This window comes from Staphylococcus equorum (assembly GCF_029531845.1).
In the GTDB taxonomy this organism is placed as follows: domain Bacteria; phylum Bacillota; class Bacilli; order Staphylococcales; family Staphylococcaceae; genus Staphylococcus; species Staphylococcus equorum_C.
The window spans coordinates 57,672-102,696 of record NZ_JAMBPV010000009.1 but is presented as its reverse complement, the minus strand read 5'-3'; the positions used below and the strand labels follow the sequence as shown (position 1 = coordinate 102,696).

At 32.3% G+C, this 45,025-nt stretch carries 47 protein-coding genes and 6 tRNA genes (1 of these 53 running past the window's edge); 44 read left to right on the top strand and 9 right to left on the bottom strand.

Annotated elements, in window-relative coordinates:
* The first annotated feature begins 10 nt into the window (after positions 1–10).
* The 10 genes from M4L39_RS11245 (at position 11) to glmM (ending at position 4,960) form a co-directional block, all read left to right on the top strand.
* Positions 11–85: transfer RNA gene (locus M4L39_RS11245), tRNA-Asn, on the top strand.
* A gap of 3 nt (positions 86–88) precedes the next feature.
* A tRNA-Glu gene (locus M4L39_RS11240) sits at positions 89–160 on the top strand.
* Positions 161–168: 8 nt separating this feature from the next.
* Positions 169–244: transfer RNA gene (locus M4L39_RS11235), tRNA-Val, on the top strand.
* Between the two features lie 16 nt (positions 245–260).
* Positions 261–344 (top strand) — tRNA-Tyr (locus tag M4L39_RS11230).
* A 4-nt stretch (positions 345–348) separates the two neighbouring features.
* Positions 349–423, top strand: a tRNA-Gln gene (locus M4L39_RS11225).
* A 4-nt stretch (positions 424–427) separates the two neighbouring features.
* Positions 428–500: transfer RNA gene (locus M4L39_RS11220), tRNA-Lys, on the top strand.
* A gap of 291 nt (positions 501–791) precedes the next feature.
* Positions 792–1,697 carry an arginase gene (rocF, locus tag M4L39_RS11215; protein ID WP_277582108.1) on the top strand — a complete coding sequence of 302 codons (906 nt, stop codon included), beginning with the start codon at positions 792–794 and terminating at the stop codon, positions 1,695–1,697.
* A gap of 137 nt (positions 1,698–1,834) precedes the next feature.
* Positions 1,835–2,641: a diadenylate cyclase CdaA gene (gene cdaA, locus M4L39_RS11210; protein WP_277582107.1), complete on the top strand. Its 807-nt coding sequence runs from the start codon at positions 1,835–1,837 to the stop codon at positions 2,639–2,641.
* A gap of 1 nt (position 2,642) precedes the next feature.
* Positions 2,643–3,575, top strand: coding sequence for a CdaR family protein (locus M4L39_RS11205; RefSeq protein WP_277582106.1), 933 nt, complete (start codon positions 2,643–2,645; stop codon positions 3,573–3,575).
* A gap of 29 nt (positions 3,576–3,604) precedes the next feature.
* On the top strand, positions 3,605–4,960 hold the full coding sequence (glmM, locus tag M4L39_RS11200) for a phosphoglucosamine mutase (protein ID WP_277582105.1): 1,356 nt from the start codon (positions 3,605–3,607) through the stop codon (positions 4,958–4,960).
* Positions 4,961–5,056: 96 nt separating this feature from the next.
* On the opposite strand, the gene M4L39_RS11195 is transcribed toward glmM, so the two are convergent.
* From M4L39_RS11195 to M4L39_RS11180, 4 genes are read right to left on the bottom strand one after another with little or no spacing between them, the layout of a single operon-like run.
* Complete coding sequence (locus M4L39_RS11195; RefSeq protein ID WP_277582104.1) at positions 5,057–6,160, bottom strand: mannitol-1-phosphate 5-dehydrogenase; 1,104 nt, start codon at positions 6,158–6,160, stop codon at positions 5,057–5,059.
* Positions 6,160–6,594 carry a PTS sugar transporter subunit IIA gene (locus M4L39_RS11190; protein WP_021339808.1) on the bottom strand — a complete coding sequence of 145 codons (435 nt, stop codon included), beginning with the start codon at positions 6,592–6,594 and terminating at the stop codon, positions 6,160–6,162. The genes M4L39_RS11195 and M4L39_RS11190 overlap by 1 nt, the downstream gene beginning before the upstream one ends.
* A 5-nt stretch (positions 6,595–6,599) precedes the next feature.
* Positions 6,600–8,630: a BglG family transcription antiterminator gene (locus M4L39_RS11185; protein ID WP_277582103.1), complete on the bottom strand. Its 2,031-nt coding sequence runs from the start codon at positions 8,628–8,630 to the stop codon at positions 6,600–6,602.
* 36 nt (positions 8,631–8,666) lie between these two features.
* A complete protein-coding gene (locus M4L39_RS11180; protein ID WP_277582102.1) occupies positions 8,667–10,220 on the bottom strand; it encodes a PTS mannitol transporter subunit IICB in 1,554 nt (517 codons plus the stop codon).
* A 660-nt stretch (positions 10,221–10,880) separates the two neighbouring features.
* On the opposite strand from M4L39_RS11180, the gene glmS reads away from it, so the two are divergent.
* From glmS to M4L39_RS11155, 5 genes are all read left to right on the top strand, one after another.
* Positions 10,881–12,686, top strand: a complete 1,806-nt coding sequence (glmS, locus tag M4L39_RS11175) for a glutamine--fructose-6-phosphate transaminase (isomerizing) (protein WP_277582101.1) — start codon at positions 10,881–10,883, stop codon at positions 12,684–12,686.
* Between the two features lie 302 nt (positions 12,687–12,988).
* Positions 12,989–13,939 (top strand): DNA/RNA non-specific endonuclease, encoded by a 951-nt coding sequence (locus M4L39_RS11170; protein ID WP_277582100.1) that lies wholly within the window; start codon positions 12,989–12,991, stop codon positions 13,937–13,939.
* Positions 13,940–14,198: 259 nt separating this feature from the next.
* Complete coding sequence (locus M4L39_RS11165; protein ID WP_277582099.1) at positions 14,199–14,558, top strand: DUF2200 family protein; 360 nt, start codon at positions 14,199–14,201, stop codon at positions 14,556–14,558.
* A 58-nt stretch (positions 14,559–14,616) separates the two neighbouring features.
* A complete protein-coding gene (locus tag M4L39_RS11160; protein WP_277582098.1) occupies positions 14,617–15,399 on the top strand; it encodes an ABC transporter ATP-binding protein in 783 nt (260 codons plus the stop codon).
* A gap of 67 nt (positions 15,400–15,466) precedes the next feature.
* Complete coding sequence (locus tag M4L39_RS11155; RefSeq protein WP_277582097.1) at positions 15,467–16,324, top strand: HAD family hydrolase; 858 nt, start codon at positions 15,467–15,469, stop codon at positions 16,322–16,324.
* Between the two features lie 291 nt (positions 16,325–16,615).
* On the opposite strand, the gene M4L39_RS11150 is transcribed toward M4L39_RS11155, so the two are convergent.
* A complete protein-coding gene (locus tag M4L39_RS11150; protein WP_277582096.1) occupies positions 16,616–17,710 on the bottom strand; it encodes a hypothetical protein in 1,095 nt (364 codons plus the stop codon).
* 131 nt (positions 17,711–17,841) lie between these two features.
* Here M4L39_RS11150 and M4L39_RS11145 point away from each other — a divergent pair, with 131 nt between their 5' ends.
* The gene (locus M4L39_RS11145; protein WP_277582095.1) at positions 17,842–18,573 is read left to right on the top strand and encodes a metallophosphoesterase family protein; all 732 of its coding nucleotides are present in this window, start codon (positions 17,842–17,844) and stop codon (positions 18,571–18,573) included.
* A 103-nt stretch (positions 18,574–18,676) separates the two neighbouring features.
* On the opposite strand, the gene czrB is transcribed toward M4L39_RS11145, so the two are convergent.
* Together czrB and M4L39_RS11135 are read right to left on the bottom strand one after the other, a co-directional pair.
* Positions 18,677–19,648 carry a CDF family zinc efflux transporter CzrB gene (gene czrB, locus M4L39_RS11140; RefSeq protein ID WP_277582094.1) on the bottom strand — a complete coding sequence of 324 codons (972 nt, stop codon included), beginning with the start codon at positions 19,646–19,648 and terminating at the stop codon, positions 18,677–18,679.
* 21 nt (positions 19,649–19,669) lie between these two features.
* On the bottom strand, positions 19,670–19,966 hold the full coding sequence (locus M4L39_RS11135) for an ArsR/SmtB family transcription factor (protein WP_277582093.1): 297 nt from the start codon (positions 19,964–19,966) through the stop codon (positions 19,670–19,672).
* 152 nt (positions 19,967–20,118) lie between these two features.
* Here M4L39_RS11135 and M4L39_RS11130 point away from each other — a divergent pair, with 152 nt between their 5' ends.
* From M4L39_RS11130 to M4L39_RS11030, 21 genes are all read left to right on the top strand, one after another.
* Positions 20,119–20,775: an NAD(P)-binding oxidoreductase gene (locus M4L39_RS11130; protein ID WP_277582092.1), complete on the top strand. Its 657-nt coding sequence runs from the start codon at positions 20,119–20,121 to the stop codon at positions 20,773–20,775.
* A 141-nt stretch (positions 20,776–20,916) separates the two neighbouring features.
* Positions 20,917–21,615, top strand: a complete 699-nt coding sequence (locus tag M4L39_RS11125; protein ID WP_277582091.1) for a FadR/GntR family transcriptional regulator — start codon at positions 20,917–20,919, stop codon at positions 21,613–21,615.
* An 821-nt stretch (positions 21,616–22,436) separates the two neighbouring features.
* Positions 22,437–23,375 (top strand): type I phosphomannose isomerase catalytic subunit, encoded by a 939-nt coding sequence (locus M4L39_RS11120; protein ID WP_277582090.1) that lies wholly within the window; start codon positions 22,437–22,439, stop codon positions 23,373–23,375.
* 20 nt (positions 23,376–23,395) lie between these two features.
* Complete coding sequence (locus tag M4L39_RS11115) at positions 23,396–23,626, top strand: hypothetical protein (protein WP_277582089.1); 231 nt, start codon at positions 23,396–23,398, stop codon at positions 23,624–23,626.
* A 246-nt stretch (positions 23,627–23,872) separates the two neighbouring features.
* Positions 23,873–24,853 carry a YeiH family protein gene (locus M4L39_RS11110; protein ID WP_277582088.1) on the top strand — a complete coding sequence of 327 codons (981 nt, stop codon included), beginning with the start codon at positions 23,873–23,875 and terminating at the stop codon, positions 24,851–24,853.
* A 72-nt stretch (positions 24,854–24,925) separates the two neighbouring features.
* Positions 24,926–26,293, top strand: a complete 1,368-nt coding sequence (locus M4L39_RS11105; protein ID WP_277582087.1) for an EVE domain-containing protein — start codon at positions 24,926–24,928, stop codon at positions 26,291–26,293.
* Between the two features lie 316 nt (positions 26,294–26,609).
* Positions 26,610–26,993: a thiol-disulfide oxidoreductase DCC family protein gene (locus tag M4L39_RS11100; RefSeq protein ID WP_277582086.1), complete on the top strand. Its 384-nt coding sequence runs from the start codon at positions 26,610–26,612 to the stop codon at positions 26,991–26,993.
* A gap of 19 nt (positions 26,994–27,012) precedes the next feature.
* Positions 27,013–27,876 carry a ribokinase gene (rbsK, locus tag M4L39_RS11095; protein WP_277582085.1) on the top strand — a complete coding sequence of 288 codons (864 nt, stop codon included), beginning with the start codon at positions 27,013–27,015 and terminating at the stop codon, positions 27,874–27,876.
* Between the two features lie 183 nt (positions 27,877–28,059).
* Positions 28,060–28,509: a Dps family protein gene (locus M4L39_RS11090; protein WP_277582084.1), complete on the top strand. Its 450-nt coding sequence runs from the start codon at positions 28,060–28,062 to the stop codon at positions 28,507–28,509.
* A 385-nt stretch (positions 28,510–28,894) separates the two neighbouring features.
* Entirely contained in the window at positions 28,895–29,056 is a 162-nt protein-coding gene (locus tag M4L39_RS11085; protein ID WP_277582083.1) for a hypothetical protein, read from the top strand.
* Positions 29,057–29,117: 61 nt separating this feature from the next.
* On the top strand, positions 29,118–29,342 hold the full coding sequence (locus M4L39_RS11080) for a hypothetical protein (RefSeq protein WP_277582082.1): 225 nt from the start codon (positions 29,118–29,120) through the stop codon (positions 29,340–29,342).
* Positions 29,332–30,213: a serine hydrolase gene (locus tag M4L39_RS11075; protein WP_346817064.1), complete on the top strand. Its 882-nt coding sequence runs from the start codon at positions 29,332–29,334 to the stop codon at positions 30,211–30,213. The genes M4L39_RS11080 and M4L39_RS11075 overlap by 11 nt, the downstream gene beginning before the upstream one ends.
* Before the next feature lie 17 nt (positions 30,214–30,230).
* A complete protein-coding gene (locus M4L39_RS11070) occupies positions 30,231–31,187 on the top strand; it encodes a phosphotransferase (RefSeq protein WP_277582081.1) in 957 nt (318 codons plus the stop codon).
* Positions 31,188–31,208: 21 nt separating this feature from the next.
* The gene (locus M4L39_RS11065; protein WP_277582080.1) at positions 31,209–32,081 is read left to right on the top strand and encodes a T3SS effector HopA1 family protein; all 873 of its coding nucleotides are present in this window, start codon (positions 31,209–31,211) and stop codon (positions 32,079–32,081) included.
* 32 nt (positions 32,082–32,113) lie between these two features.
* Positions 32,114–32,314 carry a PLDc N-terminal domain-containing protein gene (locus tag M4L39_RS11060; RefSeq protein ID WP_277582079.1) on the top strand — a complete coding sequence of 67 codons (201 nt, stop codon included), beginning with the start codon at positions 32,114–32,116 and terminating at the stop codon, positions 32,312–32,314.
* A complete protein-coding gene (locus M4L39_RS11055; protein ID WP_277582078.1) occupies positions 32,307–33,215 on the top strand; it encodes an ABC transporter ATP-binding protein in 909 nt (302 codons plus the stop codon). The genes M4L39_RS11060 and M4L39_RS11055 overlap by 8 nt, the downstream gene beginning before the upstream one ends.
* A complete protein-coding gene (locus M4L39_RS11050) occupies positions 33,212–33,964 on the top strand; it encodes a hypothetical protein (RefSeq protein WP_277582077.1) in 753 nt (250 codons plus the stop codon). The genes M4L39_RS11055 and M4L39_RS11050 overlap by 4 nt, the downstream gene beginning before the upstream one ends.
* A gap of 13 nt (positions 33,965–33,977) precedes the next feature.
* Positions 33,978–34,913 (top strand): ABC transporter ATP-binding protein, encoded by a 936-nt coding sequence (locus M4L39_RS11045; RefSeq protein WP_277582076.1) that lies wholly within the window; start codon positions 33,978–33,980, stop codon positions 34,911–34,913.
* Positions 34,903–35,712 (top strand): ABC transporter permease subunit, encoded by an 810-nt coding sequence (locus M4L39_RS11040; RefSeq protein ID WP_277582075.1) that lies wholly within the window; start codon positions 34,903–34,905, stop codon positions 35,710–35,712. The genes M4L39_RS11045 and M4L39_RS11040 overlap by 11 nt, the downstream gene beginning before the upstream one ends.
* A gap of 12 nt (positions 35,713–35,724) precedes the next feature.
* On the top strand, positions 35,725–35,874 hold the full coding sequence (locus M4L39_RS11035) for a hypothetical protein (protein WP_277582074.1): 150 nt from the start codon (positions 35,725–35,727) through the stop codon (positions 35,872–35,874).
* On the top strand, positions 35,819–36,847 hold the full coding sequence (locus M4L39_RS11030) for a quinone oxidoreductase family protein (protein WP_277582073.1): 1,029 nt from the start codon (positions 35,819–35,821) through the stop codon (positions 36,845–36,847). Before M4L39_RS11035 ends, M4L39_RS11030 begins: the two co-directional genes overlap by 56 nt.
* Positions 36,848–37,056: 209 nt before the next feature.
* Here the strand turns inward: M4L39_RS11030 and deoD are convergent, their stop codons facing one another.
* Positions 37,057–37,767: a purine-nucleoside phosphorylase gene (deoD, locus tag M4L39_RS11025; protein ID WP_002507045.1), complete on the bottom strand. Its 711-nt coding sequence runs from the start codon at positions 37,765–37,767 to the stop codon at positions 37,057–37,059.
* A 177-nt stretch (positions 37,768–37,944) separates the two neighbouring features.
* On the opposite strand from deoD, the gene deoC reads away from it, so the two are divergent.
* The 4 genes from deoC (at position 37,945) to M4L39_RS11005 (ending at position 41,530) form a co-directional block, all read left to right on the top strand.
* Positions 37,945–38,607, top strand: a complete 663-nt coding sequence (deoC, locus tag M4L39_RS11020) for a deoxyribose-phosphate aldolase (protein WP_277582072.1) — start codon at positions 37,945–37,947, stop codon at positions 38,605–38,607.
* Positions 38,608–38,679: 72 nt separating this feature from the next.
* The gene (locus M4L39_RS11015; protein ID WP_277582071.1) at positions 38,680–39,981 is read left to right on the top strand and encodes a pyrimidine-nucleoside phosphorylase; all 1,302 of its coding nucleotides are present in this window, start codon (positions 38,680–38,682) and stop codon (positions 39,979–39,981) included.
* Between the two features lie 11 nt (positions 39,982–39,992).
* Positions 39,993–41,177, top strand: a complete 1,185-nt coding sequence (gene deoB / locus M4L39_RS11010; RefSeq protein ID WP_277582070.1) for a phosphopentomutase — start codon at positions 39,993–39,995, stop codon at positions 41,175–41,177.
* On the top strand, positions 41,177–41,530 hold the full coding sequence (locus tag M4L39_RS11005) for a DoxX family protein (RefSeq protein WP_277582069.1): 354 nt from the start codon (positions 41,177–41,179) through the stop codon (positions 41,528–41,530). The genes deoB and M4L39_RS11005 overlap by 1 nt, the downstream gene beginning before the upstream one ends.
* 126 nt (positions 41,531–41,656) lie before the next feature.
* Here M4L39_RS11005 and M4L39_RS11000 read toward each other — a convergent pair whose 3' ends face one another.
* The gene (locus tag M4L39_RS11000) at positions 41,657–42,127 is read right to left on the bottom strand and encodes an S-ribosylhomocysteine lyase (protein ID WP_277582068.1); all 471 of its coding nucleotides are present in this window, start codon (positions 42,125–42,127) and stop codon (positions 41,657–41,659) included.
* A gap of 275 nt (positions 42,128–42,402) precedes the next feature.
* On the opposite strand from M4L39_RS11000, the gene M4L39_RS10995 reads away from it, so the two are divergent.
* The 3 genes from M4L39_RS10995 to M4L39_RS10985 form a co-directional block, all read left to right on the top strand.
* Positions 42,403–43,587 (top strand): M20 family metallopeptidase, encoded by a 1,185-nt coding sequence (locus M4L39_RS10995; RefSeq protein WP_277582067.1) that lies wholly within the window; start codon positions 42,403–42,405, stop codon positions 43,585–43,587.
* Positions 43,584–44,777, top strand: a complete 1,194-nt coding sequence (gene ldmS, locus M4L39_RS10990) for an L-aspartate--L-methionine ligase LdmS (RefSeq protein ID WP_277582066.1) — start codon at positions 43,584–43,586, stop codon at positions 44,775–44,777. The genes M4L39_RS10995 and ldmS overlap by 4 nt, the downstream gene beginning before the upstream one ends.
* Before the next feature lie 125 nt (positions 44,778–44,902).
* Positions 44,903–45,025, top strand: partial view of a DUF2750 domain-containing protein gene (locus tag M4L39_RS10985; protein WP_277582065.1) — the 5' portion only. The gene runs 543 nt beyond the window's last position; the window shows 123 of its 666 coding nt (coding positions 1–123); the start codon lies at positions 44,903–44,905; its stop codon lies off the right edge, out of view.

The window sequence follows — 45,025 nt, the reverse complement described above, 5'->3', positions numbered from 1 at the left end:
ATTTAATTATTCCACAGTAGCTCAGTGGTAGAGCTATCGGCTGTTAACCGATCGGTCGTAGGTTCGAGTCCTACCTGTGGAGCCATATGGCCCCGTGGTCAAGCGGTTAAGACACCGCCCTTTCACGGCGGTAACACGGGTTCGAGTCCCGTCGGGGTCATACATATTGGAGGATTAGCTCAGCTGGGAGAGCATCTGCCTTACAAGCAGAGGGTCGGCGGTTCGAACCCGTCATCCTCCACCATTCTTAATTTAATAGCGGAGGGGTAGCGAAGTGGCTAAACGCGGCGGACTGTAAATCCGCTCCTTCGGGTTCGGCAGTTCGAATCTGCCCCCCTCCACCATTAATGGGCTATAGCCAAGCGGTAAGGCAACGGACTTTGACTCCGTCACTCGTTGGTTCGAATCCAGCTAGCCCAGCCATTTAGAGCCATTAGCTCAGTTGGTAGAGCATCTGACTTTTAATCAGAGGGTCAGTGGTTCGAGCCCACTATGGCTCACTCTATAGCATTTCTCTTATGAGAAATGCTTTTTTTGTGTTGAAAATTAAAACTGCTGAAAACCTTTAAATGATAATATAATAAAGAAAAGTCAAAATAATTTATATACATTTTTATGATTAGAATAGTATGTAAAAGGCGATATAAGGCCTTTTTATGAATTATAAATCATTATATTGGTTTTATATGTAAAATAACGATTTTATAAAAAAATTATGATATTACATTAACTTGAAACATAAAGCGCTTTCGATTATTCTAGTAACAGATGAAAACAAAGGGGTTTTTAACATGAAGAAAAAAATAGAAATAATTGGAGCGCCATCAACATATGGTCAAAGGAAATTAGGGGTTAACTTTGGTCCAGATGCTATACGATATGCAGGTATTGTTGATCGTATCAGAGCGATAGGTTTATCTGTTGAAGATTCTGGTAATATTCAAGTACCAGCAATTGATTTAGATAAGTTTAATTCAGAGCAAGAGGGCTTGCGAAATTTAGATGAAATTATTGCTGTTTCTAATAACTTGAGTGAAGCTGTATCAAATAGTATTGAGAAAAATAATTTTCCATTAATTCTTGGAGGAGATCATTCAATTGCTATAGGTTCAATATCTGGTGTAAGTAAACACTATGATAACTTAGGAGTTATTTGGTATGACGCACATGGAGATTTGAATGTACCTGAAGAATCACCATCAGGTAATATTCACGGGATGCCATTACGTGTGCTTGCTGGTGAGGGGGATGAGCGTTTAGTTAACATTTCCAATTATACACCTAAAGTGAAGCCAGAAAATATCGTTCTTATAGGAATGAGAGATTTAGACGATGGCGAGCGCCGTTACATAAAAGAAAATAATATTAAAACTTATACTATGGCGGAAGTTGATAGATATGGTATTAAGCAAGTTATGGATGAAACGATAGAGTATCTAGAACCTAAAACAGACGGTATACACTTATCATTAGATGTTGACGCGTTGGATCCAGTTGAAACACCAGGTACAGGTACTAGAGTCTTAGGTGGTTTGACATATAGAGAAAGTCATTTTGCGTTAGAGTTATTACATAATTCTAAGTGTGTGACTTCTATGGATATAGTTGAAGTTAACCCATTAATAGATCATACCAATGATACAGCTAAACAAGCTGTTGGTTTGGTAGGTAGTTTCTTTGGAGAAACGCTTCTATAAGTAGTAGTGAAACTGATATGGATTTTATCCATATCAGTTTTTTTAATTTTTAAGATAAAATTAAATACTAAATATGACAGTTAGCTTTATGATTGGTATAATATATAACATGGGAACAGATAACCGGAGGAGATGTTATGGATTTATCCAACTTTTTTGATGACTGGAGTACAGTGAAAATAATTGCTAGTGTACTCGATTTGCTCATAGTATGGTATGTACTTTATCTTCTCATTACAGTTTTTAAAGGTACCAAAGCCATTCAACTATTAAAAGGTATTGTTGTAATAGTTATTGGTCAACAAGTGAGTAAAATGTTAAATTTAACAGCCACAGCCAAATTGTTTGATTTAGTTATTCAATGGGGTGTGTTAGCTTTAATCGTAATATTCCAACCAGAAATTAGACGTGCGTTAGAACAACTTGGTCGTGGAAGTCTATTTAAACGTTATTCAACCAATTTAAATAGTGATGAAGGAAAACTTATATCCTCTGTATCCAAAGCAGTGCAATATATGGCAAAACGACGCATCGGTGCACTGATTGTTTTTGAAAATGAAACAGGGTTACAAGATTATATTGAAACAGGTATTGCAATGAACTCAGAAATATCGCAAGAACTTTTAACAAACGTGTTCGTACCTAACACGCCTTTACATGATGGTGCGATGATTATACAAGAAAATAAAATTGCAAGTGCTGCAAGTTATTTACCATTATCAGATAGTGCCAAAATTGCTAAAAGCTTAGGTACAAGACATAGAGCGGCAGTTGGTATTTCTGAAGTATCTGATGCTTTTACAGTTATTGTATCTGAAGAAACAGGTTCAATTTCTGTTACTTTTGATGGTAAATTAAGAAAAGATATTTCTAACGAAGCTTTTGAAGAATTATTATCTGAACATTGGTTTGGCACACACTTTAACAAGAAAGGTGTGAAATAATATGCTAGAAAGTAAGTGGGGATTAAGGTTAATCGCACTTGTATTAGCATTAGTATTTTTCTTATCAGTTAATAATATGTTTGGTAATATTTTTAATGCTGATAACTTAGGACAGAAATCTTCAGAAACAATTGAAGATGTACCTGTCCAAGTGAAGTATGACAACACATCATTGTATGCAAGTGAGGTTCCAAATAAAGTGGATGTTGAAATATCTGGACCACAATCTCAAGTACTGAAGGCTGAAAATGCTGAAAGTATCAAAGCTGTATTAGACTTGAGTGAAGAAAAAGCAGGTAAGCATACTACACAATTCCAAGTAAATGGGTTAAATAAAGATATTGATTATAATGTGAAACCGAAAGAAACAACAATAAATTTGGAAGAGAAAGTAAGTAAAACATTAAAAGTAGAACCAGATGTAAGTAATAATGATTTGGATCCTGAATATAAAGTTAGTGAACAAAGCGTATCACCGGAAACTGTTAAAGTGACTGGTGGGAAAAACCAAATTGATAAAATTGCTTATTTAAAAGCAACATATAAAAATAAAAGTGAAATTTCTAAAAACACGACAGATGTTGCACAAATTACTGCATTTGATAGAAACCTAAATAAAATTGATGTTATGGTTCAACCAAATGAAGTCAATCTGAGTGTGAAAGTAGAAGACTATAGTAAAAAAGTGAAAGTAAAAACTAAAGCAGTAGGCTCATTATCAAACGGTCGTGAAGTGGATAATATCGAATTAGATAATGAGGAAGTTGAAATTTACGGTAATAAAGAAGATCTAGAAGATATTGATGAAATTACAGCCAATATTGATTTGGATGATGTGGCAGGTTCTACTAAAAAAGATATTACGTTTGAAGTACCTGATAAGGTTACTAAAGTAAGTCCTAAAGATACAACTGCAACAATTACAGTCAAATAGATTTTTTTAAAATAAAGGAGATATATATAATGGCAAAATATTTTGGAACAGACGGCGTAAGGGGCGTAGCTAATAAAGAACTTACCCCTGAACTTGCATTTAAATTAGGACGCTACGGTGGTTACGTATTAGCACATAATGAAGGGGAAAAGCACCCTAAAGTACTAGTTGGTAGAGATACGCGTGTCTCTGGAGAAATGTTAGAATCTGCTTTAATTGCAGGACTCATTTCAATTGGTGCAGAGGTAATGCGTTTAGGTGTTATATCAACGCCAGGAGTTGCTTATTTAACCCGTGCAATGGAAGCTGATTTAGGTGTTATGATTTCTGCTTCTCATAATCCAGTTCCAGATAATGGTATCAAATTCTTTGGTTCAGATGGTTTTAAATTGTCAGATGACCAAGAACAAGAAATAGAAACGCTTTTAGATCAAGAAAATCCTGATTTACCTCGACCAATTGGAGAAGATATCGTTCATTACTCTGACTATTTTGAAGGTAGTCAAAAATATATCAGCTATTTAAAATCAACAGTAGATGTAAATCTAGATGGTATGAAAATTGGCTTAGATGGAGCGAATGGTTCTACTTCATCACTAGCGCCATTTTTATTCGGAGATTTAGAAGCAGACACTGTGACAGTTGGATGTAACCCAGATGGTTATAATATAAATAAAGAGGTTGGCTCAACACATCCTGAAACTTTAGCGAAGGAAGTTGTAGAATCTGAATGTGATTTTGGACTTGCTTTTGATGGTGATGGAGATAGACTTATTGCTATTGATGAAAATGGAGAAATCGTCGATGGTGACCAGATTATGTTTATTATCGGACAAGCGATGTCTAAGAATCGCGAACTTAACAACAACATGATTGTTTCAACAGTGATGAGTAATTTAGGTTTTTATAAAGCTTTAGAAAATGAAGGTATCCAATCAAACAAAACTAAAGTTGGAGACCGCTATGTTGTTGAAGAAATGAGAAGAGGCAATTATAATTTAGGTGGCGAACAGTCTGGTCATATTGTTCTTATGGATTATAATACGACAGGTGACGGCTTATTAACAGGTGTGCAATTAGCAAGTGTTATTAAAATGACTGGTAAGAGCTTAAGTCAACTTGCAGGCCAAATGAAAAAATACCCCCAATCATTAGTCAATGTACGTGTTACAGATAAATATCGTGTAGAAGAAAACATCGATGTTCAAGAAGTAATGACAAGAGTAGAAGTAGAAATGAACGGGGAAGGCCGTATATTAGTGAGACCTTCAGGTACAGAACCACTTGTTCGTGTTATGGTAGAAGCTTCAACTGATGAAGATGCACAACGTTTCGCGCAAACAATTGCAGATGTTGTACAAAATAAAATGGGATTAGACGAATAAACAAATTCCAATTTTGATAAAAATAAAAAGCTGGGAACAAGCGTTTTAACCTTGTTCCCAGCTTTTTTGTTGCTTTAATAAAGCAATTTCAAAATATTATAGTACGTTGTATGCTTGAACAATTTCTGTAGTTAATTGTTCATCGATTTTAGCATAATTTTTTAAGAATGATTCAACACCGTGTGTTTTAATATAATCATTTTTTTCTACTGTTTCTGGATCGTTAGAGTCATCATATTTTAATAACAAGGCAGCTGCTTTAACTAAACCGTCATGCGCTAAATTATGTTTATATAAATAGTTTAATGGCTTAATGATACGATCTTGAGGTCCTATTTTACGGATTGTGCCACGACCGACGCGTGTAACTTCATCCGATAAGTTAGGATTTTTAAAACGACCAATAATTTTTTCAACATATTGTGCTTGTTCATTTTCTGTGAAATCAAATTGACTTGTAATATACTGGCTTGTTTCTTTAAGAACTTTATCTAAACCATGTTTAATATTCTCATCGTTAATAGCATCTAATACTGTAGGTTGATTAAAGTATCGACCTGCATAAGCTAAGTAAGCATGACCAGTATTTACAGTTAGCAGTTTTCTTTCAATATATGGTGTTAAGTTATCTACATATTTAATGTGATTTAATTCTGGGCCGAACCATGCATCTTTTTCAATAACCCACTCATAAAAAGGTTCAACAACGACATCTAAAATATTTTCATTCTTTTGCATTGGTACGATTCTATCAACTGCTGAATTAGCAAAATGAATATGGTCATCTAAAGGACCAGTTATATCTAAAATAGCTTTTTTTAAAGTGTTCGTAGCCATGATAGCATTTTCACATGCCACAATATTTACAGGCGTTTCCTTTTCTTTTAAATAGGGCGCAAATGATTTAGCAATAATTGGTAAGATATTAACACCAACAGCAGTTGTAATTAAATCTGCTTCTAACACTGCTTCTTTCAAGCTCTCAGAAAGGGAACCTGAATCAATTGCATCAACGTTATGCACGCGTGTTGTTGTTTGAGATTCATCAGCTAAAATTACATCATATTCTTGTTTTTCATCTAAAGCATTGATAATATCGGCGTTCACATCTGCAAATGTTACTTTAACGTCGTTATCTGCTAAGATGTAACCAATAAAACCTCTGCCTATGTTTCCTGCACCAAAGTGTAATGCTTTCATTATGCGTCAGCCTCCTCAAAGACCTGTTTAATTTCTTCTGCAGATGAAGCTTTAACAATACGCTCTACATTTTCTTCTTCACTAAACGTAATTGCAATTTTAGAAAGTAAGTCTAAATGTTCACCGTCTTTACCTGCAATTCCGACAACGACTTTAACTTCTTCACCATCCCAATCGACACCTTCAGGAATTTGAATTAATGTTAAACCTGATTTTAAGACACTTGTTTTAGCTTCGTCAGTACCATGTGGAATTGCTAAGCCATTACCCATGAAAGTCGTAACGACTTGCTCACGGTCTTTCATTGCTTGAATATATGCTTCTGTTACGGCACCACTTGAAACTAAGGCTTGTCCCGCTTTTTCGATTGCTTCGTTTTGGTCTTTCATTGATTGGTTAATAAAAATGTTTTCATTACTGAATAATTCGCTCATTTTCTTCACTCCAAGTTTAATAGATTTTGTAATTGTATAAGATAACTTTGCTTTAAAATGTCTAACAGTTGTTCGGGATGTTGCATAAATTCATCAATATTGTCTAAATGTTCAACCATTTTTCCTGATATGTCACTGACAAGTTGTGACATCACATCATCATGTGGTACAAACATATTTAATAAATAATTTACTGATAAATTGTCATTATGATTACTTTTCAGCATGATAGGCTCATTTAAAATTGTAATTAAGATAAAAGGTTTTTGAATTATCTCATTCTTTAAATGAGGTATGGCTATCGGGTATGGTTCCAAGACAAATCCTTGGGTATCCATATGATGCTTAATGAGTTCAGCGAATGACTGACCATCTGTAATAATTTGATGAGATAATAATGTTTCAGTTAAATAGGTAGTCCAATTAGAAACGCTTATATAATCAATATATACTGAATCAATAAGTTCTAAACCTTTTCTGATATAAGATAGTTTGGCTTCAGGATCTGTTATGTTTTGATGTGTATAATCTAATGTTTGGCTTGGTTGTACATCTTTTTGCATATTTAGAAATGCAGCAACATGGTTAATATCTGAATCAGGCAGTAGTGGGTTCACGGTGATATAAGGTGTTGTAATGTCTAAATCTACCGTTGTGATAATCGCATCAAATTGTGCTGGATCTAATTCATTTAGATCTCCAACAGAAGCTTGTGTCGTTTTTTGAATCTCACTGAATGTTTGTTGTAATCGTGTAGCTAATAAACGACTTGTACCAATACCGCTACTACAAACGACTAAGACGCTATAAAATGGGCTTCCCTGATTTTGAATAGCACCACCAAAATGCAACACAATAAATGCAATTTCACTATCTGGAAAATTAAAGTCTGGCCAAATATGTGTTAAACCTCGATGTACACTTTCAAAAAGTCTAGGGTATTTATGTTTTATCATTTCTGTTAATGGATTGTATGTCTCAATGTTTGCGTTCAATCGATTAATCGCGGGGATAAGATGCAATTTTAATCCTTCGCTCAGTGTTTCCCAATCTTTAAAGTCTTGTTGTGAATATTTAGCTACAGAGTGAATAAGTTGATCTATCCGAGCTTCATCCTTATTATCTTTAAACACTTCTACGGAGTCCTTACGCCTGGAACCGCGTAAATGGATTGTAATAAAGGTTACTTCTGCTTGATTGAACTGTACGCCATAAATATGTTCTAAATGTAAGGCGAGTGCAGAAGCAACTTTATGTTCAAATGAATCTTTAACGTTATTATAGATGTCATTATTTAGAGCAACGTATTCACCATTGAGCATACGATCGATACTTAATACGATATGCACAGTCAATGTAAGATAGCTAGATTCAGTCAATGAATAGGGGAGCTGATCTAAATGATCCATAAGTATACGTTCTACTTGAAAAATTTTATCCATATCTACCATGGCCAGTTGAGATTGGTTAATGGATTGATAGACAAAATGATTTTCAATCACTGAATAGACACTTGTACTATTTAAATTATTGACCATGAGTTGACTTAATAATTCACGTTTTTTTGATTCAGCACCACTTAAATGAATACCTTCGCCACGTTTTTTCTGTAATTTTAATTGATATTGATCAAGTTCAATGTCTAATTCATCCAATAGTTTGGTTAACGTTTGTGTAGATACACCAATTTCATGTGCTAAGCCATATTGTTTGATAGGTTCTTTAGCTTGAATCAATCCATATAAAATAATAACTTTCTGTTCTTCTTGAGATAAATCAATCGTATTTTGTTTTGAAAGTGCATATTTTAGCGAGGTAACTGCTTGCTCATCTGCATCCAATTGTATACCTTTTTTAGTCACACGTTCTAATTCAATATTAAAGGTATTTATAAATGACTCAATTGACTTTAACTCTCTATGAATAGTACGAGAGGATACAGCTAGATGTTGAGCAATGTCATAAATCGTGACATATTGACCGTGATACTTAATTAACATTTCGATAATTTCTTTTTCACGTGTACTCAAAAACATAGTCATACCCTCCAGTATTATTCTATATAATTTTAATTAATTTTCGTCTTGCTTAAGATTCTCAAGTAATTCATCATATCTAGGTGAATTTAAGAAGTTGTCTACTGAAATATGAATTGCATTTGGTGCTTGTTTAATTGCTCTATCAGTAAGTTTCTTCTGTGTAATAACAAGTTGTGCATCATCAGATAATTGATTGATTGCTGTATTTGAAACATCAACATCTTGGATACCTGCTTTTTTAAATTTATTACGTAACATACTTGCACCCATAGCACTTGAACCCATACCAGCATCACAAGCGAATATAGCATGGTTTACTTTACTATAATCATGAGCATGTACATTTTCTGTATCATAATTATCTAATAAGTCTTCTTCAGATTGAGCTTCACTGCTTTCAGTATCTGAAGATGCAGCCGCAGCACCAGAACCAGTTGCTTCAGCAGTATTATTATCTTTATTCCCTGTTAGTTTAGAAGATACACTTGATTTTTTACCTTTAGTAGATTCCATTTTTTCTGTAGCAGCTTCTAAATCTTCATCAGGTTCTTTTGTGAATTTCAAGATGATGGCAGCAACGATGAATGAAACTAAAGCTGCGAGTAACACACCGATAAGCATGTGTAAAAATTCGCCTTTAGGTGCGTTCAGAACATAGACGATAAAGGAGCCAGGTGAAGCGGGACTCTTGAATCCAAAGTCGAATAGTGAATAAGTTGCAACGCCTGTCATACCACCTAAGATTACAGCTACAAATAGTAACGGACGCATCAATACGTAAGGGAAGTAAATTTCATGAATACCACCTAAGAAGTGGATAATACCAGCACCGTAAGATGTTGCTCTTGCAGTTCCAGTACCAAAAATCATATAAGCAACTAAAATCCCTAAACCAGGTCCAGGATTAGATTCAATTGTATATAAAATAGATTGACCAGCAGAAGCTGCCTGATCGGCACCAAGTGGCGTAAACACACCATGGTTGATTGCATTGTTTAAGAATACAATTTTTGCAGGTTCTACTATAATACTTACTAATGGAAGTAAATGTGCATGTACTAACGTTTCAACTGCCAATGAAAGAATGTACATAATGAATTCCATAATTGGTGCTAAAAGTTTGAACCCTAGGATTGTCATTATAAAACCTAAAATACCGGCTGAGAAGTTATTGAATAACATTTCAAATCCTTGTGGCGTTCTTGGTTGAATAAATTCGTCAGTTTTTTTCATTAACCAACCAACGAGTGGTCCCATAATCATTGCACCGAGTAACATTGGTGTATCTGGTAAAGCAACGATAACCCCCATTGTTGCTACAGCAGCAATAATACCGCCACGCATTTCATGGATTAAACGTCCACCACTATAAGCAATAAGTAACGGAATTAAGTATGAAATCATTGGTCCAGATAATTCGCTTAACTCCTTATTAGGCCACCAACCACCATCGATGAAAATAGCAGCGATGAAACCCCATGCGATAAATGCGCCAATATTTGGCATGATCATACTACTAAGAAACGACCCAAATGCCTGGACTTTGCGCCCAATACCATTGTTTTCTTTAGTCTCTGTTTGTGACATAAATTGCACCTCTTTTTCTCTTTTTATTTATAAGTTCATTGTATGGCTGTTCCTATTAATAAACAACTTAAAGTAATTTCAAATTTGTCATAGAGTTTTTGACAATTTTACGACAGTTAAATAATGTCAAAAACAAAGGAAATTACGTAGTGTGACAATATATAAATAAAATTTTAAGTGGTTGTAAAAATAATATTAATAAATGATTTGCAATAAGCATTGTTTACATTGTACAATAAGAATTATTGAGGGAAAGGAGGACAGTTAAATCGTTTAGTTCAATTATAGCGCCTGTGCAAGTGAAGTGATGAAATGTTAATTATTTAAGGTTTATAACAGAAATCTTAATAGACATGACATTAGTACTTGTAGACGAGGAGGATAGTTATCGAACCATCGGCGGATGCTATCCCGGATGTGGTCCATTCGTGAACTTATTAAGGAAAACATTAGGGCAACCTAGTGCACAAAGTTAATAAGATAGCCAAAAATAAAAAATACTATTATAAGGTGTATGGGACTAATATGCCTATCTTAGACATGGATTCGCTTTTAAATAAACAAAGGCACCAGTCCGTCTATGATGGCATATCGAAATTGAACAGGTTCGTATACGCTGAACGTTCGTTACCCATCACCATTACATTGGAGGAAAATTAAATGTGTGGAATTGTTGGATATATTGGGCATGATAATGCCAAAGAATTGTTATTAAAAGGTTTAGAAAAATTAGAATATAGAGGTTATGACTCTGCCGGTATTGCAGTAGTGAATGACAAAGGTAATTCAGTATTCAAATCTAAAGGACGTATTGCTGAGCTTAGAAAAGTTGCAGATAGTGATGATACAGACGGTGATGTAGGTATCGGACATACACGTTGGGCGACACATGGTGTGCCGAATCATGAAAACTCACATCCGCATCAATCAACATCAGAACGCTTTACACTTGTGCATAACGGTGTAATTGAAAACTATGAAGAACTTAAAACTGAATACTTAAAAGATGTATCATTTATCTCAGAAACAGATACAGAAGTTATTGTGCAATTAGTTGAATATTTTTCAAATACAGGACTTGCTACTGAAGCAGCATTTACAAAAGTAGTTTCTTTATTAGAAGGTTCTTATGCACTTGGCTTAATCGATAGTGAAGATAAAGACAAAATCTATGTAGCTAAAAATAAATCACCATTATTAATTGGCGTAGGCGATGATTTCAATGTGATTGCATCTGATGCAATGGCTATGTTACAAGTTACGAACCAATATAAAGAAATTCACGACCATGAAATTGTTATCGTTAAACGTGAAGAAGTTATTATTAAAGATCAAGATGGCAATGTTCAAGAAAGAGAAGCATATACAGCACAAATTGATGCAGCTGATACTGAAAAGGGTGTTTATGACCACTACATGTTAAAAGAAATTCATGAACAACCAGCAGTAATGCGCCGTATTATTCAAGAATACCAAGATGAAGAAGGTAACTTGAAAATGGATGCAAATATCATTAAAGATGTTGCAGAAGCGGATCGTATTTATATTATTGCTGCAGGTACAAGCTATCATGCAGGTTTAGTAGGTAAGGAGTTTATTGAAAAATGGGCAGGCATTCCTACAGAAGTTCATGTATCTTCAGAATTTGTGTATAACACGCCATTACTTTCTAAAAAACCGTTATTTATCTATATTTCACAATCAGGTGAAACTGCAGACAGTCGTGCCGTATTAGTTGAAATGAACAGATTAGGCCACAAATCATTAACAATTACGAATGTCGCAGGTTCAACGTTATCACGTGAATCTAACCATACATTACTATTACACGCAGGTCCTGAAATAGCTGTTGCTTCTACGAAAGCTTATACAGCGCAAATTGCAGTACTTTCGATTTTTGCAAAAATCGTAGCGAGAGAACGTGGTAAAGAAGTAGATGTAAGTTTATTACGTGAATTAGCTAAAGTAACGACTGCAATCGAAGCAATTGTGGATGACGCAGATGTCATGGAACAAATTGCAACAGATTTCTTAAGAACTACACGTAATGCATTCTTTATCGGTCGTACAGTTGACTATAATGTGAGTCTAGAAGGTGCTTTAAAACTTAAAGAGATTTCATATATCCAAGCAGAAGGATTTGCTGGTGGAGAATTAAAACATGGTACGATTGCTTTAATTGAAGAAGGGACGCCTGTTATCGCATTAGCAACACAAGAAAAAGTTAACTTATCTATCAGAGGTAATGTGAAAGAAGTTGCAGCGCGTGGTGCAAACCCATGTATCATTTCAATGGACGGTCTAAACAAAGAAGGCGATACTTACGTAATTCCAAAAGTACATGAACTATTAACACCATTAGTTTCTGTAGTAACGATGCAACTCATCTCTTATTACGCATCACTACACAGAGATTTAGACGTAGACAAACCACGTAACTTAGCAAAGTCAGTTACAGTAGAATAAATAAAGATTAAATTATAACTTATTGTTTATATAATAAAAGGCTGAATCCATTAGTGATTCAGCCTTTTTATTATTCAATAGTTTTAAGGGAATATATAGATTTATTTTTAAAAAGGATTAGGCATAAAATAATTATAAATATTTGTAGCATAACTAAAACAAAAGTAATGTTATTCCTGTATAATAGGAAATAAATAATATCATACAAAAATACATAAAAAGTTTTAAGTATTACAATGTTCAAAATTATAATTTTAAGGGTTTTGAATAATTATTATGTAACATAATAGGAGCGAACTAAAATGAAGAAAATAAAATATTTAGTCTTACTTTTAATGTCTGTTTTTATTGTTGGTTGTGCCAACGGAGAAAATACATCTTCTGCCGATAAAGATACAGATGCTAAGGTAGTCACAGATTTAAAAAGTGGAAAAGAAGAAACAACTACCAAGGTAAAGAATGAAAATAAATCAGAGGAACCTCAAGTAGAAGGGGAAACGACTACTGAAGCTAGTGATGATACGTTCCCAGGATATGAAAAAGTTGAGGTAGATGGTGGTGATTTGTCTGGGGAGCGTGAAGCGAACGTTGTTGTTGATATAGGTTACGGTGATCGAAAATATTGGGCATTTACTAACGAATACGGACAATTGACGCGAGTTATCGCAGATGAAATTAAAATACAAGATGATGAGACAGAAGATGTATTATCATCTGGCAGATATTATGCTGATGAGGCAAAGGTCCCTGGTGTTGAACGTGATAACTTAGACGAAGGACATATTATTGCTGACTCTCTTGGTGGCGTGTCGAATGCATATAATATTACTCCGCAAGATAGTACGCTAAACCGACATGGTGATCAAGCTTATCTTGAAAAGACTATCCGAGAATCCGGCGGAGCTACTAATTTTGAAGCTAATATTACTTATCCGGATACTGAAACGCAAATCCCTTCTAGCTATCAATATACATATACTATCAATGGAAATGAAGTAACAGATTCATTTGATAATGTGAACCCTGACGAACTAAATGAGTCACTTGGCTTAACTGGTAGTAAGGAACCTGAGCCTGAACCAGCAACTTCAACTGGGGATAAAGGGTCAGTTGCGGAGGTTGATTCAGATGGTAATGGGCAAGTGACAATTGCAGAAGCAGAAGCAGCAGGGTTTAGCATGCCAATAAATAGTGATCACTGGTTATATGGACATATGGACGATCGAGATAATGATGGGGTCGTAGGTGAATAACATCTCATTTTTTATTGAAATATTGAATGAATGATGTAAATTAAATCAATACTGATATATTGTTCATGATTCAAGTAAAATTTGTTGTTGTAAAAGAATGTATCACTTTCAAAATAGGCTGGTTGCATTTGCAATCCAGCCTTTTATTTTTATTTTTGAAAGATATATGTTAACCATATTATTTTCAAATTATAAGTCGTTCTATTATGCTAAGATTATTATAAAATTTGTTGAGAGAAACTAAGAGAGGGTTTTTAAAATGACGAAACCAAAAATTTATACTATGGCGTTCGGGTCTGTTTATCCGCATTTGATTAAAAAGGTTGAAAAGAAAAAACGTACTAAAGCTGAAGCAGATGAAGTCATTCGTTGGATGACAGGATATACGCAAGTACAATTAGATAAACTTGTTGATGATGGCACGGAATATGAAACATTTATTCTACAAGCACCAAAGTTAAATCCTAATAGAACTAAAGTTACAGGCGTCATATGTGGTATTCGAGTTGAAAATATGGAGCCGTCAGTTATGAAAGAAATTAGATACTTAGATAAAATGATTGATGAACTTGCTAAAGGCAAAACTTTGGAAAAAATATTTAGAGTCTCTCAATCATAAAATGATTTGCGAAAGAAATGTAAAAATCAGTTAAAGTGTATTGAATAGAGGTGATTTTATGCTTGTCGAGCTGAAAGGCGTAGCAAGAAGAAAACAAGGGAAAGAAATAATTAAAAATGTGAGTTGGCAAATAAGCGAAGGCGAAAAATGGATGTTATACGGATTGAATGGTGCAGGTAAAACAACATTATTGAACATCTTAAATGCTTATGAACCACATACATCGGGGACGTTAACATTGTTTGGTATGCAACCAGGAAAAAAGGGCTATTCTGCAGATAATGTACGTAATCAAATAGGATTTGTTTCAAGTAGTTTAATGAATCGATTTCAAGATGGCGAAATTGTATTAGATGTGGTTATCAGTGGTATTTTCAAATCGATAGGCGTTTATAAAGAAGTGAAATCGCCTCATATTGAAATGGCTAAACAATATTTAGAACAAATGGGTATGCGTCAATTTGAAAATCAATATTATGGCTATTTATCAACCGGAGAAAGACAAAAGGTATTGATTGCTCGAGCATTAATGGGCGACCCTAAATTGCTTATATTAGATGAACCAGCATCAGGGTTAGACTTTATAGCACGTGAAGATTTGCTTAGTGCACTCGATAAATTATATAAACAAAATCCAAAACTTGCGGTGATTTATGTCACGCATTTCGTTGAAGAAATTACACGAAATATTCAACGTGGCTTTTTGTTAAAAGATGGTACATGTTATAAACAGGGAGAAATACAATCTGTATTAAACAGTGAAACTTTAAATAATTTTTTCAATAGAGATGTAAGTGTGGTTTATCAAAATCAGCGCTATTCACTATTTTTAAACCGATAACGCGTTGCGGAAACGTAAATATAATGCCATAATTTAATATGATAACATGTGATGGAGGATTATTTTAATGGATAATGTTAGAGCAATATTTTTAGATATGGATGGTACGATTTTACATAAAGATAACCGAGTAGATACGGAGACAACCGAAGTGATTCAACAGTTACGAAACCTTGGTTATAAAGTGTTTTTAGCAACTGGTAGAGCACATGATGAAATTCATTATTTAGTACCCAAAACTTTTGAAGTAGATGGCATTATAAGTTCAAATGGTACGCTAGGCATAGTGGAAAAGGAAATAATTTTCAAACACGGTCTTTCATATAATACAGTAAGTGAAGTGATTAAACGTGCAAAACAAGAAGCAATATATTATGAAATCTTCCCATTTGGCAGTAACCGTGTCGTGCTTAAAGAAGACGAAACATGGGCTAAGGCATTATTTGAGTCAGCAACTCCTCCAGGTAAAGTAGGAGAAAGTGAATGGACTTCTAGAAGAGAATCTCTAAAAGGCAAAGTAGACTGGGAAGATGCTATTCCTGACACGTCATTTTCAAAAATATATTTATTCTCACCTAACTATGAGAAAATTACAAATTTCCGCAATCAATTAATCGAGGATAATGCAGCATTACAGATCAGTGTGTCAAATTCATCACGCTTTAATGCAGAGACAATGGCTTTTAATACAGATAAAGGCACAGGCATTAAAGAAATGATTGAACACTTTGGTATTAATCAGGAAGAAACTTTAGTAATTGGTGATAGTGATAATGATAGAGCGATGTTTGAATTTGGACATTATACTGTGGCTATGAGAAATGCGAGACCTGAAATACAGGCTTTAGCAAACGATGTAACATCTTTAACAAATGAAGAAAATGGTGCGGCAACGTATCTAAAAGAACATTTCATAAAAGACTAAGCAGATGAATTTGAATGTAGAGATAACAAATTAATTTGTTCCTAAAATAATAAAAAATAAAATAAAACTTTAGAAAATAATTAACATAGAACTGATAGGTTTTCCTGAAAAAGGTTATCTATCAGTTTTTTTAATATATTTAAGAAGTTTATAATACACGATATAGACAGGGAGTACACAGTAGGCTTTTAAAACTCAATGGATAAATCAGAGGTATGAATATATCGAAATACAAAAATTGCCAATGTAGTCATTTTAAATGCTACATTGGCAATTCGTGTGTGAAATATATTATTTATCTGTTTTGTTAATTTGATCTTTTAAATCTGAAGTTTTATCTTTTGCAGTATCTTGAATATTATCACTTTGATTATTTAGATTAGATTTTGTTTTTTCAGTAGTATTAGTTACACTGTTTTCTATTTTTGAATCGTTGTTTGATTGTTTTTTAGATTTCTTTTTGTCTTTTTTAATTTCAGCTTTATCTATAGATTCGCCATTGCGGTTATAATATTGAATAATCGCTAATATATTTATATAGTAAACGGCTAATCTTACGATAATTACTATAATAGATACAACGTAAATTAAGATCATTGCGATCGTTTGTGAAATGCCGCCTGTTGAAATTGAAATTAATTGACTAACAGGATTCGCAAGGATAATTACGATTAAGTTTAATAGTAATATACCAAGATAGAATTTAAACCAAGTTTTCTTGCCATTTTTAACGCCTTTGAACCCTCGTTTAACGGCTGCCCAAGCACCAATACTAGGATCTTTAACAAATGCTACAGTAAAGTTAATAATTACAATAGCAAAGAACCAATAGATAAATGATTGAATAAAGACAGTAATTGTTGCTGCAATAATTTGGAAAGTTAGTGAAAGACCAAGTGCATGATCAGAACTACTTAATGGACCTTGTAGTGCTGTGAATAATTGCATGATACCTAAATTAAGTACTTTAGATACGAGTAAATTGAGCGCGAGTAAAATTAGAATAAATAATAAAGTGAATAAAGCTAATTTTAAACTTTTAAGATATTTACCTTTTTTAAAGACTGAGAATAAATCTTTTAATTTAACCTTGTCTTTATTTAATGCTTTGTCTATAGTGTATATAGTTCCAGCTATTAATGGGTAACCAATTAACACAAAAAGCAATAATGGAATCAGAATTGTTAGTATCAATATGAATATTGAACCACCAATTGGTTGTTGCATTGCCATCGACATTGCGAATTTATATATTGCGGGTTGAACTGGTATAAACGATAAAATTGTTAAAGCGAATAATATGATAAAACTTACAATTGAAAACAGTATTGTTTTAGCATTTTGGGGTTTTGCATTTTGCAAAGCTAGTTTATGATATTTAAACAAATTTTAAGCACTCCTTTTTAGTGATAACAATACGATATCAAAAAAATGAAGATTTTAAAATTAATAGGTAACAAATTGGCTATAAAATGTTAGAATATCCTAATGAGAAAAAGTTGAAAGGAGATATCATCATGAAATTTGCAATTATTACTGATGTACATGGAAATTTTGATGCATTAGAAACCGTTTTGGATGATATTGATAGAAAAGAAGGAATCAATAAAATATTTAATCTAGGCGATAACATCGGAGTAGGGCACGAAACAAATAAAGTGCTTGACGAAATTTTCGATAGAGATGATATGGAAATCATTGCAGGTAATCATGATGAAGCGGTTATGTCGATCGTAAATGACACTCCTTATCCAAAAGACTTAAAAGATAAATTCTATGAACATCATCAATGGATTGAAAGTCATTTAGATGAAGATTATTATGAAAAATTAGATGAATTGCCACGCGTAATTGAAAAGACGTTTCATAATAAAAAAGTGTTGTTTATTCATTATGAAATTGCCAATGAGAAATTAAACACACCTATTGATGGACAACCTTATAGTCCTATTGTTGAACCGAGTGAAGAAAATGTTAAAGCATTATTTGAGGACAAGGATGCGGATTTAATTGTTTTCGGACATAATCATACAGTGCATTTTTATGACGACAAATCTACTGTGTATTTTAACCCTGGTTCTGTAGGACTTAATAATGGAGCGTATGCAGTTTATGGCATTATAACGATTGATGAAAATGAATTCTCATGTGAACGCGTTAAAGTTCCATATGATAACGAAGAATTTATCAGAGGCTTTAGTGAAAAACAAGTACCAGCAAAAGATCTAATTTTTGATAAATTTATTTAAATTATCAACGATTTATTAAAAAGTATAAGGCTTTATAAATAAAAAGTGATTTTCCAATTATATTTGGAAAATCACTTTTTTTAGTATTACTTTATATTAAATTTTAATGTGAGTGTGAATGAGGTGTTGCTTGTTTTGAATAAATGGCAGAACATAAAATATCGTTATCATGTAAATGGTCACTTGTTTCTAGTTGTATAGTCATATGTTGAATATTTAGGTGTTCTAATTTATGTTCTAATCGATTTAAGAGCACCTCACCTTCTTCAATAGTCATAGTATTTGGCACTACTGCATGACAACTTAATGCATTCATTTCGTTTGAAATTGTCCAGATATGACAATCATGTATATTTTCGATTTTTTCTTCTTCCGTAATCATGGAAAAGACTTGATTCAGATTAACGTCACTAGGCGTACCTTCCATCAAAATATTGAGTGAAGATTTTGTTATGCCCCAGCTACTTCTAATAATAAGCACAGATACAATGATACTGGCAATAGGATCGGCAATTGTTAGATTGAAACTCCAGATAAGCGCAGCAGCTATTATTGCACCTACTGAACCTAATAAGTCTCCTATTACATGGAGAAATGCGCCACGCATATTAATATTATGTGATGTGTCTCCGCCCTTAAACATTAAACAAGCAACTATAATATTAACTATGAGTCCAGTAACACTAATTATAAACATTTCTGTTGATTGAACATCTTGGGGATTAAAGAAACGCCCGATAGCTTCAACAATAATAATAATTCCTATAACAAATAATGTGACCCCATTAAATAATGCAGCCAGTATTTCAAATCTTTTATAACCAAACGTTTTATGACTATTAGCGTGTCTTTCAGCATAAATAAATGCGAGAAGCGCCACACCTAAAGAGATTGTATCGCTAAACATGTGCAATCCATCAGAAAGTAATGCCAAACTATTAGAAACAAAACCGCCTATAATCTCTACAATCATAAAGATTCCAATAATTAGAAAACTAATAAGTAATATTTTTTTGTTATTTGTGTGTACATGACCATGCGCGTGATTGTGTCCATGTTGTTCAGATTCAGACATGTCAACCGCCACCTTTCCTTATTATTGATGTGTTGCGTGATGTATCGCTTGTTTTAGTAGGGTAGTAACATGCGTATCATCTATGGCATATATCATAGATTGACCATCACGATTTGCTTTCACTAAATGAGCTTGTTTCAGTACGCGTAATTGGTGAGAAACATTTGATTGGCTCATGCCTAATTTGTGAGCAATATGACCAACACTGTTTTCGCCTTGCGATAATAAGTGCATAATGCGTAAACGATTGCCTTCGCTTAATGCTTTGAAAATTTCAGTCACTTTATCAATTGTTTGTGAATCTATGGGTTCAATCATTATGTAACGCCTCCTTATATTAATACATGAACATTTATTCATATATTAATATGATCACTTGTTATTGTCAAAGCATAATTCACTTTGGTTTTAAAAACTTACAAAAGTGGTAGACTTTTAAGTAGTAACTACCTTTAAGGAGGCAATAATTTATGAGTATATTAGTAATTGGAGCAAATGGTGGCGTCGGTCAGCACCTAGTAAATCAATTAAAAGAGCGCGGTGAAAGCTTTACGGCTGCTATGAGAAAGCAAGAACAAGCAGACGCGCTAAAAGATAAAGGCATAGATGCAACTTTAATAGATGTAGAAACGGATGATATTAAAACATTGACTGAAAAGGTTAAAGGTTTTGATAAAGTTGTCTTTTCTGTTGGATCCGGTGGTAATACAGGTGCAGATAAAACAATCAGTGTTGATTTAGATGGTGCAATTAAATCAATTAAAGCAAGTGAAGCCAATGGCGTTAAACAATATGTGATGGTTTCAACTTATGATTCTCGAAGAGAGGCGTTCGAAGCAAGTGGCGGTTTAAAAGCATACACAATTGCGAAGCACTATGCTGATGAATATCTTAAACAAGCAGATGTAGGTTATACAATTGTGCATCCAGGCGGTTTATTAGACGATGCAGCTACAAATAAAATTGAAGTAGGTGCATATTTTGAAGGCAGAGGGTCAATTCCTCGTGAAGATGTCGCATCTGTATTAACAGAAGTTTTGACTTCAGATGACTACTTAAATACTGAGTTCCAAATCGTTAGTGGCGATGAAGAAATTTCAGACGCTTTATTAAATTTTAATAAATAACTATCAAATAAAGAGTGGATTTTAGAAGACCAATTTACATAAAGGTGTAAATTGGTTCTTTTTTTATTTGAAATATATAGCTTATAATATAAATAAATAGCGAAAATTTGATACAATAATAGATATCGTTTGGAGGTAATTATGAAAATTTCAAACACGAAAATCTATGAACAAGTGGCTGACATTATTTTAGAAAGTATTAAATCAGGGGAGTACCAAGTGGGTGACAAGCTACCTTCTATACAAAAACTTGGTCAACAGTATGGTGTAAGTGTTGCATCAGTGAGAGAAGCATTAAATGCTCTAAGAACAATTGGCATTATAGAAATGAAACAAGGATATGGCACATTTATTAAGCAAATAGAACCAACCTTTTTTGAATTAGGTGATAAGTTTACGTCGTTAGGTCAAATTACAGAACTTTTAGAGTTAAGAGAAATCGTAGAAAGTGCTACGGTAGAAAAGGCTGCAATACATCGCAATGAAGCAGATTTAGTAAGTTTAAAGAAAGCGTTGGATGAAATGGGCGAAGCGGTAACGGACGGTACATCTGGTGAAAAAGCAGATTTACAATTTCATCTTTCAATTGCAAAAGCAGCAAAAAATTCATTGCTAGTTGAGCTCTTAAATAACATTTCTGAATTAATGCAAGATTCTATGGAAGAAACACGGAAGATATTTATTTATAGCAAACAAAAAACAATGAATAAATTACATGAAGAACATGTAATTATTTATAATGCAATCTTAGAACAAAATGCTACAAATGCAGTTAAAGCCATGGAATCTCACTTATTAGAAGTTAAAGAAACAATTTTAGCTAATTTCAAAGAACAATAATATTTGGTAAGCGTTTGGAAGTGGGATAGAAAGCGAATTTTTCTAATTAGCTTTGTTCTATGAACACAAGCCGGCAAAATGACTAGAAAAGAAATATAATAGCTGAATTGCTTGCATAAGAACTATTCGTCTTTGTAAATATAGAAGGTAGTTTTTTAAAAGTCTAATAAAAGCGTATTTTCAATTCAGTCAGCAATTGCTAATATAACAATTGAGGCTGAGACATGTTTTTATGTTTCAGCCTAATTGAAAAAGCACCAATTTCAATTATAAAAAATGAAATGGTGCTTTTATTATTATTTATTTAGTTTAATGCACATGTTTTTCCACTCTAGGTTGTTGAGCAATAATAAAAGTCCAAACTTCCGTAGTTTGGACTTTATCGCAAATTTTATAGTTTTGAAAAAGTAATCAGCTTTTTCAAGTACATCATAATAATCTTTTAATTACCTTATATGTAAAACGTGTAGAGTTCGTTTCCGTAACTCTATAGTAATTATAATATTTTTAAGTATATAATGGCAAGTATTTTTACGAAAAATTTACAACAATAGTATAAGTGTTTGTTAATATGTCATGAAATGTAATTGAGTGAAACAAAATAACCTACTATGCTTTATAAAAAATTGATATAATAATAAGTAGTTTTAGTGTCATTGAACGCTGAATTAGTCGTTTATAACGCGCATCGTTGTATGATACAATCTTTATAGTTCAAATAAAAAAATACAAAACCATACATACAAATTTCTCTTTAAAGTATTTTATATAGGAAGACTAAAACTTAAATGAAGCAACTTAAGAATTTGGAGGTGTGATTAATGCCATTATTTTTAAAACCAATTTTCCATGAAAAAATATGGGGTGGCAATAGATTAAAAGAATTAGGATACGATCTACCGAGCGATTGTATTGGTGAAGCATGGGGGATATCAGCGCACCCAAATGGCAAATGTGAGATATTAAATGGACCGTATAAAGGTCAGACATTAGACCAAGTTTGGAATGACCACAGAGAATTGTTTGGTGATTTTCCAAGTAAGGAATTCCCGTTAATGGCTAAAATTGTTGATGCTAAAGAAGCATTGTCAGTACATGTTCATCCAGATGATGCATATGCCTATGAAAAAGAAAATGGTCAATATGGAAAGTCTGAGTGCTGGTACATTATCGATGCTAAAGAAGGCTCGGAAATTATCTATGGACTTTCTGCAGAGACGAAAGAGCTGGCCATTGATAAATTAAATGACGAAGATTACAGCGGATTATTTAATAAAGTTAAAGTTAAACCAGGAGAGTTTTATTTTATACCTGCAGGTACAATTCATTCCATAGGTGCAGGTATTCTTGTGTATGAAACGATGCAATCATCAGATGTAACGTATCGAGTGTATGATTTCGATCGTGAACATGGCTCAGGTGATAAACGCGAACTTAACCAAGGAAAAGCTAAAGACGTCATTGAAATTGCCAATGAAAATATAAATATTCCTACAGATACTGAAATCATAGAAAATCACAAACGTACACAACTCGTATCTAATGATTTTTTTACAATTGTGAAATGGCAAATTTCAGGTACACTAAATTATATGAAACCAAGAGAATTTGTTCTTGTATCAGTGCTTAAAGGTGAGGGACAAGTGATTATTGATGGTGAAGTCTACGATTTAAATCACGGAGAGAACTTTATTCTAACTTCAGACGACTTAGATACAATATTTGAAGGAGACTACGAACTAATAGTAAGTTACTTATAGAAAAAATGGAGTGTTTTGAAATGTATAAATTTTTGTATATCTCATTAGTTTGTGGAATGTTAGCAGGTGCAGGCATATTTTTAAAATTACCAATTTTTCCTTCTATGGCAATTCCCGTAATTATAGGGGTGATTGGAATAATTTCATCATTGATTACAATTCCTAACAAAGAGATAAGCGGTTTATTAAAGCTTGGCGGAGTTATGATTAATATCATGCCGATTATGGCTGCGTTTGCTGTAGCACAATAGCCCATCCATTCAGTATCTTTACATTATTGTAGAAGATACTTTTTTTTGTGATTTTATGAAAAGTGTAAGCAAAATATTTTTTTTTGAAATATACTTTACGTAATATCTTATGATTAATTATTTGTGTATGCTGTGAGCATTTAGCAGAAAATATTTTAATAAACATTATAAAATATAATATTTCTTTTTACAGTTTTCTGTCAAAAGAAATATGCTAAAATGGAACTAAATTAGGAGGTGGCAAGGGTGCACAAAGTGCGAGGTATTATGATGACCTTGGTAATTGCGATGGTTGCAACAATATTAGGAAGTGAATTTCCAGTCATTGGTGGTGCAATTTTTGCTATTATTATAGGGATTATTATCAATAATATAATTTTAATTCCCAAAAAATATGAAGCTGGTATCAAGTATAGTAGCAAAAAGATTTTGCATTACAGCATTATCGTGCTTGGATTTACTTTAAGCTTTCAATCTATTGGGGCAATTGGATGGAAATCTTTACCAATCATTATCATTACTTTACTTGCTGCTTTCATAACAGTGTTCTTGTTAATGAAAATATTTAAAATTAATGAACATCTAAGTATTCTAATAGGGGTTGGGACAGCAATATGTGGTGGGTCAGCAATCGCTGCTACAAGTCCAGTAATTAAAGCGAAAGAAAGTGAAGTAGCATTCGCGATTTCTACGATATTTTTATTTAATTTAATAGCAGTATTTATATTTCCGCCATTAGGTCACGTATTAAATATGGGACAAACTGCATTTGGATATTTTGGAGGAACGGCTATTAATGATACTTCAAGTGTGATTGCTGCAACTTCAAACTATGGTAATACAGCCTTAGAAACGGGCACAGTTGTAAAATTAACGCGTACTCTAATGATTATACCAGTCGTACTCTTTTTCACATATAGAACGATACACAAAGAAAAAGCGAAACAAACTGATACATCGATTGCTAAAATATTTCCATCGTTTATTGTATGGTTTATCGTAGCATCTTTAATAAGTACTGTTTTTAATTTTTCACCTGCAGTGATACATGTATTCCAACAAATTTCATTGTTTTTAATTACAATGGCAATGGCTGGCATTGGATTAAGCGTTGATTTTAAACAATTTAGGCAAGCAGGTGTGAAACCGGTAATGCTTGGACTAGTGATATGGATAGTTGTCATTATTTCAAGTTTAATTACGATGAAGTTGATAAACTTATTGTAATATTTGTTCAGAAAGAATTTTTTGCATATAATAGGTAAGATAGAATTTTTATATGAGATAAGGAGTATCTAAATGGCAGAGGAAACAAGTTATTTTTGGTTAAACTGCGGGTATAATCGCTGGAACCATAATGAACTATTAGTAGGTCAAACGACCTTATTTGAATCGGGTGCACAATTTAATCCTTCACAAGGTTTCCGATCATTTAAACAAGCTAAAGTAGGAGACCGTGTTATCTTTTATCAAGTACAAATGGATACTGGTTTATTAGGTTTGGGTGAAATTACAAGTGTACAAACAGGTGCTCAAAATAAAATTCGTGTTCATTTTCAATTACAAGAACAGCTTAAACCATTAACTGCGGATTATTTGAAAAGAAGCGAACAATTAGAATTTAGAATGAGAAATATGAAAGAAACTTTATTTAACCAAATGACACAAGATGAATTTGAGTTAATTGTTAGTTTAGGTAAAGGAGAAACAAAAATTCCTCGATACTTTTTTATATCTGAAGAACAAGAGTTTGAACCTGAATCATACAATACAATATATACGCACACATATAATGGCATTAAACGAAATGGTTATCATTTTTACACGCAACTTGAAATAGGTGATCAACTTATTTTTTATAATAAAAATAGAGATCAGTCCGTCATTGGTATAGGAGAAGTGAGCAAGCATATACATGAAAAAGCACCTAGACCTGGCAGAACAAACAGTACTGCAATTGAGGTCTATTTTGAAAAGGAAATTGATCCTGTATCATTGGGTACATTAAATAAACATCCTAAATTGAAAAACTTATATTATCTTCAAGAAAACGCAAAACAAGCTATTGCCAGCATGTCAAAAACACAATTCGAGGCGATTCGTGAAATAAGTGAAAATGATGGTGTGAAATCACAGTTTGAAGCTGTTAAAAGTGAACAGATGATTGACGAACATAGTGAAGATTTAAAGCCATTTATTCTACTCGTAGTTGATAGAGGAGAAGGCTTAAAGGCAGCTGAAGATTTATTACAAAAAACGAATGCGAAACCAGTCATAACATCTGGTCATCCTGACTTTTCTGAAGATATGCTGTACGGTAAATATTTACCAAATGAAACAGGTGCACTGTACTATAGAGAAGGATTTATAACGAATCTTATGCCTCGTAAAGATAAGAGCTATCTTGTCATCGATAACTTTAACCGTATTGATCCAGATATATTTCAAACATATATCAATGTATTAGAAGGTTATGAGGTGACATTACCGCGTTATAATAGAGACGGTAGTATGGTAAAATGGTCCAGAAAAAAAGAGTCATTTTATCATTTCAATCCGAATTGGCATATTGTGGGTATCACATATGATGACTTAAATGAAATTAAGCAAAAATATACTGAACAATTTTTGAAATATACAAGAATCGTGAAAGTAAATCAAGACTAATCTTTAAGTCATAGCATACTTCAAATTAATGATATAACATAAATTATGGACATATCCATACTCAAAATAGAAGCACCAATTCATTGCGTTTTATCAATGGATTGGTGCTCTTTTAAAATTCTTGGAAGTTTAAAGTATGAGTCTCATTTAGTTTAAAACATCTATGCCAGTGTTAATTTGAAAATAAATGACAATCAAAATGTAAAACGAGTGATATAATGATTTAATTTTATAAATTTAGGATATAATAGTAGTGTAGAGAAATCATATTCACTTATGATGTGACAATAAAAATTTACTGTTAGGGGTGAAGTATATGCCAATAATATATTATGACGCCAATTGTGTATATTGCTATAATTATGCAATTTGGTTAATACAAAATGGTTTATCAAGACGTTATCAGTTTGCTGAATTACAAGGTGAAACAGCTCAAAATTTATTTGAAAATTATCCTGAAACAAAGCAATATGACAGTGTTATATTGCAAGAAGGTGAGCATTTCGAATATAAATCTGATGCAATCACAACATTAATAACAACACTGACAAATTATAAATGGATCGGTATATTACTACATTTGACACCTAAACCACTGAGAGATTTAGGTTATCAATTGTTTGCTGATAATAGAGATAAAATGTGGAAAACGCATTGGCATCAGCCTAATGCTTATGAAAAATCATTTTTTATTGATTGAATAGACGGAGGAAGCAAATATGGAGAGTATTGTTGTAATAGGTAGTTCATCAATTGATTTAGTAGTAAAAACAAACGTTTTACCTCAAGCGGGTGAAACAGTTATGGGTAATTCATTTTTTACAACGACAGGTGGCAAAGGTGCGAATCAAGCTGTTGCAGCAGCCCGATTGAGTAATAAAGTCTATATGATTGGTGCTGTAGGAGATGATGATAATGGTAAACAGATTATCGAAAATTTAGAACAAAATAATGTAGATACAACTTTTATGGACAAAATTGAAAATGAAACTTCTGGAACAGCGCATATTACACTGTTCGAAGATGATAATCGCATCATTGTTGTGCCTGCTGCCAATAATCATGTAACGCCTGAAAAAGTGTTGCCAAAACTCGAGCACTTTGGTGCAGGAGATATTATTTTGATGCAACATGAAATACCAGAAGAAACAATTAAAGAAGTTACGGGCTATGCTATTAAACATGATATGAAAGTTATATTAAATCCAGCACCATATCGTAAAATTGATAAAGCACTTATAGATAAAGTGACTTGGATTACGCCAAATGAATCAGAAAGTGAACTTCTATTTGAAAATGGCGTAGATGAAGCACTCAAAGCTTATCCTCGTAAGCTTATTGTAACTCAAGGTGCAGCAGGTGCTATGTTTTACAATGATTCTCGGCAGCTTGTTAAAGGGTATAAAAAGCAAGTCGTTGATACTACAGGAGCTGGAGACACATTCAATGGTGCTTTAGCTGTTGCACTAATTGAAAATAAAACTTTAGAAGAAGCTGTTGATTTTGCTAATTTAGCTGGTAGTTTTTCTGTAACTGCATTAGGTGCTCAAAGCGCAATGCCATACAGAAAAGAACTAGATTAATCGACCTTACTTTGGGTATAATATAGTAAGGTTATGAAATGATAACTCCAGATTAAAACAATTCTAATTTAGATAGAGTAAACACTTTACAGATTGTAATCATTATTATATAATAATAAATGTAATCAAGAGCTCGAGTTGTCATTTTGTAATGATAATTAAATTTAAAGGAGAGATTTTAACATGGCAAACAGTAATAAAGATGTAGTAAGAGTATTAAATGAACAAGTAGCAAACTGGACAGTAGCATTTACTAAATTACACAATTTTCATTGGTATGTAAAAGGACCTAATTTCTTCTCACTACACACTAAATTCGAAGAATTATATGATGAAGCAAGTCAATATATCGATGATTTAGCTGAACGTATTTTAGCAGCTGGCGGTAATCCAGTAGCAACATTAAAAGAAAGTTTAGACCTTGCAATCATTGATGAAGCTGGCAAAGGCTATAAAGCTGAAGAAATGGTAGAAGAATTATCTAAAGACTTTGAAAATATTACAAAACAATTAGAAGAAGCAATTGAAGTTGCTTCAGCTGCTGAAGATGATGTAACAGAAGATATGTTCATCGGTATGAAAACAAATATAGACAAACATAACTGGATGTTAAAATCTTATTTAGGTAAATAAGAGAATTCAGTCACATATATGAATATTATATTTTGATTGAGCAATAGGCTAGTGTATCACTGGCCTATACTCAGATTAAAAGCAGTAATCCATTAAAATAGTGGGTTGCTGCTTTTTTATTTTTAATTGTTAAAAGTCTCTTAGAAATATAGTCACAAGTATATATTTTGTTATTGAATCTGTTGTTCCAAATCATAACAATATAATATAAAAAGGACTGCAGTTAAAAATTAGTGAAAAAAAGTACCTATAATTAATAAATATTATAGGTGATAATTATTTTTTGATAAAAGGTATATCAAGATTAATATTTTTGTATGGTTGCAATTTTAAGCTCATGCTAAAATTTAATTGGTTGCCACCTTATATTTAGGAGGTATGTATTTTGAAAAATCTTTTGTTAAATGGATATAGAAATTATACATCAGCGTCTGAATTACAAAAAACAGCTATAAATGACAGTGAGCTTGGTAATGTAGGAACTTCAATCTCATTAAGTGTAACTTATTCAGCTTCAGTATCATGGACTATTAGTTGGAGTGTTTAATTTTTGTCGTTTGGTAATTAGTTAAAAATAATTTAATAGGGTGGTGACCATTTTGAGTAATGTGAAATTAGAATTATTAGATATTTTAAAGGCAAAGAATAAAGTTATTGAAAAAGAAAAAATCCTGAAAATAGTATCAAAAAATAAAAGCGAACAAAATATTAACCAATTAAGACAGTTGCTATATGCTTTGAAATTGGGAGAAATTCAATTTGATTTGGATTTTTATGAAGACAAAATAAGGATGACTGATACTTTAATAACAGGATATATAGATATATATTGATGACGATGGTTATCTTGATAAATTTTTTATCATACCAGAAACTTCCAAGATTTCAGATATAGATAGCTTCGAAATAGCTATTAATAAACTGAATGCTAAATATGATATTGCATTTTTATTTAAAGATAAAAGAGAGGAACGAAAATCTAATAGCATAAATAATTTAGCTGTAGCTTCGATGGCGAAAATTATTATAGCTGGTTGTATTTATAAGGAGATTGATGATAATAATATTGATTTCGAAACGAGAATAAAAATAAAAAATAAAAATATTAGTGTTCTTAGCGCAGGAATCTCTAAAACAGATGTAGGAAGAGAAATTAATATTAAAGAACTTTTGAAAAATATGTTGATTTTATCGGATAATAGCGCAATGGATATATTTATAGACTTCCTTGGAAAAGATAAAATCAATAAGTATTTAAAAACAATTACTTGTGAAGAATATCATGATGAATTGATAAATAGTATTGAGTTGACCAAAGTTATTTATGGTCAAGCATGGTGCTTTGACAATCAGTCAGAAGAAATATGGAGATATAGGGCTTTAACACAGGTTGCTTGGACGAAAGGACTAGATTATTTTATCCCATTAGAAATTATAGGTAGTACAATGCAATATATATTAGAACATGAATGGGTGCCATGGGATGATTTGGAAATTGAAAATGATTTAATATATAAAGGCGGATCAGCTCCGGGAATATTATCATGTATTTGGTCTTTAAGAAATTCTCACAAGAAATCAAATTTGCAATTTCTTTTTGCAATTAATAGAGAAAAAGTTTTTACTCTATTGGAAGAATTATATATTTTCGAATGCGCAAATAAATTACTTCAACATTATACAAATATTACATCAAAAAATTAGAAAGGAGTCCTTGTAAAATGAATATTAATCTCAGAGAAGGTAGAAATATAACTAGCCAAGAAAAAGAGGGCGAAACATTTTATTTTAAAAAAATAATGAAAGGTCCTAAAGATGATGCGAAAAGGCGATTCAATAATCTTATAAAATGGGACCATCTTTCAATTAACTTTCCACAAATTTATTCTCCTAGATTAGTAAAAACTAATGAAGATGATTTGAGTTTATTATATGAATGGATAGATGAGACTGCTTCTATAGAAGAACATCTCCAAAAAAACAGTTCTGAATTAGAAAGTTTAATAATTAAAGCATCTCAAATATTAGCTAAATTGCATATTTTAGATAATAGCGAATTAGAATTGGATGATGAAAGTGAAGTGTTAAATAGAGAAAGAGTATTATTTGCTTTGGATAAATACGAATATGCTAGTTGTACTGGTGCAGAATTGGAGTTATATAACCTTTTACAGCAAGATAAACAACTTATTGAAACTACATTAAAGCAAGAGAATACTACTGATCAATATTTATGTCATGGTGATATTAGACTAGATCAATTTATATATGATGGTAAGGACTTAAGGATTATAGATTTTGAAGAGTTACGTATAGGAGACCCGTCCAAAGATTTATCAGGGATTATTGGTTCTTTATATTTTAATTGTTTACTAAAAACATTTTCAGAAACAACTCAAGAAACTTCAAATGAAAGAGAAGTAGAACAGCAATTTATTAATAGAGGTACTGCTTATATCGATGAAATTTTACCAATTATTCGATCTTCTTTTAATGCTTATAAACAAGTCAAAGAAATTAACAAAACACAATTATCTATTAATATAGGTTGGTTTATTATAGAAAGAATAATGAGTAGAGCAAAATTTACATTCCGTTTATCTGCTACTGATAAAGCTATATTAGGAATAGGCAGAGAAATTATTATAAATCCACATAATTTCGAAGATATATTTTAATTAAATAAAGGAGGATATTAAATGACGATTCTCTCAAATTCTATTGATAATTTAGAAAAAATAATTAAACTAGAAGCTGATTTAGACCAAATTGAAATTAATAATATTCGTTATAAAGGAGTATTAGAAAAACCTAAAAACCAACTTATTCAATGGTTATATTCAAATTTACATACCGGGAATATAGATTCTTATTCAAATGATTTCATTAAGAAATTAAATGATTTAGATAAAAAAATAATAGATTCAGTTGAGGATCCAGGTATTATATTAAAAGCTCAAAAAGAAATTGTTGGTGGAAAAGAATATACATTAATACATGGTGTTAGAGTGATTGGGAAAACTGATGAACATGAATCAGTAAGACTACCATGTTTTAGGCCAAATTTAACTCCTGGTTTCTTTATGTTTGTTCATACTGAAAATGGTATTCATTCGTCACCTGTTAAAAGACACTATATTTATGCAGATAATCCTTCATATGGGATAGATTTATGGGCTAAATGTGTAAAAGAGTTGGTTGATAAAAATGTTAATTTTTCAGCCAAAGTTCTTTCATCTTCTGATAGTTATCCTAGGAATGATGCCTTGGTTTTTTATAGTAGTGACGATTATATTAAGGTTGAACAAATTTTACTCCAAAAAGTCAAAGAAAATCCAAAAGTTCTAATAGATGGTTCTTTATTGGCTAAAAAAGTATACAAAAATCTTTACACTGCTGAAGAACCCTTAATGACTAATGAAATTAAACAAAGTTTTGGTGAAAATCGCTGTAATGCTATAGCTGATGCCATACAAGATCACTTTGTTACTAGTGTTAATTTTAAGCTATTGTTAAAACAACGATTAATATCATATAGGATTAATACTGATGACTTATCAGAAAATGCTTGAGAATAACACTACAATTAATAAGGAGTGTTTTTATGAATCCGAAGATTTTAATACCAGTAATAATTATAATAGCTTTATATTTGATTATTTGTTTTGTAGATTTATTTAAAGTTAACAAAACAAAATTTTTACCTAAATGGGCATGGGGCTTAATTATATGTATTTCTGTTCCCTTAGGCGGAATAATTTATTATCTATTAGGTAGAGATGTTTTAGGTGAAAGTGATGAATGAAATAGCTAAAATCAAAAATCTAACAATAAAATTCAAAAAATTTAAAGCTTTAGATAAGGTGACATTTAATATAGAGAAAAATAATGGAGTAATAGGTTTAATAGGACCTAATGGCGCTGGCAAAACCACACTTATTAATACTATATTGGGTCAATTAAGACCTAATATAGGAGAGGTTTTAGTAAAACAAAATGAAATAGCATATTGCCCAGATGTTCCGAATTTTGAGCCATTTCTTACTCCTCAAGAAGTTTTAGAACAGACTTTACAATTGAATGGTAAAAAAGTTAATGATTTTAAAGAGAAAATTGAGAGTGTATTAATTTCTGTTGACTTAAAAAGACATTCAAAAAAATGGTCTGGGGGGTTTTCACGTGGTATGAAACAGAGACTTGGCATTGCATCTGCACTTATACTTGAACCTAAACTTATTTTTTTGGATGAACCTACGAGTGCCTTAGACCCTTTTGGTCAACAAGATATATTGAACTTGGTTAAAAAGATATCTAATGAAAGAGTAGTTGTTATATCTAGTCACAATTTAAACGATATAGAAAAAATTGCTAGTGATTTAATTGTACTGAATAAAGGAGAGTTAATTTATAATGGTTCGCTAAATGAATTTATAAAAAAAGATGAAGATTATATGTATATAGAGTTAAAAAATAAAAAAGTAACTACAAACATATTAAATATTATGAAAAATAGAAATATAAATGGTTCACTATATGCTGATTTTTATATAAAGGTAAAATCTTCCGATTTAAGTGAAGTCTTTGTGATTATCAAAGAATACATTGAATCACTACAAACAATTACAAGAAATGAGCTTACACTAGAGGAAGCTTTTTCAGAACAAGTAAATAAATTAAATAAGTCACAAGCAGGAGAGAAAAAATGATTGAATTAGAGTTATTGTCATGGATTAGAAGTAAGCGTTTCCTCATAATTTTTGCTATTTTCCTTTTTTCTGGGTTTTCATCACCTTTAATGGCATATTACTCAAATGATATTTTAAATAATTTTAATAGCAATGAAGGAACTAAAGTAATTATGCAAGATCCGCAATGGAAAGATTTATTTACATCGTATTTTAAAAATGCCTCACAATTAGTAATGTTAATTTGTGCCTATGTTGTAGCTGATACGTGTAGGCTAGGTAAAGACAAGTCAATGCAGTTGTATTATAAAACGAGAGCCATTAACTCAGGTAGAATATTTTATCCAAAATTAACAATAAGTTTATTTATAATAGCTTTAGGAGCTGTGATTGGAAGTTTAAGTACTTTATATGTAACTTGGGTATTTTTCGATAATTTTGATTTACAAAGAGCATTAATAAGTTTATTCATTCAATTGATTGCATTATTAATTTTTTCTACAATAAGTGCTACAATTTCATTTTGGATTAATTCTCCATTTATATCTGCTTTGATTGTAGAAGCATTAGTACTTCTATCGATGTTTCTTAATAATATCGATGATTTTAGAAGATGGTCACCGACAACTTTACTCAGACCTGAATATGTTCTTTCAGGGGATATAGAATATAAGGAAATTGTTTGCCAAGTTATCATAGGAATAATTATTTGTATAACATGTTTAATAATAACTTATTTACGTCCTCTAAGAGTTAAAACAAAATTATAAGTGGTGATATATATTGATTAGTCAAATTAGGAATTTAGAAAAAAAGATAGATAATAACAAAATAATAAATAATATTTCTTTTAACTTAGAAGAAGGTTCTATCAATGCTATATTAGGGCCAAATGGTGTTGGAAAAACAACTACAATAAGGTTACTAACTGGACTGTTACAACTTACAAAAGGTGAGATACAAGTACTTGGTACAAATACAAAGTCACAGAACTTTGATAAAGTGCGCCAAAATATTGGAGTACAGAATGATGGGAATTTATATGAAGCGTTAACTATTTATGAAAATTTAAAAATTTGGGCTAATTTTTATAATATATCTAAGAAAAATAGAGAACAAAAAATACAAGAGTTATTGAAATATTTTAACTTGTCAGATAGAAAAAATTCCAAAGTTGGAACATTAAGCAAAGGTATGAAACAAAAAGTATCAATAATAAGAGCATTAGTACATAGCCCTAAATTATTGATATTGGATGAACCAACTTCTGGGCTCGATCCTTCAGCATCAGTTCTTTTAATTAATTATCTTCAAAAAATTGTTAAAGAAGAAAATGTTACAGTTTTCATGTGTACGCATCAGTTACAAGGTTTAGAAGAAATAGCAGATAATATTTTTATTATGTACGATGGTAAATTTATTGCTTCAGGAGACTCAAATACTTTATTAAACGAAGCATGGCCTGGCTACGAATTTGCTATTTATACTAATAACTATCAAAAAAGTTTAGAGCGACTTAAAGGTTTTTACCATGTTATTGACGAGAATAAAGATAAAAAGACAATAAAAATCCACTTAAATCAATATGCCGATATTTCCAAAGCAATCCATACTTTAATTGAATATGATATTGAAGTATATACAGTTACAGAAATTAAACACTCAATAAAAGAACTATACTTCCAAAAAATTAGGGAGGCTGAATTTTGTGAATTATAAAAATGTTATGAATATCGTATTAAAGGATTTATTAGAGATTAAAAATGATAAAGGCACTATAGCCTCCTTATTAATTGTTCCATTTATATTTAGTGTTTTTTTACCTTTGATTGTAATTATTGGAGGTTCTAATAACGTAATGGTTAATTTCATTGGTGGTGTTAAAATATTTACAGAACAATTACCTTCTAACTTTATACCTCTTGATTTAAATGAAGGACAAGTTATGATTTATGCAATACTTATGTATTTCTTTGCGCCATTATTTCTTTTAATACCGGTGATGATTTCTACAATTCTTTCTACTTCAAGTTTTACAGGAGAAAAGGAAAGAAAGACTATCGAGGGGCTTCTATATACTCCCATAACGAATAAAGAACTTATGTTAGGGAAAATTCTTGCCTCAGCTATTCCATCGATAATCATCACTTGGGCATCAATCATTGTTTATGGAACGATAATTGACATTTATTCTATCAATGTATTAGGTGAAATGATTTTTCCTAATTTAAATTGGATTATTATCAGTATACTACTGGCTCCATTAGTTACATTTTTATCGATTTCTTTAGTTGTTTCAATTTCTCACAGAGTTAAAACTACCAAATCGGCACAATCTATTTCTATGGTTTTGATTCTGCCAATTATAGGGTTCATAGTATCTCAAGCAAGTGGAATTATATTATTTGGAACTACTATTTCTTTAATTTTAGCATTAATATTTATAATTTTAGATATTATATTATATCTTATGATATCTAAAACATTTAATAGGGATAAATTCATTACAAAAATATAGGAGATGGTATTTATGGAAGCATTAGCATTAGTGAATCCTAATTTAGTTTCTGATGATGATGTAAAAATGTTGCCAGATGTTGAAATATCAGGTACACCAATAAAATGTGCAAGAATTGAAATTGATAAACCCACTTTTAATTCACAAAAAAAAAGAAAATGAAAATTTTGTTTTAATCAAGGTGAATGCATTTTCTTGTAATTATCGTGATAAAGCAATTATTTTAAAGTCAGCACTTAAAATGCAAGAAGGATTAAATTTCCAAGCATCTCCATTTGCCTTTTTCGGTTCAGACTTTGTAGGGACAATAATTGATAAGGGAGCATCAGTGAAAGATTTTGATATAGGAGATCGTGTGATTCCTAATTGTGCTTTTCCGAAACAACCTTTTCCTGGAGTGGCGCCAGGAGTAGTAACCAATGAAGCTTCTAAAGGTTGGTTAAAGTTACATAAATCTAAATTAATAACTATTCCAAATAAAATGTCAGATGAAATTGCTTCAGGTTATTCTATAGGGGGACAAACTTCAACCAGTATGGTTAGAAGAGTAAATTTAAAAGATAATGAACGCGCTTTAGTTTTAAGTGCGCGTTCAAATACTTCTATGTTTATCATAAATAATTTACTTGCTAAAGGTATCGATACTACTATATTGACAACTTCTGATTGGGATATAAAAGAAAAATCATTAATTTCACCAGCTAAGTTGTTAAAAGTAGATAAAGATAACCCGAATTGGGAACGCTTAGAAGGGCTGGATAATTTTGATGTTGTTTTTGACCCCTTTTTTGATCTTCATTTAGAAAAGGCAATAAAACAACTAAATACTGGAGGGCGTTATATAACTTGTGGTTACAAAAATCAACATCAAAATTTTCAAGATGAGTATGATAAATTTAATGTGAATAATTTACATGAAATAATGTTGAAAGTTATGATTAATAATATGTCTATCATAGGTAATTGTATTGGTACTAGTGAAGATTTAGAGGAATCTTTAGGTGCTTTTAATCCAGATACTTTTATTATTCCTACAGATAGCAAATACGATATTAAAGATGGTAATAAGTTTATAGAGAAAACTTACAATGATAATGGAAGATTAGGAAAATCAGTACTTATATATAGTTCATAGTCTTGAAAAATATTTTTTATAAATGGTAAGAGTCTGCAGTTTCTAGCTAGTATTATTTTTACGGATATCAACAAGTTGGAAAGTCCTGTAAAATATAGAATGAACAAATCACCAGTAGAATACCTTTTTTTTTATTAAAAAACAGGTCCTCCAAAACATGCGTTGTTTTGGAGGACCTGTTTTATTTAAATAAAGATTTGAAATATCAATTACTCAGCCATTTCGAGTGCGACTTCCATCATTTGGGTGAAAGAATTTTGACGTTCTTCAGCTGTAGTTGCTTCATCGCGTAATATGTGATCACTCACTGTAAATATACCTAACGCTTTTTTACCAGCGTAAGTTGCATTTAAATATAATGCAGCAGATTCCATTTCTATACCTAAGATGCCCATACGTTGCCATCTTTCATTAAACGTTGGATCAGCATTATAGAATGTATCAGATGATAATATGTTTCCTACATGTGTAGTTGCCCCAATTTCATCCGCTTTTTGTTTTGCTTTTAAAACTAAATCGAAATCAGCTAAAGGTGCATAATGACCTGGAATATTATATTGCTCGACGTAACTAGAGTTTGTAGAAGCACCTTGAGCAATAATTATATCGTAAAGGTTAACGTTTTCTTGTAATGCACCACAAGATCCGATACGAATAATTGTCTCAACATCAAAGAAATTATATAGCTCATAAGAATAAATTCCAATACTAGGTACGCCCATGCCAGATCCCATTACTGATACTTCTTTCCCGTTATAAGTACCAGTATATCCAAACATATTTCTAACTTCGTTGAATTGTTCAACGTTTTCTAAATAGTTGTCAGCTATGTATTTTGCACGAAGCGGATCTCCCGGCATCAATACTGTTTTTGCAATTTTAGTTCCATTGGGTTGAATATGAGGTGTAGATTTCGTCATAATCATCTTCTCCTTTATGTTGTTTTATCAATTTAAAGATAACATTTGTTTATTATTTTTGCTAATTTTTGTAATATAGGTAATAAGAGAGTGTTTATAAAGATATCTATTTAATTTTGCTTTATAATAATAAGTGAAATGAATATTTATTGTAAACAAAAATTAGGAGGATTTAATATGAATTATGCAAAATATATAGATCATACATTACTTAAACCGGAGTCGACTAGAGCTCAAATCGACAAAATTATCGAGGAAGCTAGAGAATTCAATTTTAAATCAGTATGCCTCAATCCTACACATGTGAAATATGCAGCTGAAAAACTTAAAGATACAGAAGTATTAGTTTGTACTGTAATTGGATTCCCTTTAGGCGCATCTACTACAGAAACGAAAATGTTTGAAGTTGAAGACGCTGTGAAAAATGGAGCTTCTGAACTTGATATGGTTATCAATGTTGGTGCATTAAAAGATGGACGTTATGAAGATGTACAAAAAGATATTGAAGGCGTTGTTGGTGCTGCGAATGGTAAAACAGTTAAAGTAATTATTGAAACATGTCTATTATCAGACGAAGAAAAAGTTAAAGCAAGTGAACTAAGTAAAGCAGCGGGAGCTAATTTCGTTAAAACATCTACAGGTTTTGCTGGTGGCGGAGCAACTCCAGAAGACGTAAAATTAATGAAAGATACTGTTGGAGATGAACTAGAGGTTAAAGCTTCTGGTGGCGTGAGAAACCTTGAAGATTTCAACAAAATGCTTGAAGCTGGTGCGACACGCATTGGTGCGAGTGCAGGTGTTCAAATTATTCAAGGTTTAGAAAGCGATTCTGACTACTAGAATAGTTAACTAACAAAAAAAGGGATATATTATTAAGTTTGTATTATACACAAACAGGGGAGGCCAACTCAGATGAGAATGGTAGATATTATTGAAAAAAAACGTGATGGACAAGTACTTACAAAAGAGGAAATTGAATTTTTTATAAATGGCTATACAAATGGTGACATACCAGATTATCAAGCTTCTAGTTTAGCGATGGCTGTGTTCTTTCAAGATATGAATGATGAAGAAAGAGCTGCATTAACTATGACAATGGTTAACTCAGGTGATGTCATTGATTTATCAGATATTCACGGTACTAAAGTCGATAAGCATTCTACTGGTGGAGTTGGAGATACAACAACATTAGTACTTGCGCCTTTAGTTGCAGCAGTAGGTGTACCTGTAGCTAAAATGAGCGGAAGAGGACTAGGTCATACAGGCGGTACGATTGATAAATTAGAATCAGTTGAAGGTTTCCATGTTGAAATCAGTGAAGAAAAATTCGTTAAATTAGTAAATGAAGCTAAAGTCGCTGTGATTGGACAAACGGGTAACTTAACACCAGCAGATAAAAAACTATACGGTCTTCGCGATGTTACTGGCACCGTCAATTCTATTCCACTTATCGCTTCATCAATAATGAGTAAAAAAATTGCAGCAGGCGCTGATGCAATTGTACTTGATGTTAAGACAGGTAATGGTGCCTTTATGAAGACACTTGAAGATGCTGAAGCATTAGCACATGCCATGGTAAGCATCGGTAATAACGTAGGTAGAAACACGATGGCTATCATTTCGGATATGGGTCAACCTTTAGGATACGCTATAGGTAATGCCTTAGAAGTGAAAGAAGCGATTGAAACACTACAAGGTAAAGGCCCGGAAGACTTAACTGAACTTGTAATGACTTTAGGTTCCCAAATGGTTGTAGTGGGTGGCAAAGCGAAAGATTTAGAAGAAGCACGTGCATTGTTAGAAAAAGCAATACAGGATGGTTCTGCTTTAGAAAGTTTCAGAACATTTTTAGAGAATCAAGATGGAGATGGCACAGTGGTAGATGACGTATCAAAATTACCACAAGCTCAATACCAAGTTGAATTGCTAGCGGAATCATCTGGTTTCGTGACTGAAATTATTGCGAATGAAATGGGCGTTGCCTCAATGATGTTAGGCGCAGGTAGACAAACAAAAGATGATGATATCGATTTAAGCGTTGGCCTAGTATTACATAAAAAAGTAGGAGACAGAGTCGATGAAGGCGAACCACTATTAACAATACACAGTAATCGCGAAAACGTTAATGATGTAATAGAGAAATTGAATCAAAGTATCACGGTAAGTGAACAAGGTGAAGAACCAACATTGATTCATAAAATTATTACTGAATAGGAGTTGAGACAATGACTACACGATTTAAACGAGTACACTTAATTGTGATGGACTCAGTAGGCATAGGAGAAGGTCCTGATGCAAAAGCTTTTAACGATGAAGGCAGCCATACATTAAAACACACGTTAGAAGATTTTAATCAGTCATTACCTAATCTTCAAAAATTAGGCTTAGGTAATATTGAACCACTACCTGTAATTGAAAAAGAAGTAAAACCACAAGCATTTTATACTAAAATGAGTGAAGCTTCAGTAGGTAAAGATACAATGACAGGGCACTGGGAAATTATGGGCTTAAATATTATGCAGCCGTTTAAAGTATATCCCGAAGGATTCCCTAAAGAATTGGTAGATGAAATTGAGTCTATAACTGGTCGCAAAGTAGTGGCTAACCGACCCGCTTCTGGAACGCAAATTATAGATGAATGGGGCGAACATCAAATGAAGACTGGGGACTTAATTGTCTACACTTCAGCTGATCCAGTGCTCCAAATCGCTGCCCATGAAGATATTATTCCGTTAGAAGAACTTTATGATATCTGTGAAAAAGTAAGAGAATTGACCAAAGATCCAAAATATTTAATTGGTAGAATTATTGCCAGACCTTATCTTGGTGAACCAGGTTCTTTTACAAGAACATCTAATAGACATGACTATGCCTTAAAACCTTTTGGCAGAACAGTCATGAATGAATTACAAGATGGTGGCTATGATGTCATTGCCTTAGGAAAAATAAATGATATTTTCGATGGTGAAGGTGTGACTGAAGCGGTTCGTACAAAAGATAATATGGACGGTATGGACAAATTAATAGAAACAGTACAACGTGATTTTAATGGTTTAAGCTTTTTAAATCTTGTGGATTTTGATGCCTTATACGGACATCGTCGTGATAAAGTAGGTTATGCACAAGCGATTAAAGATTTTGATGAGCGCTTACCTGAACTTATGAAGCATTTGCAAGATGATGATTTAGTGATTATCACTGCTGATCATGGTAACGATCCAACTGCTGAAGGTACAGATCATACAAGAGAGTATATCCCAGTCTTAATGTTTAGCCCGAAAATTGCTGAATATCACGAATTATCGGTAGATGCTACATTTAGTTCGCTAGGTGCAACAATTGCTGATAATTTTAATGTGAAATTACCAGAGTACGGAAAAAGCTATTTAAAAGAAATGGGCATTGAATAATGAAAAAAATAATTAGAATAGTATTTGGCATGGGTTTTAGCGTAGCTGGTGTGCTTCATTTTAAAGATGAAGAAAAGTTTAGAAATATCGTACCTGAATATTTACCTTTTAGAAAAGCCGCAGTTTTAATCACAGGTGTGTTTGAGATAGTATTTGGATTATTATTACTAATCAAGCAGCCTTCATCATGTTTGAAAAAAACGATAAATGCTTTTTTATGGGCTGTATTCCCGGCTAATATTTATATGGCACGTAAAAACTTACCGCTAGCTGGTAAACAATTACCTAAATGGGCTTTGTATGGTCGTTTACCATTACAAGTGGTCATGATAAAAATGATTAGTAAGCTATGATTAAATAAAAAGTGGCTGTTAGTATCCTTAATGGAAAGCTAACAGCCACTTTTTTATTTTTTATTCGATGTAGATGTGGTGGTTATAAAATGATGTTATTTTAAGTATATTTATAAATTGGCTATATTATTTATTTTCTCCATATACATCTTTCCATACTGATTTTTGATCTAAGAAGGTTTGTGCAATTTCTTTAGCACCTTCAAGAGAATGACTTGCTGCCCAGCCACATTGTACTTCATTACAAGCAGGTACTTCTGTAGCGTTTAATACATCATTGATTGTTTGTTCGATGATGTTTAAGACATCTTCATAATCATCATGGTTAATGAATGAAACATAGAAGCCAGTTTGGCAACCCATTGGGCTAATATCAACCACTTTATCTGAATGATTTCTAATATTTTCGGCCATCAAATGTTCTAAAGAGTGTAAACCAGGCATTTCCATATGCTCTTTGTTTGGTTGTTTGAAACGGATATCATATTTATGAATAACATCACCGTTAGCCCCCTCCATTTTGCCAGCTAGTCTGACAAATGGTGCAGATACTATCGTATGATCTAAATTGAAGCTTTCAACGTTCATTTTTGGCATGTCATATCCTCCTAATATTTTAAGTAAGTTAATTGTAACAAGACCGTAATGTATTTACAATTTCTGAAACGGGTATAAATGTAAAGTGGTCAATGCTAATTTACTTAAAATTCAGAAAAGGAATGACAGAAGACAATAAACCCGATAGAATAAATAATAATTAAACACGATATAAATATTAAGCATGATATGTGGTGTTATCTATAAAATTGCTTATTACATATAAGTTGTGAAGTTGACAATGTTTTGGTAATTCAGGAGGTAGAGTGCAAACGATGGAGAAAAAACAAATTATATTAGATTATATAGAAAATGAAAATCATAAATACTTAGAAATAAGTCATCAAATACATCAGAGACCAGAATTAGGAAATGAAGAGATTTTTGCTTCGAGAACTTTGATAGAAGATTTAATATCGCATGATTTTGAAGTAGAAACAGATATAGCAGAACATGCAACAGGATTTATTGCACGATACGACTCTGGTATAGAAGGACCTACAATTGGATTTTTAGCAGAATACGATGCTTTGCCAGGCTTAGGACATGCTTGTGGTCACAATATTATAGGTACTGCAAGTGTATTAGCGGGCACCGCACTAAAACAAGTGATTGATAAAATTGGTGGTAAAATCATCGTCTTAGGTTGTCCAGCAGAAGAAGGCGGTGAAAACGGCAGTGCCAAAGCTACTTATGTTAAAGCAGGCGTTATAGATGAGTTGGATATTGCGCTCATGGTCCATCCTGGAAATGAGACATATAGAACAATTGATACATTAGCTGTCGATGTTTTAGATATAAAATTTTATGGTAAAAGTACGCATGCATCTGAAAATGCAGATGAAGCAAGAAACGCTTTAGATGCGATGATTTCTTATTTCAATGGTGTGGCACAATTAAGACAACACATCAAAAGCCGCCAACGTGTTCATGGTGTGATACTTGATGGTGGTAAAGCAGCAAATATTATACCTGATTTTACACATGCGCGTTTTTATACGAGGGCTACGTCTCGAAAAGAGCTAGATGTTTTGACTGAACGTGTTGGACAGATAGCGAAAGGCGCAGCGCTACAAACAGATTGTGACTATGAATTTGGACCAATACAAAATGGAGTGAACGAATTTATTAAAACTTCTAAATTAGATGATTTATTTGCAAAGTACGCCACTGAAATGGGTGAAGCGGTTATAGATGATGATTTTGGTTATGGTTCTACGGATACTGGTAACGTCAGTCATTGTATACCAACGATTCACCCTCATATCAAAATTGGTTCACGAAATTTAGTTGGTCATACACATCGTTTCCGTGAAGCAGCAGGTAGTACACATGGGGATCAAGCATTAATGAGAGGTGCAAAAATCCTGGCTTTAATGGGACAAGAACTCATAGAAAACAAACCATTGTTTGAAGAAATCGTTGAACAATATCAATATACAAAGGGGCACAAAAAATGACAAAACAAAGCTCTCTAAGACCTACGTTAACGCTTAGTGATCTTTACGATTCACATATTGTTTATACTTCTAGACCATCTTATATATCAAATCCTTGGTTAGAACCTGAAGTACATCAATCTAATTTTTTGACCGGTAGAGAGCTGATTATTGCTAATGAGATGCCTGTAATTGTACATGAAGCAAGTGTAACTGATAAATTAAAAACGTTATTTGAAGCAATTGGTAAAGCTATGCCAACAAATATTCTTAAATTTCAAGATCAAAGTAGCTATGAACAATTGTTACAAGATTTGGCACGTGATTATAAAAAATTTTACTTTCAGTACATTCATGGTGAAGATATTTTGAATAAAGCGTATTACGCGTTGGATAAAGATGTTTTTGTAGCTTTAAATAATAAAGCGCGTATACCAGAATGGACAAATCATAAATATCTACCGACTAGAGAAGTTGTTGATATAGATAACTTTGCAGAAGCAGTAGCAAAATGGGAGTATCCATTTGTATTGAAACCTGGAGATGATCTGCCAACAGCAGGCGGATATGGTGTTATGATTTGTTATAAGGATGATGATTTAGAACAAGCAAAGTTACGCATTGAAAATGCTAAAAATGAAACAGATACAATAATCATCGAACAAAAAGTAGAAGCAGTAGCAAATTATTGTGTTCAATACGCATATTCAAAGTATACTGGTGTGCGTTATATAGGTACTTCTGAACAGTTAACCAATGAATATGGATATTATAATGGAAATGAAAATGTACAAGATGTGCCTGATGCTGTAATTCAAGCAGGAAAAGAGATTATGGAAGTCGGCGTCTCGAAAGGTTATTTTGGGATAGCTGGTTTTGACCTTTTGGTAGATAGCAAGGGTGGTATTTTTGCGATAGATCTGAATTTTAGACAGAATGGCTCAACAAGTATGTTATTGCTAGAACCGTTTCTTGAAGAGGGTTATCATAAATTTTATAGTTATTTGTCGCATGTAGATAATTCAAGATTTTTCAACACAATTATGAAGTATGTTAATAAAGGTGTACTATTCCCGTTATCTTATTATGATGGAGATTGGTTTGATAATGAAGTTGTTAAATCAAGGTTTGGTTGCATATGGCATGGGGAAAATAAAGCATGTGTAGAAAAAATGGAGCAGCAATTTTTAAAAGATTTAGAAGCAAAATAGAATAAGTTCTCACAAATATAATGGATATCTCTAGTGAATTGCATGGGACGTTAATTGACTAGAGTATAAGAGTCATTTATATTTTAAGTATGGGTAAATATTATAAATGAATTGAAGGTGCTATGATGTCTTATAAACAAAATTCATTTTTCCAAGAAATTTTAGTCAATGAAGTCTTTTACGTAGCTACAAAATCAAAAGAATTAATTAGACATGAAGTATTGGGAAAAGATGTAGTATGTGCGTGG

Excerpts from the sequence above, each read along its gene's own strand:
- M4L39_RS11015 (WP_277582071.1), top strand. The coding sequence starts at position 38,680 with ATGAGAATGGTAGATATTATTGAAAAAAAACGTGATGGACAAGTACTT.
- M4L39_RS11180 (WP_277582102.1), bottom strand. The coding sequence starts at position 10,220 with ATGTCACAAACAGAGACTAAAGAAAACAATGGTATTGGGCGCAAAGTC.
- glmS (WP_277582101.1), top strand. The coding sequence starts at position 10,881 with ATGTGTGGAATTGTTGGATATATTGGGCATGATAATGCCAAAGAATTG.
- M4L39_RS11155 (WP_277582097.1), top strand. The coding sequence starts at position 15,467 with ATGGATAATGTTAGAGCAATATTTTTAGATATGGATGGTACGATTTTA.
- deoB (WP_277582070.1), top strand. The coding sequence starts at position 39,993 with ATGACTACACGATTTAAACGAGTACACTTAATTGTGATGGACTCAGTA.
- M4L39_RS10995 (WP_277582067.1), top strand. The coding sequence starts at position 42,403 with ATGGAGAAAAAACAAATTATATTAGATTATATAGAAAATGAAAATCAT.
- M4L39_RS11060 (WP_277582079.1), top strand. The coding sequence starts at position 32,114 with ATGAATCCGAAGATTTTAATACCAGTAATAATTATAATAGCTTTATAT.
- M4L39_RS11005 (WP_277582069.1), top strand. The coding sequence starts at position 41,177 with ATGAAAAAAATAATTAGAATAGTATTTGGCATGGGTTTTAGCGTAGCT.
- deoD (WP_002507045.1), bottom strand. The coding sequence starts at position 37,767 with ATGACGAAATCTACACCTCATATTCAACCCAATGGAACTAAAATTGCA.
- M4L39_RS11100 (WP_277582086.1), top strand. The coding sequence starts at position 26,610 with ATGCCAATAATATATTATGACGCCAATTGTGTATATTGCTATAATTAT.
- M4L39_RS11195 (WP_277582104.1), bottom strand. The coding sequence starts at position 6,160 with ATGAAAGCATTACACTTTGGTGCAGGAAACATAGGCAGAGGTTTTATT.
- M4L39_RS11070 (WP_277582081.1), top strand. The coding sequence starts at position 30,231 with ATGAATATTAATCTCAGAGAAGGTAGAAATATAACTAGCCAAGAAAAA.
- M4L39_RS11115 (WP_277582089.1), top strand. The coding sequence starts at position 23,396 with ATGTATAAATTTTTGTATATCTCATTAGTTTGTGGAATGTTAGCAGGT.
- M4L39_RS11035 (WP_277582074.1), top strand. The coding sequence starts at position 35,725 with ATGGAAGCATTAGCATTAGTGAATCCTAATTTAGTTTCTGATGATGAT.
- glmM (WP_277582105.1), top strand. The coding sequence starts at position 3,605 with ATGGCAAAATATTTTGGAACAGACGGCGTAAGGGGCGTAGCTAATAAA.
- cdaA (WP_277582107.1), top strand. The coding sequence starts at position 1,835 with ATGGATTTATCCAACTTTTTTGATGACTGGAGTACAGTGAAAATAATT.
- M4L39_RS11055 (WP_277582078.1), top strand. The coding sequence starts at position 32,307 with ATGAATGAAATAGCTAAAATCAAAAATCTAACAATAAAATTCAAAAAA.
- rocF (WP_277582108.1), top strand. The coding sequence starts at position 792 with ATGAAGAAAAAAATAGAAATAATTGGAGCGCCATCAACATATGGTCAA.
- M4L39_RS11135 (WP_277582093.1), bottom strand. The coding sequence starts at position 19,966 with ATGATTGAACCCATAGATTCACAAACAATTGATAAAGTGACTGAAATT.
- deoC (WP_277582072.1), top strand. The coding sequence starts at position 37,945 with ATGAATTATGCAAAATATATAGATCATACATTACTTAAACCGGAGTCG.
- M4L39_RS11105 (WP_277582087.1), top strand. The coding sequence starts at position 24,926 with ATGGCAGAGGAAACAAGTTATTTTTGGTTAAACTGCGGGTATAATCGC.
- M4L39_RS11145 (WP_277582095.1), top strand. The coding sequence starts at position 17,842 with ATGAAATTTGCAATTATTACTGATGTACATGGAAATTTTGATGCATTA.
- rbsK (WP_277582085.1), top strand. The coding sequence starts at position 27,013 with ATGGAGAGTATTGTTGTAATAGGTAGTTCATCAATTGATTTAGTAGTA.
- M4L39_RS11000 (WP_277582068.1), bottom strand. The coding sequence starts at position 42,127 with ATGCCAAAAATGAACGTTGAAAGCTTCAATTTAGATCATACGATAGTA.
- M4L39_RS11205 (WP_277582106.1), top strand. The coding sequence starts at position 2,643 with ATGCTAGAAAGTAAGTGGGGATTAAGGTTAATCGCACTTGTATTAGCA.
- M4L39_RS11125 (WP_277582091.1), top strand. The coding sequence starts at position 20,917 with ATGAAAATTTCAAACACGAAAATCTATGAACAAGTGGCTGACATTATT.
- M4L39_RS11065 (WP_277582080.1), top strand. The coding sequence starts at position 31,209 with ATGACGATTCTCTCAAATTCTATTGATAATTTAGAAAAAATAATTAAA.
- M4L39_RS11190 (WP_021339808.1), bottom strand. The coding sequence starts at position 6,594 with ATGAGCGAATTATTCAGTAATGAAAACATTTTTATTAACCAATCAATG.
- czrB (WP_277582094.1), bottom strand. The coding sequence starts at position 19,648 with ATGTCTGAATCTGAACAACATGGACACAATCACGCGCATGGTCATGTA.
- M4L39_RS11130 (WP_277582092.1), top strand. The coding sequence starts at position 20,119 with ATGAGTATATTAGTAATTGGAGCAAATGGTGGCGTCGGTCAGCACCTA.
- M4L39_RS11165 (WP_277582099.1), top strand. The coding sequence starts at position 14,199 with ATGACGAAACCAAAAATTTATACTATGGCGTTCGGGTCTGTTTATCCG.
- M4L39_RS11160 (WP_277582098.1), top strand. The coding sequence starts at position 14,617 with ATGCTTGTCGAGCTGAAAGGCGTAGCAAGAAGAAAACAAGGGAAAGAA.
- M4L39_RS11170 (WP_277582100.1), top strand. The coding sequence starts at position 12,989 with ATGAAGAAAATAAAATATTTAGTCTTACTTTTAATGTCTGTTTTTATT.
- M4L39_RS11185 (WP_277582103.1), bottom strand. The coding sequence starts at position 8,630 with ATGTTTTTGAGTACACGTGAAAAAGAAATTATCGAAATGTTAATTAAG.
- M4L39_RS11120 (WP_277582090.1), top strand. The coding sequence starts at position 22,437 with ATGCCATTATTTTTAAAACCAATTTTCCATGAAAAAATATGGGGTGGC.
- M4L39_RS11090 (WP_277582084.1), top strand. The coding sequence starts at position 28,060 with ATGGCAAACAGTAATAAAGATGTAGTAAGAGTATTAAATGAACAAGTA.
- M4L39_RS11050 (WP_277582077.1), top strand. The coding sequence starts at position 33,212 with ATGATTGAATTAGAGTTATTGTCATGGATTAGAAGTAAGCGTTTCCTC.
- ldmS (WP_277582066.1), top strand. The coding sequence starts at position 43,584 with ATGACAAAACAAAGCTCTCTAAGACCTACGTTAACGCTTAGTGATCTT.